The 53690-nt window shown below is 71.2% G+C and carries 59 protein-coding genes (1 of these 59 running past the window's edge); 22 read left to right on the top strand and 37 right to left on the bottom strand.

Annotated elements, in window-relative coordinates; all coding sequences use genetic code 11:
* Positions 1-303, top strand: the final stretch of a protein-coding gene (locus ACY35P_RS02200) for a DMT family transporter (RefSeq protein WP_462114190.1). It extends 642 nt beyond the left edge of the window; the window shows 303 of its 945 coding nt (coding positions 643-945); its start codon lies off the left edge, out of view; the stop codon is at positions 301-303.
* 10 nt (positions 304-313) lie between these two features.
* Here the strand turns inward: ACY35P_RS02200 and ACY35P_RS02195 are convergent, their stop codons facing one another.
* Positions 314-712 carry a VOC family protein gene (locus tag ACY35P_RS02195; protein WP_462114189.1) on the bottom strand — a complete coding sequence of 133 codons (399 nt, stop codon included), beginning with the start codon at positions 710-712 and terminating at the stop codon, positions 314-316.
* A gap of 124 nt (positions 713-836) precedes the next feature.
* Between ACY35P_RS02195 and ACY35P_RS02190 the strand changes: the two genes are divergently transcribed.
* Positions 837-1232 (top strand): DoxX family protein, encoded by a 396-nt coding sequence (locus ACY35P_RS02190; RefSeq protein ID WP_462114188.1) that lies wholly within the window; start codon positions 837-839, stop codon positions 1230-1232.
* A gap of 2 nt (positions 1233-1234) precedes the next feature.
* The gene (locus ACY35P_RS02185) at positions 1235-1453 is read left to right on the top strand and encodes an RNA-binding S4 domain-containing protein (RefSeq protein WP_462114187.1); all 219 of its coding nucleotides are present in this window, start codon (positions 1235-1237) and stop codon (positions 1451-1453) included.
* On the opposite strand, the gene ACY35P_RS02180 is transcribed toward ACY35P_RS02185, so the two are convergent.
* Positions 1454-2107 carry an arylesterase gene (locus ACY35P_RS02180; protein ID WP_462114254.1) on the bottom strand — a complete coding sequence of 218 codons (654 nt, stop codon included), beginning with the start codon at positions 2105-2107 and terminating at the stop codon, positions 1454-1456.
* A 61-nt stretch (positions 2108-2168) separates the two neighbouring features.
* Between ACY35P_RS02180 and ACY35P_RS02175 the strand changes: the two genes are divergently transcribed.
* Positions 2169-2891, top strand: coding sequence for an ABC transporter ATP-binding protein (locus ACY35P_RS02175; protein WP_462114186.1), 723 nt, complete (start codon positions 2169-2171; stop codon positions 2889-2891).
* Complete coding sequence (locus ACY35P_RS02170) at positions 2891-5395, top strand: ABC transporter permease (protein ID WP_462114185.1); 2505 nt, start codon at positions 2891-2893, stop codon at positions 5393-5395. Before ACY35P_RS02175 ends, ACY35P_RS02170 begins: the two co-directional genes overlap by 1 nt.
* A gap of 12 nt (positions 5396-5407) precedes the next feature.
* Here ACY35P_RS02170 and ACY35P_RS02165 read toward each other — a convergent pair whose 3' ends face one another.
* On the bottom strand, positions 5408-5644 hold the full coding sequence (locus tag ACY35P_RS02165; RefSeq protein ID WP_462114184.1) for a hypothetical protein: 237 nt from the start codon (positions 5642-5644) through the stop codon (positions 5408-5410).
* A 557-nt stretch (positions 5645-6201) separates the two neighbouring features.
* Here ACY35P_RS02165 and ACY35P_RS02160 point away from each other — a divergent pair.
* From ACY35P_RS02160 to ACY35P_RS02150, 3 genes are all read left to right on the top strand, one after another.
* Positions 6202-6525, top strand: a complete 324-nt coding sequence (locus ACY35P_RS02160; RefSeq protein ID WP_462114183.1) for a DUF6122 family protein — start codon at positions 6202-6204, stop codon at positions 6523-6525.
* An 82-nt stretch (positions 6526-6607) separates the two neighbouring features.
* Entirely contained in the window at positions 6608-7798 is a 1191-nt protein-coding gene (locus ACY35P_RS02155) for a zinc-dependent alcohol dehydrogenase (protein ID WP_462114182.1), read from the top strand.
* Positions 7799-7809: 11 nt separating this feature from the next.
* Entirely contained in the window at positions 7810-8220 is a 411-nt protein-coding gene (locus ACY35P_RS02150; RefSeq protein WP_462114181.1) for a hypothetical protein, read from the top strand.
* A 35-nt stretch (positions 8221-8255) separates the two neighbouring features.
* Here the strand turns inward: ACY35P_RS02150 and ACY35P_RS02145 are convergent, their stop codons facing one another.
* Entirely contained in the window at positions 8256-8600 is a 345-nt protein-coding gene (locus tag ACY35P_RS02145; RefSeq protein ID WP_462114180.1) for a hypothetical protein, read from the bottom strand.
* A 58-nt stretch (positions 8601-8658) separates the two neighbouring features.
* On the opposite strand from ACY35P_RS02145, the gene ACY35P_RS02140 reads away from it, so the two are divergent.
* Entirely contained in the window at positions 8659-9147 is a 489-nt protein-coding gene (locus tag ACY35P_RS02140; RefSeq protein ID WP_462114179.1) for a GNAT family N-acetyltransferase, read from the top strand.
* 6 nt (positions 9148-9153) lie between these two features.
* Here ACY35P_RS02140 and hutU read toward each other — a convergent pair whose 3' ends face one another.
* From hutU to ACY35P_RS02125, 3 genes are all read right to left on the bottom strand, one after another.
* On the bottom strand, positions 9154-10824 hold the full coding sequence (gene hutU, locus ACY35P_RS02135) for a urocanate hydratase (protein ID WP_462114178.1): 1671 nt from the start codon (positions 10822-10824) through the stop codon (positions 9154-9156).
* Positions 10825-10917: 93 nt separating this feature from the next.
* Positions 10918-11217, bottom strand: a complete 300-nt coding sequence (locus ACY35P_RS02130) for a hypothetical protein (protein WP_462114177.1) — start codon at positions 11215-11217, stop codon at positions 10918-10920.
* 88 nt (positions 11218-11305) lie between these two features.
* Positions 11306-11860, bottom strand: coding sequence for a YybH family protein (locus ACY35P_RS02125; protein ID WP_462114176.1), 555 nt, complete (start codon positions 11858-11860; stop codon positions 11306-11308).
* A 91-nt stretch (positions 11861-11951) separates the two neighbouring features.
* On the opposite strand from ACY35P_RS02125, the gene ACY35P_RS02120 reads away from it, so the two are divergent.
* Positions 11952-13172, top strand: a complete 1221-nt coding sequence (locus ACY35P_RS02120) for an alkaline phosphatase family protein (protein ID WP_462114175.1) — start codon at positions 11952-11954, stop codon at positions 13170-13172.
* Here ACY35P_RS02120 and ACY35P_RS02115 read toward each other — a convergent pair.
* On the bottom strand, positions 13169-14401 hold the full coding sequence (locus ACY35P_RS02115; RefSeq protein WP_462114174.1) for a formimidoylglutamate deiminase: 1233 nt from the start codon (positions 14399-14401) through the stop codon (positions 13169-13171). The two genes, ACY35P_RS02120 and ACY35P_RS02115, sit on opposite strands and share 4 nt — an antisense overlap.
* Positions 14402-14457: 56 nt before the next feature.
* Between ACY35P_RS02115 and ACY35P_RS02110 the strand changes: the two genes are divergently transcribed.
* The 4 genes from ACY35P_RS02110 to ACY35P_RS02095 all read left to right on the top strand — a co-directional run bounded on the left by ACY35P_RS02110 (position 14458) and on the right by ACY35P_RS02095 (position 17498).
* Entirely contained in the window at positions 14458-14601 is a 144-nt protein-coding gene (locus ACY35P_RS02110; RefSeq protein WP_462114173.1) for a hypothetical protein, read from the top strand.
* Positions 14594-15820, top strand: a complete 1227-nt coding sequence (gene hutI, locus ACY35P_RS02105) for an imidazolonepropionase (RefSeq protein WP_462114172.1) — start codon at positions 14594-14596, stop codon at positions 15818-15820. The genes ACY35P_RS02110 and hutI overlap by 8 nt, the downstream gene beginning before the upstream one ends.
* An 11-nt stretch (positions 15821-15831) precedes the next feature.
* The gene (locus ACY35P_RS02100) at positions 15832-17040 is read left to right on the top strand and encodes a dipeptidase (protein WP_462114171.1); all 1209 of its coding nucleotides are present in this window, start codon (positions 15832-15834) and stop codon (positions 17038-17040) included.
* A 77-nt stretch (positions 17041-17117) separates the two neighbouring features.
* Entirely contained in the window at positions 17118-17498 is a 381-nt protein-coding gene (locus ACY35P_RS02095) for a response regulator (protein WP_462114170.1), read from the top strand.
* A 73-nt stretch (positions 17499-17571) separates the two neighbouring features.
* On the opposite strand, the gene ACY35P_RS02090 is transcribed toward ACY35P_RS02095, so the two are convergent.
* Positions 17572-17751 carry a 30S ribosomal protein THX gene (locus ACY35P_RS02090; protein ID WP_462114169.1) on the bottom strand — a complete coding sequence of 60 codons (180 nt, stop codon included), beginning with the start codon at positions 17749-17751 and terminating at the stop codon, positions 17572-17574.
* Between the two features lie 113 nt (positions 17752-17864).
* Entirely contained in the window at positions 17865-18281 is a 417-nt protein-coding gene (locus ACY35P_RS02085; protein ID WP_462114168.1) for a MerC domain-containing protein, read from the bottom strand.
* A 46-nt stretch (positions 18282-18327) separates the two neighbouring features.
* On the opposite strand from ACY35P_RS02085, the gene ACY35P_RS02080 reads away from it, so the two are divergent.
* Positions 18328-20352, top strand: coding sequence for a TonB-dependent receptor (locus ACY35P_RS02080; protein ID WP_462114167.1), 2025 nt, complete (start codon positions 18328-18330; stop codon positions 20350-20352).
* A gap of 48 nt (positions 20353-20400) precedes the next feature.
* Here ACY35P_RS02080 and ACY35P_RS02075 read toward each other — a convergent pair whose 3' ends face one another.
* From ACY35P_RS02075 to ACY35P_RS02005, 15 genes are all read right to left on the bottom strand, one after another.
* The gene (locus ACY35P_RS02075) at positions 20401-20910 is read right to left on the bottom strand and encodes a transcriptional repressor (protein ID WP_462114166.1); all 510 of its coding nucleotides are present in this window, start codon (positions 20908-20910) and stop codon (positions 20401-20403) included.
* A 7-nt stretch (positions 20911-20917) separates the two neighbouring features.
* Positions 20918-22324, bottom strand: a complete 1407-nt coding sequence (gene gltX, locus ACY35P_RS02070) for a glutamate--tRNA ligase (protein WP_462114165.1) — start codon at positions 22322-22324, stop codon at positions 20918-20920.
* A 57-nt stretch (positions 22325-22381) separates the two neighbouring features.
* On the bottom strand, positions 22382-23530 hold the full coding sequence (locus ACY35P_RS02065; protein WP_462114164.1) for an AMP-binding enzyme: 1149 nt from the start codon (positions 23528-23530) through the stop codon (positions 22382-22384).
* Positions 23530-23916, bottom strand: coding sequence for a photoactive yellow protein (gene pyp / locus ACY35P_RS02060; RefSeq protein WP_462114163.1), 387 nt, complete (start codon positions 23914-23916; stop codon positions 23530-23532). The genes ACY35P_RS02065 and pyp overlap by 1 nt, the downstream gene beginning before the upstream one ends.
* A gap of 46 nt (positions 23917-23962) precedes the next feature.
* Entirely contained in the window at positions 23963-25555 is a 1593-nt protein-coding gene (locus ACY35P_RS02055) for an HAL/PAL/TAL family ammonia-lyase (RefSeq protein WP_462114162.1), read from the bottom strand.
* A complete protein-coding gene (locus ACY35P_RS02050; protein WP_462114161.1) occupies positions 25552-25803 on the bottom strand; it encodes a type II toxin-antitoxin system HicB family antitoxin in 252 nt (83 codons plus the stop codon). The genes ACY35P_RS02055 and ACY35P_RS02050 overlap by 4 nt, the downstream gene beginning before the upstream one ends.
* Before the next feature lie 168 nt (positions 25804-25971).
* Positions 25972-26490 carry a lipocalin family protein gene (locus ACY35P_RS02045; protein WP_462114160.1) on the bottom strand — a complete coding sequence of 173 codons (519 nt, stop codon included), beginning with the start codon at positions 26488-26490 and terminating at the stop codon, positions 25972-25974.
* Positions 26490-27575 carry an SAM-dependent methyltransferase gene (locus tag ACY35P_RS02040; RefSeq protein WP_462114159.1) on the bottom strand — a complete coding sequence of 362 codons (1086 nt, stop codon included), beginning with the start codon at positions 27573-27575 and terminating at the stop codon, positions 26490-26492. The genes ACY35P_RS02045 and ACY35P_RS02040 overlap by 1 nt, the downstream gene beginning before the upstream one ends.
* Positions 27572-28369, bottom strand: coding sequence for a DUF1295 domain-containing protein (locus ACY35P_RS02035; protein ID WP_462114158.1), 798 nt, complete (start codon positions 28367-28369; stop codon positions 27572-27574). The genes ACY35P_RS02040 and ACY35P_RS02035 overlap by 4 nt, the downstream gene beginning before the upstream one ends.
* Entirely contained in the window at positions 28366-28920 is a 555-nt protein-coding gene (locus tag ACY35P_RS02030; RefSeq protein ID WP_462114157.1) for a DUF2878 domain-containing protein, read from the bottom strand. The genes ACY35P_RS02035 and ACY35P_RS02030 overlap by 4 nt, the downstream gene beginning before the upstream one ends.
* Positions 28917-30176: a class I SAM-dependent methyltransferase gene (locus ACY35P_RS02025; protein WP_462114156.1), complete on the bottom strand. Its 1260-nt coding sequence runs from the start codon at positions 30174-30176 to the stop codon at positions 28917-28919. Before ACY35P_RS02025 ends, ACY35P_RS02030 begins: the two co-directional genes overlap by 4 nt.
* A complete protein-coding gene (locus ACY35P_RS02020) occupies positions 30173-30949 on the bottom strand; it encodes a DUF1365 domain-containing protein (protein WP_462114155.1) in 777 nt (258 codons plus the stop codon). The genes ACY35P_RS02025 and ACY35P_RS02020 overlap by 4 nt, the downstream gene beginning before the upstream one ends.
* Positions 30946-32238, bottom strand: coding sequence for an NAD(P)/FAD-dependent oxidoreductase (locus tag ACY35P_RS02015; RefSeq protein WP_462114154.1), 1293 nt, complete (start codon positions 32236-32238; stop codon positions 30946-30948). Before ACY35P_RS02015 ends, ACY35P_RS02020 begins: the two co-directional genes overlap by 4 nt.
* Position 32239: 1 nt before the next feature.
* Positions 32240-33223, bottom strand: coding sequence for an acyl-CoA desaturase (locus ACY35P_RS02010; protein ID WP_462114153.1), 984 nt, complete (start codon positions 33221-33223; stop codon positions 32240-32242).
* 75 nt (positions 33224-33298) lie between these two features.
* A complete protein-coding gene (locus ACY35P_RS02005) occupies positions 33299-34063 on the bottom strand; it encodes a hypothetical protein (protein WP_462114152.1) in 765 nt (254 codons plus the stop codon).
* Positions 34064-34179: 116 nt separating this feature from the next.
* On the opposite strand from ACY35P_RS02005, the gene ACY35P_RS02000 reads away from it, so the two are divergent.
* Both ACY35P_RS02000 and lpxH read left to right on the top strand, forming a co-directional pair.
* The gene (locus ACY35P_RS02000; RefSeq protein WP_462114151.1) at positions 34180-35031 is read left to right on the top strand and encodes an alpha/beta hydrolase; all 852 of its coding nucleotides are present in this window, start codon (positions 34180-34182) and stop codon (positions 35029-35031) included.
* Positions 35032-35053: 22 nt separating this feature from the next.
* Positions 35054-35788: a UDP-2,3-diacylglucosamine diphosphatase gene (gene lpxH / locus ACY35P_RS01995; protein WP_462114150.1), complete on the top strand. Its 735-nt coding sequence runs from the start codon at positions 35054-35056 to the stop codon at positions 35786-35788.
* Between the two features lie 7 nt (positions 35789-35795).
* On the opposite strand, the gene ACY35P_RS01990 is transcribed toward lpxH, so the two are convergent.
* The 8 genes from ACY35P_RS01990 to serA all read right to left on the bottom strand — a co-directional run bounded on the left by ACY35P_RS01990 (position 35796) and on the right by serA (position 43659).
* Positions 35796-36602: a ferritin-like domain-containing protein gene (locus ACY35P_RS01990; protein WP_462114149.1), complete on the bottom strand. Its 807-nt coding sequence runs from the start codon at positions 36600-36602 to the stop codon at positions 35796-35798.
* Complete coding sequence (locus ACY35P_RS01985) at positions 36602-36976, bottom strand: ribonuclease E inhibitor RraB (RefSeq protein WP_462114148.1); 375 nt, start codon at positions 36974-36976, stop codon at positions 36602-36604. Before ACY35P_RS01985 ends, ACY35P_RS01990 begins: the two co-directional genes overlap by 1 nt.
* 1 nt (position 36977) lies before the next feature.
* Positions 36978-38447 (bottom strand): amidophosphoribosyltransferase, encoded by a 1470-nt coding sequence (purF, locus tag ACY35P_RS01980; protein ID WP_462114147.1) that lies wholly within the window; start codon positions 38445-38447, stop codon positions 36978-36980.
* A 22-nt stretch (positions 38448-38469) separates the two neighbouring features.
* Entirely contained in the window at positions 38470-39018 is a 549-nt protein-coding gene (locus tag ACY35P_RS01975; RefSeq protein WP_462114146.1) for a CvpA family protein, read from the bottom strand.
* 3 nt (positions 39019-39021) lie between these two features.
* On the bottom strand, positions 39022-39972 hold the full coding sequence (locus tag ACY35P_RS01970; protein ID WP_462114145.1) for an SPOR domain-containing protein: 951 nt from the start codon (positions 39970-39972) through the stop codon (positions 39022-39024).
* A gap of 87 nt (positions 39973-40059) precedes the next feature.
* Positions 40060-41337: a bifunctional tetrahydrofolate synthase/dihydrofolate synthase gene (folC, locus tag ACY35P_RS01965; RefSeq protein WP_462114144.1), complete on the bottom strand. Its 1278-nt coding sequence runs from the start codon at positions 41335-41337 to the stop codon at positions 40060-40062.
* Positions 41338-41433: 96 nt separating this feature from the next.
* On the bottom strand, positions 41434-42075 hold the full coding sequence (locus ACY35P_RS01960) for a histidine phosphatase family protein (protein WP_462114143.1): 642 nt from the start codon (positions 42073-42075) through the stop codon (positions 41434-41436).
* Positions 42076-42078: 3 nt separating this feature from the next.
* Positions 42079-43659, bottom strand: a complete 1581-nt coding sequence (gene serA, locus ACY35P_RS01955) for a phosphoglycerate dehydrogenase (protein ID WP_462114142.1) — start codon at positions 43657-43659, stop codon at positions 42079-42081.
* A gap of 256 nt (positions 43660-43915) precedes the next feature.
* On the opposite strand from serA, the gene ACY35P_RS01950 reads away from it, so the two are divergent.
* Positions 43916-44314: a DUF3224 domain-containing protein gene (locus ACY35P_RS01950; RefSeq protein WP_462114141.1), complete on the top strand. Its 399-nt coding sequence runs from the start codon at positions 43916-43918 to the stop codon at positions 44312-44314.
* A 57-nt stretch (positions 44315-44371) separates the two neighbouring features.
* Here ACY35P_RS01950 and ACY35P_RS01945 read toward each other — a convergent pair whose 3' ends face one another.
* Both ACY35P_RS01945 and ACY35P_RS01940 read right to left on the bottom strand, forming a co-directional pair.
* Positions 44372-46540, bottom strand: coding sequence for a S46 family peptidase (locus ACY35P_RS01945; RefSeq protein WP_462114140.1), 2169 nt, complete (start codon positions 46538-46540; stop codon positions 44372-44374).
* A gap of 103 nt (positions 46541-46643) precedes the next feature.
* A complete protein-coding gene (locus ACY35P_RS01940) occupies positions 46644-48791 on the bottom strand; it encodes a S46 family peptidase (protein ID WP_462114139.1) in 2148 nt (715 codons plus the stop codon).
* Positions 48792-48964: 173 nt separating this feature from the next.
* On the opposite strand from ACY35P_RS01940, the gene tdh reads away from it, so the two are divergent.
* The 4 genes from tdh (at position 48965) to ACY35P_RS01920 (ending at position 52130) form a co-directional block, all read left to right on the top strand.
* A complete protein-coding gene (gene tdh / locus ACY35P_RS01935; protein WP_462114253.1) occupies positions 48965-49987 on the top strand; it encodes an L-threonine 3-dehydrogenase in 1023 nt (340 codons plus the stop codon).
* Between the two features lie 10 nt (positions 49988-49997).
* Complete coding sequence (locus tag ACY35P_RS01930; RefSeq protein ID WP_462114138.1) at positions 49998-50276, top strand: hypothetical protein; 279 nt, start codon at positions 49998-50000, stop codon at positions 50274-50276.
* A gap of 26 nt (positions 50277-50302) precedes the next feature.
* On the top strand, positions 50303-51496 hold the full coding sequence (gene kbl, locus ACY35P_RS01925) for a glycine C-acetyltransferase (RefSeq protein ID WP_462114137.1): 1194 nt from the start codon (positions 50303-50305) through the stop codon (positions 51494-51496).
* A 250-nt stretch (positions 51497-51746) separates the two neighbouring features.
* Entirely contained in the window at positions 51747-52130 is a 384-nt protein-coding gene (locus tag ACY35P_RS01920) for an HNH endonuclease (protein ID WP_462114136.1), read from the top strand.
* 47 nt (positions 52131-52177) lie between these two features.
* Here the strand turns inward: ACY35P_RS01920 and ACY35P_RS01915 are convergent, their stop codons facing one another.
* Together ACY35P_RS01915 and ACY35P_RS01910 are read right to left on the bottom strand one after the other, a co-directional pair.
* Positions 52178-52912, bottom strand: a complete 735-nt coding sequence (locus ACY35P_RS01915; protein WP_462114135.1) for a pseudouridine synthase — start codon at positions 52910-52912, stop codon at positions 52178-52180.
* A 7-nt stretch (positions 52913-52919) separates the two neighbouring features.
* On the bottom strand, positions 52920-53393 hold the full coding sequence (locus ACY35P_RS01910; protein ID WP_462114134.1) for a hypothetical protein: 474 nt from the start codon (positions 53391-53393) through the stop codon (positions 52920-52922).
* Between the last annotated feature and the right edge of the window lie 297 nt (positions 53394-53690).

The following is a 53690-nucleotide window of genomic DNA, read 5'->3' as shown; positions in this document are numbered from 1 at the left end:
GACGTCGGCCTGCTGCTCGCGCTGTCGATCGGCTGCACGCTCATCCCGTACGCGCTGTCACTGGTCGCGCTGCGGCACATGAGCGCCTTCGCGGCGCAGCTCGCGGTGAACCTCGAGCCGGTCTACGCGATCGTGCTCGCGATCCTGCTGCTGGGCGAGCAGCGCGAACTCAGCCTCGCCTTCTATGCGGGCGTCGCGATCATCCTGGGCGTGGTGCTCGCGTATCCGCTGCTGCACAGCCTGCGCCGCATCGAGCATCCGGAGATGCTCGCGGCGTCCGAAGCCAAGGGCATGGTCGACTGAACGCCCCGGCTCAGGCCGGTGCGTGCTGCGACTCGTCGAACGTCATGTAGCAGACGTTGAGCTTGTTGCCGTCGAGGTCGCGGAAGTAGGCCGCGTAGAAACCCGGGAACCGTTCGCCGGGCGCGCCCTCGTCGGTGCCGCCGAGCTCGAGCGCCTTGGCATAGAGCGCGTCGACCTGCGCGGGATTCTCCGCCTCCAGCGCCACCATCGTGCCGTTCCCGGCGGTCGCGGGCTCGCGATTGAAGGGAATCGAGATGCCGAGGCCCGCGCCGTTCTTCGGATTGCCGTAGGCGATGAAGTAGTCGGGCTGCTCCATCACGCGCTTGGCGCCGACCACCGCCAGCAGTTCGTCGTAGAAGCGCGCGGCGCGCGGCAGGTCGTTGGTACCGAGGGTGGTGTAGGCGATCATCGTGCGGGCTCCGGAAGTCCGGGCGGGATGCTAACCCCACCGCGGCGCGCGCACGACGTCGGCCGCGCCGCAGACACGCCACGCCGCGAGCGTCTATCCTCGTCGCGAACCCGACGGAGCCGCCATGAACGCCAATACCCAGACCGACATCGCCAAGCTGCTGCTGCGCGTCACGCTCGGCGTGCTGGTGCTGTTCCATGGCTTGGCCAAGCTCAACGGCGGCATGGGCGGCATGGTGCGGATGGTCGAGGCGCACGGCCTGCCGGGCCCGCTCGGCTATGGCGTCCTGCTGGGCGAAGTCGCCGGCCCGCTCATGCTGATCGCCGGCTTCCACGCACGCATCGGCGCGCTGCTGGTCTTCATCAACATGGTCGTCGCCGTGGTGCTCGTGCACATGGGCCAGCTCGGTTCGTTCAACGAGCAGGGCGGCTGGGCGCTCGAACTGCAGGCGATGTACCTCGTCGCCGCGCTCGCGCTGGCGCTGCTGGGCCCGGGTCGCTACAGCGTCAACGAGCGCTGATCGTGCAGGTGCTCGAATTCGATCTCGAAGGCGAGTTCGTCGAACTCAACCAGCTGCTCAAGCTGGCCGGGCTCTGCGACAGCGGTGGGGCGGGCAAGCAGATCGTCGCCAGCGGCGCCGTCCACGTCGACGGCGCGGTGGAGTTGCGCAAGACAGCGAAGATCCGCGCCGGGCAGCGCGTCCGGCTGGGCGACGTCGAGATCCGCGTCGTCCCGGGCTGACTATTTCACCAGCGGTCGCAGCGACGGCCAGACGTGGTCGAGCAGGCGGCCCTGCACCGCGGCGGTCGGATGCAGGTTGTCGCGCTGGAACGCGGCGCGCTGCAGCATGATCGGCTCCAGGAAGAACGGCACCAGCGCCGCGCCGTGGTTGCGCGCCACCGTCGTGTAGGCATTGGCGAAGCCTTCGGTGTAGGCGCGGCCGAGGTTCGGCGGCATGCGCATGCCGAGCACGAGCACCTTCGCGCCGCTCGCGCGAGAGAGCTTCACCATGCGGTCGAGGTTGGCCTGCATGTCGCGCACCGGCAGGCCGCGCAGGCCGTCGTTCGCGCCGAGCTCGATCACCACCACCGACGGCCGCGTCCGCGCGAGCGCCGCGGGCAGGCGCGACAGGCCGCCCGCCGTCGTCTCGCCGCTCACGCTCGCATTGACCACGCCCCAGCCGGGGTTCGTCGATTTCAGCCGCTGGCCGAGCAGCGTCACCCAGCCCTGCGAGGCGGCGAGCCCGTAGCCGGCCGACAGCGAGTCGCCCATCACCAGCACGGTCTTCGTCCGCGCCTGCACCGGCGTCGCCACGCGCGCCTGCGCCGGCAGGGTCACCACCAGCGCCATCAACAGTGCGATCCAGACCAGGCCCTGTTGAACACGGCCCTTCATGCCTTCATATGCGGTGTACATGCAGTCCTCCGGCCGGACCCCCGGCCCCACTGGAGACATGATGCTCGACTCCACCGTGAACCCCGGCCGAAGCACGGTCCCCTCCGCGCTGGCCGCCGAGCATCTCGGCAAGCAGGTGCCCCTGCCCTCCGGCGACCTCGTGATCCTGCGCGACGTCGGCTTCGCCATCGCCCCGGGCGAGACGGTGGCGGTGGTCGGGGCCTCGGGCTCGGGCAAGAGCACGCTGCTCTCGCTGCTGGCGGGGCTCGACACCCCGTCGTCCGGGCGCGTCCTGCTGGACGGCACCGCGCTGTCCGGCCTCGACGAGGACGGACGGGCGCGCGTGCGCGGCGAGAAGGTCGGCTTCGTCTTCCAGAACTTCCAGCTGCTGCCGTCGCTGACCGCGCTGGAGAACGTGATGCTGCCGCTCGAGTTGCGCGGCGACGCGGACGCGGCCGGGCCCGCGCGATCGATCCTGCAGCGCGTCGGCCTCGGCGAGCGTCTCGGCCACTACCCGCGGCAGCTCTCCGGCGGCGAGCAGCAGCGCGTGGCGCTGGCCCGGGCGTTCGTCACCCGGCCCGGCCTGCTCTTCGCCGACGAGCCCACCGGCAACCTCGACACCCGCACCGGCGCGTCCATCATCGAACTGCTGTTCGAACTCAATGCGCAGGCCGGCACCACGCTGGTGCTGGTGACCCACGACGACGCGCTCGCCGCGCGCTGCGGGCGCGTGCTGCGCCTCGACGCGGGTCGGCTGGTCGACGACGCGATGGCGACGCGCTGATGCCGGTCGCCCTCGCACTCGCCTGGCGCCAGCTTCGCCGCGACCTCCGCGCCGGCGAGGTGCGCATTCTGATCGCGGCCATCGTGCTGGCCGTGCTGGCGGTCACCGCGGTCGGGTTCGTCACCGATCGCGCCGAACGTGCGCTGGCGATCGAAGCCAATCGGCTCCTCGGCGGCGACGCCGTGGTGAGCGGCGACGGCCCGCCCTCGCCCGCGCTCGACGCCGCGGCGCGCGCACCCGGGCTGCGCCGCGCGGAGACACGCGAGCTGACCACGATGGCCTCGGTGGGCGACGGGGACGCGCAGCGCCTCAAGCTCGCCGACCTCCGCGCGCTGGGTGCGGGATTTCCGCTGCGCGGCACCTTCCGCCTCCTGGATTCAGGAGGTAACGAAACCTCCGCAAGCCGCATCCCCGCGCCAGGCACCGCGTGGCTGAGCCGCAGCGGCGCCGACGCGCTCGACGCACGCATCGGCGATGCGATCTCCCTCGGCGACCGCACGTTCCGCATCGACGCGATCGTCGCGCAGGAGCCGGACGCCTCGACGGACCTCTTCAACATCGCCCCGCGCGTGCTGATCAACCTCGCGGACCTGCCCGGCACCGGGCTCGTGCAGGTGGGCAGCCGCATCCAGTACCGACTCGTCGTCGCCGGCGAGGCGGGCGCGATCGAGCGGTTCAACGGTGCGGCGAAGGCGGCGCTCGGGCGCGGCCAACGTCTCGAGACGATCGGGAACGCACGCCCCGAAGTGCGCTCGGCGCTCGACCGTGCAGGCCGCTTCCTGGGCCTCGCCGCGATGGTCTCGGTGATGCTCGCGGCGGTGGCGGTCGCGATGGCGGCGCGCCGGCACAGCGAGCGGCATCGCGCAGGGGCGGCGGTCATGCGCTGCCTCGGCGCCTCGCAGCGCCGGATCGTGGCGATCCACGTGGGCGAACTGATGCTGCTCGGCCTCGGTGCGAGCCTCGTCGGCGTGGTGCTGGCGTTCGCGATGCAATGGGGCATCGGTCTCTGGCTCGCGCAGAAGCTGGCGCTGTCGATTCCGCCGGCCGGCGCGCTGCCGGCGCTGCAGGGCCTGCTTCTCGGACTGGTCGTGCTCATCGCGTTCGGCGCGCCACCGGTGCTCGCGCTGCGCCGCGTCCCCGCGCTGCGCGTGCTGCGACGCGATCTCGATCCCGTCGAGCCGGGTGCACTGGCCGTCGGCGCGCTGGGCCTTGGCGCGCTCGGTGCGTTGCTGTGGTGGAAAGCCGGCTCGCCGACGCTCGGCCTCGCGATGCTGGTGGGCGTCGTCGCCACGCTGGCGGTGCTCGCCGTGCTCGCCTACGGGCTGATCCTCGTCGTGCGCGCGCTGCGCACGCAGATGCGCGGCCCGCTGCGTTACGGGCTCGCCAACGTCGGGCGCCGGCCGGGTGCGAGCGTCGCGCAGGTCTGCGCACTCGGCCTCGGCCTGATGGCGCTCCTTCTGCTCACGTTCGTGCGCACCGACCTGCTCGATCGCTGGCAGCGCTCGTTGTCGACCGACGTTCCCAATCGCTTCGTCATCAACGTGCAGGACGACCAGGTCGCCGACGTGCGTGCCTTCATCGGCGCGCAGGGCATCGAGGCGCCGCAGCTCGTGCCGATGATCCGAGCCCGGCTGGTGACGCGGAACGGTCGCGCCGCGAGCGGCGCGCAGTACGCCGAGGAAGACGCGCGCCGTTTCGCCGAGCGCGAGTTCAATCTGTCGGTCGCGGACAAGCCCGAGGCCAGCAACCGCATCGTGGCGGGACGCTGGTGGACCGGCACGCCGAAGGCGCCCGAGCTGTCGGTCGAGAAGCGCTTCGCCGACCGGCTCGGCTGGAAGGTGGGCGACCGCATCGGGTTCGACGTCGCCGGGCAGCCGTTCGAGGCGCGCATCACCAGCCTGCGCGAAGTCGACTGGGAGAGCTTCCGCCCGAACTTCTTCGTAGTCGCCTCGCCGCATTCGCTCGACGGCTATGCCGCCAGTTGGATCACCGCGGTGCGGGTGCCGGCGTCGCAGCCGCGCTTCACGGCGAAGCTCGTCGACCGCTTCCCGAACCTCACCGTCGTCGACATCGACGCCGTGCTCGCGCAGGTCCGCGCGACGGGCGACCAGGTCTCCACCGTCGTGCAGGTGGTCTTCTGGTTCTCGCTCGCCGCCGGCGTGTTGGTGCTGATGGCCGCGGTCACCGCCAGCCAGGACGAACGCCTGCTCGAGGGCGGCGTGATGCGGGTGCTCGGCGCGAAGCGTGCCCAGCTACGGCTCGCGCAGGCGTCCGAGTTCGTCGCGATCGGTCTGCTGTCGGGGCTGGTCGCCGCCTTTGCCGCGTCGATCCTCTCGGGCGTCGTCGCCACGCGTGTCTTCGACCTGCCGTGGTCGTTCGACGCGACACCGGCGATCGCGGGCGCGGTGATCGGCACCGTCGCCGCCCTCGCGGCGGGCCTGTGGGCGACGCGGCGCGTGCTCGATGCGCCCCCGTCGACCACGCTCCGCGAACTGCAGGACTGAGGCGACCCGGACTCAGCAGGTCTGGCGGACGATCGCGCTGCGGATCAGCACCGCATCGCCGCCGCGGGCGACGGCCCAAGCGTCGAGGCCGATGCCGCGGACCAGGGGCGGGCTCAGGCGGTCGAGCTCCACGTCGGCGACGCCGAGGTCGCGGGCGGTGAGTTCGGCACCTGCGGCGAGTGCGGCCTCGACCCGCTCGGCCACGACGTGCACGGTGCCGTCGGTCAACTGGAACGCATGGAGGCGCATCGGCCGGGGCCCCTCGGTGGCGACCGCGTCGCCGAAGCACGGCCGCCGCGGGCGGTCGCCGCGCCGCTGCGAGAGAAGTCCCCGGACGGCGGTGCCGGAAGCCGGGGACCCGTGCCTCGCAGGAGGCGATGCCCGCATCGGGCGGACGCGCGACGGAGAGCCGTCGCACTGTCACGCTGCGCCGACACCCGTTATCCGTGCGTGACGCGCGCGAGAAAAAACCCCGGGGCTCGCGCCCCGGGGCTGGAGAAAATAAAGCCGGACGACCTCAGCACGACCCCACTTGCAGGTCGAGCATTCCGGAGCGGCCGTGAGACGCCCGTGACGGCCGCTTGCCGTACATCGGCGTCAAAAAGAAACGCCCCGGCAGGGCCGGGGCGATCAAGGCTGTTGCCACGACGGCGCGGTGCACTCGGTCGTCGGGGGCCGCGATAGGTGCCGTAGCTTTGCTTGTCGGCGGCCTTGCGCGAAGGCTGCGACCTGCCGCGTTAACCGCCCATGATCCGCGGTGCGCATCAGGCTGCACGCCCGTCTGCTCACCGGGCCACAATCGCGCGATGTCCTTCCTCGGCCTGCGCGCCGCGCTCCATCTCGTGCTGCATGCGCTGGTACCGCTCGCGGTGGCGCTCGCGTGGCCGCGCGTCCGGTGGTGGCGCGCGTGGCCGTGGCTGCTCGCCGGTTGGGCGATCGACGTCGACCATCTGCTCGCCGATCCGGTGTACGCGCCCGGACGCTGCTCGATCGGCTTCCATCCGTTGCACACGTGGCCGGCCATGCTCGTGTACGCCGCACTGCTCGTGCCGCGACGCACGCGCCTGCTCGCCGTCGGCCTGTGGATCCACATGGCGCTCGATACGCTCGACTGCGCGCTGATGCATTGAAGCCTACGGCCGGTTTGGCGCGGTCGTGATACCACGCTGCCTAGTGTCGAAGCTCTCGCAACGTCCCGCGCAAGGAGCCGACATGCTCGCCACCACCTATCGCCGTCCGTACAAGGTCCGGGCCGAGCACGTCCCGGAGCCGGTGATCGAGCATCCGAACGATGCGATCGTCCAGGTCACCCGTACCTGCATCTGCGGCTCCGACCTGCACCTCTACCACGGGCTCGTGCCCGACACCCGCGTGGGCAGCATCTTCGGCCACGAGTTCTGCGGCATCGTCACGGAGGTGGGCTCGTCGGTGCAGAACCTGCAGGTCGGCGACCACGTGCTGGTGCCCTTCAACATCGCCTGCGGCAGCTGCTTCTTCTGCCAGCGCGAGCTCTACGGCAACTGCCACAACACCAATCCCGAAGCCACCGCGGTCGGCGGCATCTTCGGCTATTCGCACACGACGGGCGGCTACCACGGTGGACAGGCCGAGTACGTGCGCGTGCCGTTCGCCGACATCGGCCCGCACAAGATCCCGGCGGGCATGCATATCGAAGACGCGGTGCTGCTCACCGACGTGGTCCCGACGGGCTACCAGGCCGCCGAGATGGGCGACATCAAGGAAGGCGACACCGTCGTCGTCTTCGGCGCCGGCCCGGTCGGCATCCTCGCGGCGCGCTGCGCCTGGCTGATGGGCGCCGGCCGCGTGATCGTGGTCGACCACATCGAGTACCGACTCGAGTTCGTCGCGAAGTGGGCGCCGGCGGAGACGGTGAACTTCAAGGAAGTGGACGACATGGTCGTGCACCTGAAGAAGATGACCGACTGGCTCGGTGCCGACGTCTGCATCGACGCGGTCGGCGGCGAAGCCGACGGCTCGCTGTGGCAGTCGATCACCGGCGTCCGCATGAAGCTGCAGGCCGGCGCCGCGACGGCCGCGATGTGGGCCATCAACTCCGTGCGCAAGGGCGGCAACATCTCGATCGTCGGCGTCTACGGGCCGACGGTGAACGCGATTCCGCTCGGCAACATCGTCAACAAGGGCCTGACCGTGCGTGCGAACCAGGCGAGCGTGAAGCGCCACCTGCCGCGCCTGTTCGAGCACGTCATGGAAGGCCGCATCAAGCCGCGCGAGATCATCACCCACCGCATCCCGCTGGAGGACGTCGAGGAGGCCTACAACACCTTCTCCGGCAAGAAGGACGGCTGCATCAAGCCGATCCTGATCCCGCCCGGCATGGCCGACATCGCGCAGGTGCCCGTCGCCTCGCCCCACGTGCACTGAGGAGTGACCCCATGACGTTCGACCGTTCGCAGATTCCGGGCTGGGGCGCCGACCTCGACCGCAACAAACGCCCTGCCGTTCCCATGGAACGCATGCCACCGCGTGAGGACGATGCGCACTGGGACGTGCCCGAGGCGCAGGCGCAGACCGTCGAGGTGCTGCATTCGATCGAGCGCCCCGGCAACACGCCGGTGTTCGGTACGGCCTGCCCGCCGTCGGGCCTGTCGGGCAAGATCCGCCGCGCGGCGTTCCGCCACAGCGAGGGACGGCTGCGTCACTGGATGATGCTGCTGCTCGCCGACCGCGTGAACGTGATCGAGGGCCTGTTCGACGATGCGCGCAAGTCGAAGAAGGTGCATTCCGTCGCGGCGGTCGGCCTGGTGGGCCTGCTCGCGATCATGTGGATGCGCCGCGGCGCCTGACGGGGCGGGCGGACGGACGATCGCCCCGTGCGCCGTTACGGCGCGTCGTCCCAGTGGAAGCGGTGCAGCAGGCGGTGCGCGATCGGCGCGACCACAAGCCCCGCGGCCACCAGGAACACCAGTCCCGCATAGAGCGCGTACACCCCGGCGAACAGCTTGCCGGGCAGCGTTCCCGGGTCGTCCACCGGCCCCATGCCGCCGAGCAGCATCGCGGCATTGAGGAAGGCGTCGGCCAGCCCCAGCCCTTCGAAGCCCATGTAGCCGGCCATGCCGATCACCAGCGAGGCGCCGATCAACGCGAGCGCCGCCAGTGCGTGGACGGCCACGCGGCGACCGAACTGGCGACGGGTCAGCGGGGGATGGCGGCGGGATTCGTACACGGCCGCATGCTAGCGCGGCATGGACGGCGCGCCTACGATCCGCGGTCGGAGGAATGCCATGCCGCTGCGCGACGCCACCCCGGACGACCAAGAGACCCTGCTCGCCCTCAACGAGGCGTCCGTCGCCGTGCTGAGCCCGCTCGACGCGGAGCGCCTCGCCCGGCTGCACACACGGTCGGCGCTGTGCCGCGTCGCGCACGACGAGGGCCGCGTGCAGGCGTTCGTCCTCGCCTTCCGCGAGGAGGCCGACTACGACAGCGAGAACTACCGCTGGTTCGACGCGCGGTACCCCGCCTTCCTCTACGTCGACCGCGTGGTCGTCGCCGCGGCGTCGCGGGGCACCGGCCTCGGACGCGCGCTCTATGCGGACGTCTTCGAGCATGCACGCCGCAGCGGCGTGCCGATCGTCGTCTGCGAATTCGACGTCGATCCGCCCAATCCCGCGTCGGAGCGTTTCCACGCCGCGCAGGGCTTCGCGGAACTGGGCCGCCATGTGCTCGCGAGCGGCAAGGCGGTCAGCCTGCAGCTCGCGAGGGTCACGACCTGACGGAACTCAGCGCCCCAGCATCGGCAGCTTGAGGCCCTTCTCGACCGCGCACTGCTGCGCCAGCGCATAGCCGGCGTCCGCATGGCGCATCACGCCGGTGCCCGGATCGTTCCACAGCACGCGCGCGAGGCGACGGTCCGCCGCTTCGCTGCCGTCGCAGACGATGACGACGCCGCTGTGCTGCGAATAGCCCATGCCGACGCCACCGCCGTGGTGCAGCGAGACCCACGTCGCGCCGCCCGCCACGTTGAGCATCGCGTTGAGCAGCGGCCAGTCCGAAACCGCGTCGCTGCCGTCCTGCATCGACTCCGTTTCGCGGTTGGGCGATGCGACCGAGCCGCTGTCGAGGTGGTCGCGACCGATCACCACCGGGGCCTTCAGCTCGCCGTTGCGCACCATCTCGTTGAACGCGAGCGCGAGCTTGTGGCGCTGGCCGAGGCCGACCCAGCAGATTCGCGCGGGCAGGCCCTGGAAGGCGATGCGCTCGCGCGCCATGTCGAGCCAGCGGTGCAGGTGCGGGTCGTCGGGAATCAGTTCCTTGACCTTCGCGTCCGTCCTGTAGATGTCCTCGGGATCGCCGCTCAGCGCGACCCAGCGGAACGGGCCGATTCCGCGGCAGAACAGCGGGCGCACGTAGGCCGGCACGAAGCCCGGGAAATCGAACGCATCCGCGCAGCCCTCGTCGAAGGCCATCTGGCGGATGTTGTTGCCGTAGTCGAAGGTCGGAATGCCCATGCGCTTGAAGGCGAGCATCGCCTCCACGTGCACGCGCATCGACTTCTTGGCTTCGTCGCGCACGCGCACGGGATCGCGCTTCTGCGCGTCGACCCACTGCTCCACGGTCCAGCCGATCGGCAGGTAGCCGTGCACGGGGTCGTGCGCGCTGGTCTGGTCGGTGACGGCATCCGGGCGCACGCCGCGACGCACGAGCTCGGGCAGCACGTCGGCCGCGTTGCCCAGCAGGGCGATCGACTTGGCCTGTCCGGCCTGCGTATACGCCGCGATGCGGGCGAGCGCGTCGTCGAGGTCGGTGGCCTGCTCGTCGACGTAGCGCGTCTTCAGGCGGAAATCGATGCTCTTCTGCTGGCACTCGATGTTGAGGCTGCACGCACCCGCGAGCGTGGCCGCGAGGGGCTGCGCGCCGCCCATGCCGCCGAGGCCCGCGGTGAGGATCCACTTGCCGGTGAGGTCGCCACCGTAGTGCTGGCGCCCCATCTCCACGAAGGTTTCGTACGTGCCCTGCACGATGCCCTGCGAGCCGATGTAGATCCACGAGCCGGCCGTCATCTGGCCGTACATCATCAGCCCCTTCTTATCGAGCTCGTTGAAGTGCTCCCACGTGGCCCAGTGCGGCACGAGGTTGGAGTTCGCGATGAGCACGCGCGGCGCGTCGGGATGCGTGCGGAACACGCCGACCGGCTTGCCGGACTGCACCAGCAGCGTCTCGTCGTCGCCGAGCTCGCGCAGCGACTTGATGATCGCGTCGAAGCATTCCCAGTCGCGCGCGGCGCGGCCGATCCCGCCGTAGACCACCAGCTCGGCGGGGTTCTCCGCCACGTCGGGATCCAGGTTGTTCTGGAGCATCCGGTACGCGGCTTCCGTCAGCCACGACTTGCAGGCCAGCTCGGTGCCGCGCGGCGCGCGGATGGTGCGGGTGGGATCGACGCGCGTGGACATCAGTGCTTCCGGTGCGATGAGGCCCGGATTATCGCATCGCCCGAAACGACGACGCCCGGCCGGGGCCGGGCGTCGCGCAGCACGAGGGGCGCGTCAGCGGATCGACGGATCCAGCATGCGCAGCGCCTCGTTGAGGTCGGTCTGGCCGGTGCCGCGCAGGTCGTCCTGCGTGTAGACGCGGCCGTTGCCGGCGAGGCAGCGCGCGCGGGGGCCGCCCCGGGCGCTGTCGCGCGGGCGGATCCGGCTGCCGGTCTCGCGCAGGCACGTGCGATCGCTCATCCGGTCGGCAGGCGCGGCGACCGTGCGGATGGCTGCGGGCGCGGACGATGCGACGTCCTGCGCGAAGGCAGGCAGCGCCGCGAGCAGCAGCAGGGGAAGCAGGCGGCGGATCATGGGCGTGTCCGGGTGGCCGAGTGGAACCCCACGATACGCCCGCAGCGGGCGGTCGGCGCGCTCGGCACGGCGCGGGTTCAGGGGCGGCTTACGCGCCCGGGCAGGCCACGGGCCGCGCCTTGCGGAACGCGGCGGCAGCCTCGGCATCCACCGTCTGGGGCGGCGTGCCCCCGTCGAAGACGACCTGCCACGTACCGTCCGCGCCGCGACGCCAGACCGACTGGAACGTTCCGCGCCGGTAGACGGTCGTCCCGTTCTCGGTGGTTTCCGACAGCGCGGGGCCGGTCGACCAGGCGATGTCGCCGACCGCGGTCGTGCGCACCGGATACCACTCCAGCCGGATGCCCTCGCCGCGCACGATCTCGCCCCAGCCGCGCACGATCGCGTCCCGACCGCGCTGCGGACGCGGCGAGCCCACCGCGAACGCGGCGTCGGGCGCGACGTGCTCGGCGAACGCCGCGGAGTCGTGTTCGGCGACGGAGCGCGCAAACGACAGCTCGCGCGCGAACACCGCGCATTCGTCGGCCGAGAACGGCGCAGCCGCAGGCCGTCCGACCCCCTGCGCAGGCGCCTCGCCGGCGATGACCGGTGCCGTGGCCGCGGCGAGCACGGCCGGGATGAGAGCGGTAGCGAGACGACGCATGGCGGTTCTCCGGAAGGAAGACGCACTCTGGTCACACCCGCCGGAGGCCGCCACCGGCTAAAGTCATGCCTGCCCGGCAAGACCGACCTTCGTGCATCGCGCCTTCCTGCTCTTCTGCCTGATCCTGCTGGCCACGGGATGCGCTACGGGTCCGGCGACCCCGGCGGCCCCGACCCTCGTCGTCGTCTCCCTGGACGGCTTCCGCGCCGCGGAACTCGAGCTGGGGCATGCGCCGCACATCGAGGCGGTCGGTCGCGAAGGCGTGCGCGCCACGATGCGTCCTTCGTTCCCCGCGCTGACCTTCCCCAACCACTACACGCTGATGACCGGGCTGCGCCCGGACCGTCACGGCATCGTGCACAACACGATGAGCGATCCGGTGCTGGGCCGCTTCACCGCCGCGGACGTGCGCGCCGTCGCCGATGCGCGATGGTGGAGCGATGCCGAGCCGCTCTGGGCAACCGCCACGCGCAGCGGCCTGCGAACTGCCGCGATCGCCTGGCCGGGCATCACCGCGCCGATCGGCGGGGTGCGGCCGACGGAGTCGATCGCGTACGAGGCGCAGATGCCGGCGCCCGCACGCATCGAGCGTGTCCTCGAATGGCTCGCGCGACCGGCCGCGACCCGTCCGCGGCTGGTGATGCTCTACCTCGGCACCGTCGACGATGCCGCCCACGACACGGGCCCGGACGCTCCGGGGGCTACGGCCGCGGTCGAAGAGGTGGACGGCTACGTCGGCCGGCTGCGCGAGGGCATCCGCGCGCGCGGCCTGGACGATGCGGTCGACCTGGTCGTGCTGTCCGACCACGGCATGGCGACCGTCCCGCTCGCGCAGATGCGGCCGATCGAGGAGGTCGCACCGCCCGACCTCGTGGAGGTCGTCGTGACCGGGCAGTCCGTGGGCCTGCGACCCCTGCCCGGCCGCGAGGCCGAGGCGCGCCGTGCGGTCATCGGCCGGCATGCGTTCTACACGTGCTGGGACAAGGCGGACCTGCCGGCGCGCTGGCATTACGGCCGCCATCCGCGCATCCCGCCGATCGTCTGCCAGATGGACGAGGGCTGGGAGGCCGAGCCGGCTGCGAAGCTCGCCCGGCGCACGGCCAACCGCGGCTCCCACGGCTACGACCCGTCGCTGCCCTCGATGCGCGCGATCTTCGTCGCCGAGGGCCCGTCGTTCCGTCGCGGCGTCGAGCTTCCGACGTTCGACAACGTCGACGTGTATCCGCTTCTCGCGCGGCTGCTGGGCGTCGCGCCGCGCCCGAACGACGGCACGCTCGCGACCTTCGAACCCGCCCTGCGCGACACGCGCTAGGCGAGCAGCTTCGCCATCGCGGCGCGGTAGCGTGCCGCGATCGACGCGGCCTCGCGGTGCCGGCCGTCACGCACGCATGCGCGTCCGGCCACGTCGACCTCGCGCACCAGCGGCCGGTCGCCTCCGAAGATCCAGCGGTCGGCGACGTCGAGCGCGGTGGCGCCCGCGAGCGCCGGCGCGTCGGCATCGAGCACGACCCGATCGGCGTGCATCGCTTGCGCGGTGGAATCCGCGGCCGTGTCGAGCACGTGCGAAAGCAGCGTGGTGCCGACGCTCGGCGAGTCGCCCACGGCGACGTTCCGGCGACGCATGACGAGGCGCTGCCCGTACTCCAGCCAGCGCAGTTCCTCCGTCGGCGAGGTCGAGACGTGCGAATCCGAGCCGATGCCGAAGCGGCCGCCCGCATCCAGGAACGCGCGCAACGGGAACAGCCCGTCGCCGAGGTTCGCCTCGGTCGTCGGGCAGATCGCCACGGTCGCGCGCGACGCCGCGAGTGCCGCAATTTCGCCGTCGTCGAGGTGCGTGGCGTGCACCAGCGTCCAGCGCGCGTCGACCGGCGCATGGTCCAGCAGCCAGCGCACCGGCCGGGCGCCCCGCAGCGCGACGCATTCGTCGACCTCCGCGGTCTGCTCGGCGATGTGCACGTGGATGCGCGAATCGGCCGGCAGCGCGCCGACCACCTCGCGCATCGCAGACTCGGGCACGGCGCGCAAGCTGTGCAGCGCGCAGCCGATGCGCAGCGTGTCGTCCGCGAGCGGCCGCAGCGCCTCGAGCAGGCGCAGGTAGCCGTCGACGTCGTGGCCGAAACGCCGCTGGTGTTCGGCGAGCGGTCGGCCGTCGAAGCCACCGGTCATGTACAGCACCGGGAGCAGCGTCAGGCGGATGCCGGTCTCGCGCGCCGCTTCGATCAGCGCCTTCGACATCGCGCCCGCGTCGTCGTAGGGCCGGCCGTCGGGACGATGGTGGACGTAGTGGAACTCGCAGACGGCGGTGTAGCCGGCCTCGAGCATCTCGACGTAGAGCTGTGCCGCGACGTCGCGAAGCGTGTCCGGCTCGAAGCGCGCGGCCATGCGGTACATGGTGTCCCGCCACGTCCAGAAGCTGTCGGCCGGGTCGGTCTGGCGCTCGGCGAGGCCCGCCATCGCGCGCTGGAAGGCATGCGAATGCAGGTTGGCGAGGCCGGGAAGTTCCCAGCCGCGCCCGGTGCGCTGGACGGCGGGCTCGTGCATGGCGGTCGGGGTCGCGTCGGGTGCGCTAGGCTACCGCGAGCCGCCGGGAGGGCCGCATGCGCATCGTCGAATTCGTCGGACTGGTGGTCGCGGCGCTGGTGGTCATGGCGCTCCTCGTCGGCAAGCCGCACGTGCTGCCCGATCCCGCATCGCGGCCGGCACCTCCGGACGGCAGGCCCGATGGCGACACCGATGACTGAGGCGGTCTGGGATCGCCTGCTGCTGGGGGCCTCGCTCGCCACGCTCGAGGGCCCCGCTTATGGCGCGATCGACGATGGCGCGATCGCTTGGCGCGACGGGACGCTCGCCTACGTCGGCCCCCGTGCCGGATTGCCCGGCGCGCCCGAGGCGATCGCGCGCGAGGTGGAGCACGTGCGTGGCTGGATCACGCCCGGCCTCGTCGACTGCCACACCCATGCGGTGTTCGCGGGCGACCGTGCGACGGAATTCGAGATGCGGCTGACGGGCGCGACGTACGAGGCCATCGCGCGCGCCGGCGGCGGCATCCTGTCGACGGTGCGCGCCGTGCGCGCGGCCGACGAGGACGCGCTGCATGCGGCGTCCGCGCCCCGCGTCCACGCGCTGCGCCGCGATGGCGTGACCACGCTCGAGATCAAGTCCGGCTACGGCCTGGACTTCGACAACGAACGCAAGATGCTGCGCGTCGCGCGGCGTTTCGCCGGCGACGACGTGGACGTGCGCACCACCTACCTCGCCGCGCATGCCTTGCCGCCCGAATACGCGGGCCGGGCCGACGACTACATCGATGCGACCATCGACTGGCTGCCGCGCCTGCACGCCGAAGGCCTCGTCGATGCGGTCGACGCCTTCTGCGAGGGCATCGGCTTCTCGCCGGACCAGACACGGCGCCTGTTCGACGTCGCGCGTCGGCTCGGGCTGCCGGTCAAGCTGCATGCCGACCAGCTCAGCGACCTCGGCGGCGCCGCACTTGCCGCGGAGTTCCGCGCACTGTCGGCCGACCATGTCGAGCACACCAGCGAGGCGGGCGTCGCCGCGATGGCCGCGGCCGGCACGGTCGCCGTGTTGCTGCCCGGCGCCTTCCACGTGCTGCGCGAGACGAAGCTCCCGCCGCTGGAGGCATTCCGCGCGCATGGCGTGTCGATGGCGATCGCGACCGACTGCAATCCCGGCACGTCGCCACTGCTCTCGTTGCGGCAGGCGATGCAACTCGCCTGCACGCATTTCCGCATGACGCCGGAGGAGGCGCTGCGCGGCGCGACGATGCACGGCGCGCGCGCGCTCGGTCTCGACGACCGCGGTGTCCTGCGCGTCGGCCTTCGCGCCGACCTCGCCCTGTGGCGCATCGAGCACCCTGCCGAGCTCTGCTACTGGCTCGGCGGCGACCTGCTGGAGGCGACGTACGTCGCCGGCCAGCGCGTTCCTTCCACGATCTCCTGACCGGACAGACCATGCGCCGCACCGCCCTCGCCTGCGCTTTCCTGCTCGCCTCCACCACCGCGTTCGCCGCGCCGCCCGCGCTCGACGCGCGCGCACTCGCCGCCGATGCGTTGATCGTCGATACCCACATCGACGCCCCGACCGAACTGCTGAAGTCGTGGCGCGATCTTGGCGAGCGCACCGCCGATCGCGAGTTCGACTATCCCAAGGCGCGCGATGGCGGGCTCGACGTCGCGTTCATGTCGATCTACACGTCTCCCGAGGACGACGCGGGCGGCACCGCGCGCCAGAAGGCCCATCAGCAGATCGATGCGGTGGAGGCGATGGTGGGGCGCCATCCCGATCGCTTCGCGAAGGTGACGTCGCCCGCCGACGTCGACCGCCTGCGTGCCGGCGGCCGCGTGCTGCTCGCGTTGGGCATGGAGAACGGCGCGCCGATCGGCGACGACCTCGCGCAGCTGCGCGTCTTCCGCGATCGCGGCATCCGCTACATCACGCTCGCGCACAGCCACAGCAACCGCATCGCCGACGGCTCGTACTCGCTCGATCGTCCGCACGACGGCCTCAGCCCGTTCGGCGAGAAGGTGGTCGCGGAGATGAACCGGCTGGGCATCATGGTCGACGTCTCGCACCTGTCCGACGCCTCGGTGGAAGACGTGCTGCGCGTCGCGAAGGCGCCGGTGATCGCGAGTCATTCGGGCCTGCGCCGTTTCACCCCGGGCTTCGAACGCAACCTGCCGGACGCGCTGGCGAAACGCATCGCGAAGTCCGGCGGCGTCGTGCAGCTCACCTTCGGCAGCGGTTTCATCGACGCACGCGCCGCCGCCGACACCACCGCCTACTTCCGCGAGCTCGCGAAGTTCCAGCATGCGCAGGCCGAAGCCAGGGCGCGCGGTGAAACCGTTCAGTCGCTCGAGGACTGGGACACGGCCTGGGACGCGTCGCATCCCAAGCCGCCGACGCGCCTGTCGCAGGTGGTCGACCAGGTTGACTACGCGATCCGCCTGCTCGGCGAGGACCACGTCGGCATCGGGTCCGACTTCGACGGCGTGTCCGGCGCACTGCCCGAAGGCCTGCGGACCGTGGCGGACTATCCGAACCTCGTGCAGGCGCTGCGCGAGCGCGGCCGTTCGGACGCGACGCTGCGCAAGGTGCTCGGCGGCAACCTGCTGCGCGTCTGGGCAGCGGTCGAAGCGGCGGCCGAACCGGCGAAGCGCTGACGGGCGTCACGAATCCGGGATCGCTTCACGGCCCGCGCAGCGCCCCGGCGCGACACTTTCCGCATGCAGGAGTTGGCATGACCGCACGCGTACTCGTCGTCGAAGACAATCCGGACATCCAGGTCGCGCTCGGCGAACTGCTGGGGCACGAAGGATTCGAGGTGAGCCTGGCCGACAACGGCCGGATCGCGCTCGACCGCCTGGAGGCCGGCGACATGCCGAGCTGGATCGTGCTCGACCTCATGATGCCGGTGATGGATGGCTGGGAATTCCTGCGGCATCTGGACGAGACGGGCACCCCGCATCCGCCGATCACCGTGCTCACGGCGCTGTCCTACGACGCCGACACGCGAGGGCTCGAGGAGCGCTTCGGCTGCCGCGTGCTCAGCAAGTCGACCGACATCGGGCAGCTGCTCCTGCTCGCGCAGGCGTACCGCGAGGCCGCGGACGCGGCCTGATCCGCAGGCGGCGCCCCAACGAAGAAAGCCCCGCATCGGCGGGGCTTCTCTTTGCCATCGGAGCGCGGAACGCTCAGCCGGCCTTCTTGACCGCGACCTTCTTGGCCGGCGCCTTGGCGACGGTCTTGGTGGTCTTCTTCGCGACCGGCGAGGCGGCGGTGCCGGTCGCGACGGCGAGGATGTGACGGCGGGCATTGCCGTAGCTGGAGTTGAAACGCTTGCCCTTGGCGGTCTTGCGGTCGCCCTTACCCATGGTGCTGCTCCTGAAATTGATGCGTGCGGATGCCGCGGCGCGCGGCGAATACGAGGCGGGCGCGGTGGACCCACGCGGCTCGCGAAGCGCGCAAGCCTAGCACAGCCGGCCGGTCAGGCCGGAACGCGGCGGGCGAAACGAAGGTTGAGGAAGTGCGCGACCGCGACGAGCCCGCCGCCGGTGGCCATCGTCACCGCATGCGGCCACAGGGCCTCGTGCAGCGGCGGCCACAGGATGCCGCCCCACAGCAACGCCAGGCCCGGGGCCAGCAGCATGAGCGCCAGGGCGACCCGGTGCGCCCGGAACCCGCGGACCAGCCCGACGGTGCCGATCAGCGTCGCGAAGCCCACGAAGGCACGCTCCACCCCGTCGTTCAGCAGCAGCGAGAGGCCCACCGAAGGGAGAACGAGAAACACGATCGGCAGCAGCGCGCAGTGCACCGCGCAGAGCAGCGAGCCGGTCATGCCGAGGCGATCGAGCCCGGAGGGCACGGAGGCGGCAGGACTTCTGGCAGGGGCCGAACCGTTCATTTGGAATACTATAACATTCCTCGCATCCCTCGCCCTTGACGCCTTCATGACCGTCCGTCGCGCCGATTCCCTGCCCCGCCTCGCCCTTCTCGCGCTCGCCCTCGCGGCCGCCCTGCCCGCGGCCGCCGCCGAGCCCGCCGCGCCCGAGCCGCAGGTCGACAACCGCCACAAGGACCCGGCCGAGCTGGATCGCGTGGTGGTCACGGCGGCGCCGAACCGGGCCACGGCCGAAGAGCTGGTGCGTCCGGTCGACGTGCTCGGCGGCGAGCGCCTCGACGAAGCGCGCGGCGCCACGCTCGGCGAGACGGTGACCGGCCTGCCGGGCGTGCAGTCCTCGAACTTCGGTGCCGGCGTCGGCCGCCCGATCATCCGAGGCCTCGAAGGCGGCCGCGTCGGCGTGCTGTCCGGCGGCCTGTCCTCGCAGGACGTCTCGACCGTCAGCCAAGACCACGCGGTCGGCATCGAACCTTTCCTGGCCGACCAGATCGAAGTGCTCAAGGGTCCGGCGACGCTGCTCTACGGCTCGGGCGCGATCGGCGGCGTGGTCAACGTGGTCGACGGCCGTATCGCCGAGCGCCCGCTCGACAAGACAGTGACCGGACGCGCCGAGCTGCGCCACGACACGGTCAACGACGGATTCACCGGTATGGCGCGCGTCGACGCCTCGGGCGCGGACGGCACGCTGGTGCTGCATGCCGATGCGGTCTACCGCGACCAGGGCGACTACGCGATCCCGGGCGGCGGCCGGCAGGCCAACGGCTTCGTCGACACGAAGGCCGCCGCGCTCGGCATCTCGCGCGTGGGCGCGCAGGGCTTCGCGGGCGTCGCGGTCTCGCGCTTCGAGGATGCCTACGGCAATCCGGGCGAGCCCGGCGACACCGCGACCGGCGTCGGCAGCGTCTCGCTGCGCATGCGCCAGAACCGCGTGGAAGCCAAGGCGGGCCTCGACCGCGAGTTCGGCCTCTTCAACGGCCTGCGCGCGAGCATCGGCGGCACCGACTACGAACACGTCGAGTACGAGGGCGACGAGGTCGGCACGCGCTTCCTCAACAAGGCCACCGAGGGCCGCGTCGAACTGACGCATGCCGCGCTGGCGGGCTGGAGCGGCGCGGTCGGGCTGCAGGGCCTCGACCGCACCTACCAGGCGATCGGCGAGGAAGCCTTCGTGCCGCGCACGCACACGCGCGGCTGGGGCCTGTTCGTCACCGAGCAGCGCAAGTTCGATGCATTGCAGCTGGACGTCGGCGCCCGCCTCGACCGCGTCAGCGCAACGCCCGCCACGGGCGCCTCGCGCGAATTCAGCCCGCTCAGCCTGTCCGCCGGCGCGGCCTGGCGCTTCAACGAGGCTTGGCGCCTGAGCCTCAACCTCGACCGCGCCGAGCGCGCGCCGGGCGAGGAGGAACTGTTCGCCAACGGCCCGCACGTGGCGACGCTGTCCTACGAGATCGGCAACCCCGGCCTGCGCAAGGAACGCGCGAACGGCGCCGAGCTCGGCCTGCATTTCCACGGCGGCCGCGTGGACGCGAAGCTGGCCGCGTACCAGACCCGGTTCGACGGCTTCGTCTACCTCGCCGACACGGGCCTCACCGCGGACGTCGGCGGCGAGTCGCTGCCCGTGCGCCAGTGGTCGCAGTCCGATGCGCGCTTCCGCGGCATCGAAGGCGAAGTGCTCGCCCACCTGGTCGACGTCGATGCCGGGCGCCTCGATGCGCGCGTCTTCGGCGATCGCGTGCGAGCGACGCTCGACGACGGCGGCAACCTGCCGCGCATCGCGCCTGCGCGCCTCGGCGCGGAGCTGCGCTGGCGCTCGGATGCGTTCCGCGCCTCGATCGGCGCGACGCACGCCTATCGCCAGGACGACGTGGCGGCCGGCGAGACCGCGACCCCCGGCTACACGCTGGTCGACGCGCACGCTGCCTGGCATCTCGATTACGGCTCGACCGGCGTCGAGTGGTTCGTCGACGGCAGCAACCTCACCAACCAGGTCGCGCGCGTGCACACGTCGTTCCTCAAGGACCGCGTGGTGCTGCCCGGCCGCGGCGTGAACTTCGGCGTGCGCGTCTTCTTCTGAGGCGAGTTCCCGAGTCAATGAAAAAGCCCGGCTCCGGCCGGGCTTTTCTTATTCCACCGCCGACGTCGACCCGTCCGGTCGCGCCGCGCAGTCGGCGCAGATGCCGTGCACCTCCAGCGTCTGCGCCCGCGGCGAGAACCCGAGCGCGCGCGCCCGCTCGTCGAGCAGCCGCACGATCCGGTCGTCCTCGAGTTCCACCGCCGCCTGGCAGTGGTCGCAGATGAGGAACGGCACCGCGTGGCGCTCGCTGCCGGGGTGGTGGCAGGCCACGAAGGCGTTGATCGACGCGAGCTTGTGGATGAAGCCGTTTTCCAGCAGGAAGTCGAGCGCGCGGTACACCGTCGGCGGCGCCGCGCCCTCGTGCGTGGACTTCATGCGGTCGAGCAGTTCGTAGGCCTTGAGCGGGCGGCCCGCGTCGGCGATCAGGCGCAGCGCGCTCGCACGCAGCGGGGTGAGGCGCAGACCGCGCGACTCGCAGGCGCGCTCGACCTCCGCGACGAAGGCATCGCCCGTGTGGACGTGGTGATGCGGATCGGTGCAGTGGTCGTCGTGCGCCATGACGCGCTCAGCCCTCCGCCGGAAGCTTCGCGATCGCCGCTTCGATGCGAAGCAGCGCCTCGTCGCGGCCAGCGAGGTAGACGGTGTGCGCGATGTCCGGGCTCACCTGCGTGCCGGTGATGGCCACGCGCAGCGGCTGCGCGACCTTGCCCATGCCCAGCTCGCAGGCCGCGGCGACGTCGTGCAGCACCATCGACACCGATTCCGGCGACCACGTCATGAGCTCGCCCAGGCGCGCCCGCGCTTCGGTGAGCGGGCGACGCGCGGCGGCCGTGAGGTGCTTGGCGACCGCCGCATCGTCGTACTGGTGCAGCGGACGGAACCACACCGCCGCACGCTCGGCCATGTCGGCAAGCGTCTGTACGCGATCCCGCAGCGCGACGACGAGGTCGGCAGGCCTGGGGCCGCTCGCGAGGTCGTAGCCCTGCTGTTCGAGGTGCCACTGCAGGTGCTTCGCCACGGCGTCCGGGTCGTCGCTCTTCAAGTACTGCTGGTTGAGCCAGCCGAGCTTCGCGGGATCGAGGCGCGAGGCTTTCGCGTTGACGTCCTTCAGGTCGAACAGGCGGGTCATCTCCTCGATCGAGAAGATCTCCTGGTCACCGTGCGACCAGCCGAGACGCACCAGGTAGTTGAGCAGCGCATGCGGCAGGTAGCCCATCTCGCGGTACTGCATGACGTCCGCCGCGCCGGTGCGCTTCGAGAGCTTGGCGCCCTGCTCGTCGAGGATCATCGGCAGGTGCGCGAAGTGCGGCACCGGCGCGTTGAGCGCGTGGTAGATGTTGATCTGGCGCGGCGTGTTGTTGACGTGGTCGTCGCCGCGCACCACGTCGGTGATGCGCATGTCGATGTCGTCCACCACGACCGCGAAGTTGTAGGTGGGATAGCCGTCGGAGCGGAAGATCACCAGGTCGTCGAGCTCGTCGTTGGCGATCTCGATGCGACCCTTGACCTTGTCCTCCCACGCGACCACCCCGCCCTGCGGGTTCTTGAAGCGGATCACGCGGTTCGGGTCGTCGCGGAAGCCGGCGTCCTGCTCGCGGTAGGCGCCGTTGTAGCGGGGCTTCTCGTTCTTCGCCATCGCGGCCTCGCGCATGGCTTCGAGCTCGTCCTTCGTCTCGTAGGCGTAGTACGCCTTGCCGGCCGCGACGAGCTGCTCGGCGACCTGCCTGTAGCGATCGAGACGCTGCGTCTGGTAGATCGGGCCCTCGTCGTAATCGAGGCCCAGCCAGTCCATTGCCTCGAGGATCGCGTCGATCGCCGCCTGCGTGCTGCGCGCGGCGTCGGTGTCCTCGATGCGCAGGATGAACTCGCCGCCGTTGCGACGCGCCTCGAGCCAGCAGTACAGCGCCGTGCGGGCACCGCCGATGTGGAGGTAGCCGGTGGGGCTGGGCGCGAAGCGGGTACGGCTGGTCATGCGGCGGCTCGATGCGGCGGAAACCGCGATTTTACCGCGCGTGGCCGCCGGGCCCGCTCAGTCCCAGTCCGCGGCCTTGCCCATGACGTTGCGCGGCAGCGACGCGCCGGTGGCGAAGCGCGCCGGCAGGGCCGCATCGGGGAGCTCGCGGCGGCACCAGGCGCGAAGCGCCTCCGGATCCAACGCCGCGCCCGCCGTGAGGACCAGGAACGCCTTGAGGCGGCCGCTCGCCGTATCGAGCCGCACGGCGGCGGCGACGACGTCCGGATGGGCCTCGAGGCGCGCGGCCACCCGCGCCGGATGGACGTTGTGGCCGGCGACCTGCACTGCGGCATCGAGCCGCGCCACGGGGCGCAGGCCGCCGTCGACCACCTCCACCCGGTCGGGCAGTGGATGGGCGCGGCCCGAGACGTCACGGAGCACGGGCGCGTCGGCGACGTCCAGCCGCCAGCGCGGAAACAGGGCGAACGGTCGCGAAGGCGCGTCGCGCCAGCCGATGCCGGCGGTCTCGCTCGAGCCGTAGACCTCGATCATCCGCGCGAGGCCGTTCGCGCGCAGGCGGTCGATCACGTCCGGCGGACACGGCGCCGTCGACGTGACCCCGGTGACGTCCTCGGGCCAGCGGGCGCCGCCCGAGGCCAGCGCCTGCCAGACGAGCGGATGCGCGACGACCACGTCGCGCGGCTGCGTCTCGCGCGCGAGCGTCGACGGCAGGCGACCGCAGTAGTCCACCGCCGGCGCGTCGAGCGCACGCGGCAGCAGGACGCCGAAAATGAATCCGTAGATGTGATGCGTCGGCACCGCGACACGGACGGTGGCACGCGGACCGATCGTCGCGGCGAAGCCGCGCGCCTCGTCGTCGAGCGCGGCCAGCGCGTGCACGACGTCGCGGCGTTCGCCCTGGCTGCCGGAACTCGCGAAACGCAGCTCGCCCTCGTCCGCGAGCACCGCGGCCGCGACCGAGGCCCAGCCGTGCAGGGAGCGGTCGCGCAGCAGGTAGTCCTCCCAGCCGGGGCGCTCGAGCAGGAACATGCGACTGACCTGCTCCGCCGCCTCGACCAGTTCGATCGAATCGAGGCCGAGCCCCGTCTGGAGCTCGGCGTCCACGGGCCAGGCGAGATGGACGCCCCATTGGGCGCCGCGGACCTGGCCGAGCTGCTGCGCCAGCACGTCCCGGACCGGGCGGACGAGCGCAGCGGCCTCCATCAGACGCGCTTGACCAGCACCCAGAACTTGTCGGCGCTGCCGGGTGCGTTCTTCATGTGCACGCGAACACGCGTCGGTGCCATGTTGTAGTCGAACGTGTACTCGAACATGACGTTGAGGTCGCCCGCGTCCACGCCATTGCGGAAGCGGCCGAAGAACTCGGGCGTGTTCGTGCAGGGCGCGACGTCCTTGAAGAAGTTCTTGCCGAGCGTCGCCTTCGGGTCGCGGCCGGTGATGGCGCCTTCCGCGGCGTTGTACTGCAGCACGGTGCCGTTGCGATCGAGCGTGATCATGCCGAAGGCGAGGCTGTCGATCTGGTCGTCCGTCAGCGCGCTGAGCACGTTGGCGATGTCGTCCTGCTCGAACTTGATGCGTTCGTAGTTCATGGGGCTTCCTGTCGGGGCGTACCCGGGTGGGTCCGCGTCCCGGCGGTTAACGGCGGTCGTCGCAGGGGCTTGAGTCCTGTAGGTCATCGCCGTACGGCGACCAGCGGCGAGCGCGGATCGCGTCGACGAGTCCCGCGAGCTCGCGATCGAGCGGACGGTCTTCCACCAGCAGCGGCACCTGCGCCTCGAGTTCGGCCTGCCACGCCGCCAGCGCCGTCGTCGGCAACGCGCCACCGCGCCGCAGGCGCAGCGCGACGCCCTGCCGCACCACGACCAGCATCGCGGCCGCGACCTGTTCCGTCAGCTCGATCACGCGAAGGGCGTCGCGCGCGGCGATCGTGCCCATGCTGACCTTGTCCTGGTTGTGGCATTCGGTCGAGCGCGAGAACACCGACGCGGGCATCGTTCCCTTCAGGGCCTCCGCCGTCCACGCCGAGACCGCGATCTGCACGGCCTTGAGCCCGTGGTTGATCGCCGCTCGCGGCCCCTCGGCCGCCGACAGGTTCGCCGGCAGGCCGTGGTTGTAGCGCGGGTCCACCAGCAGCGCGCACTGGCGGTCGAGCAGGTCGGCGATGTTGGCGACCAGCGTCTTCATCGCATCCATCACGTACGCGATGTGGCCGCCGTAGAAATGGCCGCCGTGCAGCACGGTGCCCTCGTCGGGATCGATCAGCGGATTGTCGTTCGCGCTGTTGAGCTCGGTCTCGATCACCTGCCTGAAATGCGGCAGCGCATCCTCCAGCACGCCGATCACGTGGGGGGCGCAGCGCAGCGAATAGCGATCCTGCAGCCGCCGTTCGTTGCCCACGGCGCGGCCGCCGCCGAGGTCCTCGCGCAGGCGGTGCGCGACGATGCCCAGGCCGGGGTGCGGCTTGGCTGCGAACAGCGTCGCGTCGAAATGATGGGCATTGCCGTCGGCGGCGATCACGCCGCAGGCGGTGATGCGCGTGGCGAGCGCGGCGAGGTAGCGCGCGCGATCGAAGGCCAGGCAGGCGAGCGCGGACATCACCGCGGTGCCGTTCATCACGGCCAGGCCTTCCTTCGGCCGCAGCCGCAACGGCGCGCGTCCGATGTCGGCCAGCGCCTGCGCCGCCGGGGTGTCGCGCCCCTCGACGCGCACATCGCCGTCGCCGCACAGCGCGGCGGCGACGTAGGCGAGCGGCGTGAGATCACCGCTGGCGCCGACCGAACCCTCGGCGGGGATGCGCGGCAGCACGTCGTGCACCAGCAGCGCTTCGAGCTGCAGCAGCAGCGCCCGGCTGACGCCGGACATGCCGCGCGACAGCGATGCGAGACGCGCCGCGAGGATCGCGCGCGTCTCGGCCTCGTCGAAGAAGCGCCCGAGACCGCAGCGGTGGTACGTGTACAGGTGCGCCGGCAATTCGGCGACGAGATCGGCCGGGATGCCGGTCGTGCAGGAATCGCCGTAGCCCGTGGTCACGCCGTAGATGACACCGTCGTCGCGCAGCAGGCGGTCGACCACGGCCGCTCCGCGCGCGATCCGCTCCAGGAAGGCGGGTGACGCGTCGAGTGCGGCCACCGCCTGCCGACGCGCGAGCCGCACCACGTCCTCGATGCTCAGGTCGCCCGCGCCGAAGCGCACGCGGCCGCGCGGCGGGTCCAGCGGTTGGCCGCTCATTCGACGCCGGGCCCGTCCACGTCGACCATCAGCCAGTAGCCCTCCGCGCCGTCGGGCGGTCGCGGCAATGCTTCCAGGCGCGTCGGCGGCGGCCAGCCACCGCCCGCGGCGGCGCCCTGCACCGCGCCGCGGATCGCGGCCTCGAGCGTGTCGAGCCGTTCGGCCTCGACGATGCAGTCGGGAAAGTCGGGCAGCGTGGCGTGGTAACGACGCGCCGCATCGCGGCGCACGAAAGCGAAGTACCCCATGCTCAAACGCCCCGTCCGCGGGCCCACCGGCCCGTCGCTGTCCATCGCGCCCGACTGCTGTCGCCGTGCATCACCGTCCGCCCCCCCGGTCGTGATCGGTCGGGCGACTATACGCCGCGCATCGCCTCGTCCGGCGACGGCGGTGCGGAGACGTGCGCGCGGTCGCGTTCAGCGCGCCTGCGGCACGCGACGGACCTTCGAGACGTCGTAGCCCATGGCGCGCAGCCGCTCGATCGCCGCCTCGATGTCGGCCTCCGGGAGCGTCGGCGTGCGGGCCATCAGCCAGGCGTAGTCGCGGTCGCTGCGGACGACCAGCGTCTGCGAGTAATCCGGTGCCAGCCAGCCGATGACGTACTCGGCCTTGATCGGCCAGACGAACTGCATGCCCCAGACCGCACCGCCGCTGCCGGGCACCACCGTGGCGACCGGCCGCATGGTCTTCACCGGTGCGTCGAAGCTGCCCTTGCGGTAGCGGAACGTCGTCTGGATGCGACCGTCCGGCCGCATGGCATACGACTCGACCGCGGCATAGGCCTCGCGTTCGGGGAAGGACGGGATGTTCGCGATGACGTACCAGTCGCCCATGAAGCGCGCGAGGTCGACGCGATCGACATGCGGCACGGTCGGCGGCCGCGCACTGGCGCAACCGGCGAGCACGGCCAGGGCGGCGGCGAGCAGGCGGCGCATCAGGCCTCCTTCGCGAAGCGGTAGTGGGCGACGATCCACTCGCGGCCACCCGCATAGCCGAAGAGTTCCGCGCACGACATCCAGAACATGCGCCAGCGCTGGAACCACAGGGCCGCCCCCGCCTTGCCGTAGGCGGCTTCCAGCACCTGCATCACGTCGTCGCGTCGACGGTCCTGGTTCTCGAGCCAGTGGTTCGCGGTGCGCATGTAGTGCGTGCCGTCCACATGCCAGCGTGCCTCGATCGACAGGTGCCGCTGGAACCACAGCAGCGTATCGCTCGCCGGCATGAGCCCGCCGGTGAAGAAGTGGCGCCCCATCCAGTTGTCCTCGCCCTCCGTCTCGAACGGGTACATGCAGGTGCGGTGCGCGAAGACGTGCACGAAGAGCTTGCCGCCCGGCTTCATCCACGAGGCCACGCGGGACAGCAGCGCCTCGTAGTTGCGCATGTGCTCGAACATCTCGACGGAGACCACGCGGTCGAACTGCGCGGCGTCCAGCAGCAGGTGGTTCACGTCCTGGGTGATGACCCGCACGTTCGCGTAGCCGCGCTCCAGGCAGACGCGCTCGATGTGCTCGCGCTGCGGGCGCGAATTGGACACCGCCGTGATCCGCGCCGCGGGATACCGCTCGGCCATCCACAGGGTCAGCGAACCCCAGCCGCAACCGAGCTCGAGGATCTGCTGGCCGTCCTCGAGTTCCGCGCGCTCGCCGTACAGCGCGAGCATCGCCGCCTCCGCCTCGTCGAGGGTCTCCCGGCCGGTCGGGTAGTAGCAGCCGGAGTACTTCAGCCGCTCGCCGAGGCAGAGGCGGAAGAACGCGGGCGGCAACTCGTAGTGCTGGGCGTTCGCCGCGTCGGTGTGGATCGCCACGGGGCTGCGGCGCAACTCCTCGATCATCTGCTGGAAGCGCGCGGCCTGCGCGTCGGGCCCGCCGGCCTGCTCGTCCCGCAGTCGCTGCGCGCAGAGGTGCCGGATGCCGGCGCGCACGAGCGCATCGGGCAGCCAGCCGCGCTCGGCCCAGCCGAGCAGCCCGGGGGCCGGGCCGTCATGCGGATGTTCGGGAAGATGGTCGGCGACGGCGTTCATGCGGCAGCCCTCCGCGGGGCGGTGCGACGTGGAAGTCGGGGAATGAGCATCGGGGTGGTGCGCTGGTAGTCCGCGTAGTCGTCGCCACGCGTGCGCAGTGCCTGCGCTTCGGTGAACGGGATGCCGCTGATCCAGCGCAGGAAGACGTACATAACGACCGGACCGGCGGCCGCCATCCACCACCACGGCGACCCGGCCGCGAGAGCGGCGTATGCGAACCAGTGCAGCCATTCGAAGAAGTAGTTCGGATGGCGCGAATAGCGCCACAGCCCGTCGCGACAGGTGCGTCCGCGGTTGGACGCATCGGCACGGAACCGTGCGAGCTGGCGGTCGGCGATGCCCTCCCCGGCCAATGCCAGCAGCCAGATCGCCACGCCTGCGACGAGCCAGCCGCCCGGCCCCCCGCCCGGCGCACGCGCCACGGCCGCGAACGGCAATGCGAACAGCGGGACGAGCAACGCCTGCAGCTGGAAGAACAGGAAGAAGCGCACCTGCGAGCCGTTCCAGTGCGCGCGGAGGTAGGCGTAGCGCCCGTCCTCGGCCTCGGTGAAGACGCGATGTCCGAGATGCAGCGCGAGCCGCAGGCCCCACACCCCGCCGAGCACGCCGAGCAGCACGCGCGGCAGCACGGCGCCGTCGCCCACGAGCGCGAGCGCGACCGCACTGCCGCCCACGCCCAGCGACCAGAGCACGTCCACCAGCCCGGCATTGCGCGTGCGCCACTGCCACAGCCAGCCCAGTGTCATCACGACCGACATCGACAGGCCGATCCAGAGGAAGACGGAGGCGTTCATCGGGCTGGAACTCCCATCGCCGCAGCGGCTGATGCTTTCGGACCGCGCGCGACGCGGGCGAGCACGGGCAGTGCGACGGCCCAGCCGAGGCCGATCGCACCGAGCAGCTGCGCCATCGGCACCTGCGCGCTCCAGGCCTGCGCCATGCGCGCCGCGCTGGCGTACGCGAGCGGCGCACCGACGGCGCCCAGCGCGATCGCGAGCAGGCGGTGCCGCTGAAGCACGGCGAGGGACCGCGTGAGCGTCAGCGGGAACACCGCCCACAGGGCGAGGATCCACGGCGGCGCTCCGACGGCGGTCCACGCCGGCGGCCAGGTCGCGCGGAAGTCGATCCAGCCGGCGCGCACCAGCGTGCCGTCGAGCAGCAGGCCGCAGGCCAGGCCGGCGGCCGCCAGCGCCACGACGCGGGCCCGGTCGGGCGCGACGGCGAGGTGCCACGCCGCGAAGGCAGTCGCGCACGCGACGCCGGGCCAGGCGAGTTCGCGGCCCGCACCGAGCACGGCCGCGAACCACACCGCCTGGTAGCCGGCGAAGTCGATCGCGTTCCTCATGCCGCGGCGATCCCTGCGCGGTCGCCCGGCCGGTAGCCCGGACGTGCGAACAGGAGATGCGAGACGCCGATCGTGCGCTCGCGGAAGCCGCCCTCGCAGTAGGCGAGGTAGAACTCCCACATGCGGGCGAAGCGGTCGTCGAAGCCCTGTGCGCGCACCTGCGGCAGCTGCGCCATGAAGCGTTCGCGCCAGGCCTCCAGCGTGCGGGCGTAGGACAGTCCGAAGTCCTCCTGTGCCACGAGCGCGAGGTCGCTCGAGCGCGTCTTGGCCGCCAGCATCGCCTGCAGGGAGGGAATGAAGCAGCCGGGGAAGACGTGGCGCTTGATGAAGTCGACCGAGCGCAGCGCCTGCTCGTAGCGGTGGTCCTCGATGGTGATCGCCTGCACGAGGCCGAGGCCGTGCGGCTCCAGCAGGTCGCCGAGCTTGCCGAAGTAGGCATCGAGATATTCGGCGCCGATCGCCTCGATCATCTCGATCGACACGAGCTTGTCGTATCGGCCCGTGAGGTCGCGGTAGTCCTCGAGCAGCAGCGTCACCTGCGACTGCAGCCCGGCCTCGGCCACCCGCTGCGAGGCGAGCGCATGCTGCTCGCGCGAGATGGTCGTCGTGGTGACGTGGCAGCCGTAGTGCCGCGCCGCATGCAGCGCGAAGCCGCCCCAGCCCGTGCCGATCTCGACCACGCGGTCGCCCGGCCGTAGATCGAGCCTGCGGCAGATCGCGTCGAGCTTGCGCGTCGAGGCCGCCTCGAGCGTGTCGTCCGCGCCGGCCCACAGCGCCGAGGAGTACATGAGGTCGTCCGACAGGAACAGGCGGAAGAAGTCGTTGCCGAGATCGTAGTGCGCGGCGATGTTGCGACGGCTGCCCGCGCGCGTGTTCCGGCGCATCGCGTGCAGCGCCTTCATCGCGAGCCCGCCGAGCCGCGCGAGCCCGGTCTCCATGCCGTCCAGCAGGTCACGGTTGCGCGCCAGCAGGCGGACCAGCGCCACCAGGTCGTCGCAGTGCCACAGCCCGTCCATGTAGGCCTCGCCCGCTCCGACGCTGCCGTTCGCCGCCACCGCGCGATAGAAGCCGGCATCGTGGACGCGCAACCTCACGGGCGGCGTGCCGTCGGCCTGCCCCAGCATCGCGGTGCCGAAGGCGTCGTCCAGCACTACCGAGCCGCGCAATTGCGCGAGCTGGGCGAGCAGCCGGCCGCGCAGGAAGCGGTCGAACGAGCCGGATGCGGCGGGAAGGTCGGTGCGGGCGATCTCGTTCATCGCGGGTCCCGGGAGTGCATGGGGTGGTCGTGGACGGGCACGCGCTTGAGCCAGAGGCGCAGCGCCTGCCAATGGATGGCGCCGACGACGCGCAGCGTCATCAGCGGATACCGGACGAGGACGCGCGCCAGCGCGGCGGCGTCGATCGCGCGGCGCTCGAGCGCGAGGGTGGCGTCGAACTCGGCGCCCGCCTCGTCGAGCACGCGCATGTGCACGCGCAGGTCGTCGCCGGGCGCCGTGAAGCGCCAGTCGTATCGCCGCTGCATGGCCATGAACGGCGAGACGTGGAAGGCCTTGTCGAAGTCCCAGTGCAGCGCCCGCCCGCGCGCATCGGCCGCGTCCGCGGCCAGCACGTAGGCATGGCGTTCCTTCCACGGCGTATTGGTGATCTCGGCGACGATGCTGTGCAGCCGCTCGCCGTCGGCGTGGAAGCAGTAGTAGAAGCTCACCGGATTGAAGACGTGCCCGAAGTAGCGCAGGTGCGTGAGCAGTCGCACGGGGCCCTCCGGCCGCGAGCCGGTCGCCGCCTCGACGCGGCGACGCACGGCCTCCAAGAGCGGCAGGTCGGAGGGGCCGAGGTAGTCGCTGCGGCGGAACTCGGCGAGCGCGCGGCCGCGCGACGACCAGAGCGCGCGACCGTCGAACAGCGTGTCGACCTCGTCGAGGTCGAGGTAGAGCTGCGCGATGCGGTAGCGGAACGCATGGGCGACCGGCGCATGGCGACGATGCGTCACCCAGCCCTCGTAGATCGCGCTGGCGCGTGGCGGGCTCACGCGGCGACGGCGTCGACGTCGTGCGTTCGCGCCGCGGCACTGCCGCCCGGCCAGCGGACGCCGAGCGCGCGCGCCACGTCGACCGCGCTGCGCATGCCGTCCTCGTGAAAGCCCCAGCCCCAATACGCCCCCGCGAACCACGTGCGGCGATGGCCTTGGATCTCGGGGCGCCGGCGTTGCGCCGCCACCGACTGCGGCGTGTAGACGGGATGGTGGTAGCGCATGCGGCGCAGCACTTTGTCAGGGTCGATCGCCGCGGTGCGGTTGAGGGTGACGACGAACGGCTCGGGCGCGTCAATCGACTGCAGGAGGTTCATGCAGTAGCTGACGGTGCACTCCTCGCCCGGGTCGGCCGGGACGTGCGCATTCCACGCCGCCCAGGCGCGGCGATCGCGCGGCAACAGCGACGCGTCGGTATGCAGCACGGTGTCGTTCGCCTGGTAGCCCATCGCCCCGAGGATCGCGGTCTCGCGCTCATCCGCATCGGCGAGCAGGCGCAGGGCCTGGTCGCTGTGGCAGGCCACGACCACGTGGTCGAAACGCTCCACCCCGGCCGGGCTGATGAGCTCGACGCCGTCGGCATCGCGCCGCAGGGCGAGTACCGGCGTGCCGAGGCGCTCGCGCACGCGCCACCGCGCCTGCAGGGCCGCGACGTAGGACGAGGAGCCGCCGTCCACCACGCGCCACTCGGGACGACCGGTGAGCTGCAGCATGTGGTGGTTCGCCATGAAGCGCACGAGATACTTCGCCGGGAACGACAGGATCTTCGTGGCGGGCGACGACCACAGGGCCGACGCCATCGGCACCAGGTGCAGGTCGCGAAACATCGCGCCGTAGCGCCCGGCGGCGAGGTAGTCGCCGAGCGTCGGTCCGTCGCCCGGCTCGTCCAGCAGCGCGGGCGCATTGCGGTAGAAGCGCACGAGGTCAGCGAGCATGCCCCAGAAGCGCGGCGACGCCAGGTTGCGCCGCTGGCAGAACAGCGTGCCGAGGGTCGCGGCGTTGTACTCCAGCCCGCTCGCCGCGTGCTGCACCGAGAAGCTCATCGTGGTGGCGCGCGAGCCCACCTCCAGTTCGTCGAACAGGGCGGTCAGCAGCGGGTAGTGCTGCGGGTTGTGCACGATGAATCCGCTGTCGACGCGGTAGCGGCGCCCGTCCTGTTCGACGTCGTGCGTATGCGTGTGCCCGCCGAGCCGATCGTCCGCCTCGAACAGGTGCACCTCGTGTTCGCGCGAGAGCAGCCACGCCGAGGCCAAGCCGGCGATGCCCGAACCGACCACCGCGATCCGCATCTCAGCGCTCCGCCCGCGCGAGCACCCAGGCCGGGATCGGCTTGAGGTCGCGCACCAGGCCGAACACGGCCATGAGCCGCAGGCCGTAGTAGGTCAGGTCGACCTCCCACCAGCGGAAGCCCTGGCGCACGGTGCCCGGGAAAAAATGGTGGTTGTTGTGCCAGCCCTCGCCGAACGTGAGCAGCGCGAGCCATGCATTGTTGCGGCTGTCGTCGCGCGTGGCGAAGCGGCGCGTCCCGAAGCGATGCGCGAGCGAGTTGATGGTGACCGTGGCGTGGAACAGCACGGTCGTCGAAATGAAGAAGCCCCACACCAGCAACTGGCCGCCGCTCGTGTGGAGCCCGGGCGCAACTCCCTCCAACCACGCGCCCAAACCGTACAGGCCGGCGGCGAGCGCCACCGGCACCAGGGTGTCGAACCGGTCGAGCCATCGCAGCTCGGGATAGCGCGCCAGGTCCGGTATCCGCGCGAGATCCGTGCGGAAGGCGGCAGGCGTCAGGAACCACGTGGCGTGCGAGTGCAGGAAGCCGTGCACGCGCGGCGAATGCGGATCCAGCGCGGTATCGGCATGGCGATGGTGATGACGATGATGGGCGGCCCACCACAGCGGGCCGCGCTGCACGCAGGACGCGCCGATGACGGCGAAGACGAACTGCACGGCCCGCGACGTCCGGAACGTGCGATGCGAAAAGTAGCGGTGGTAGAACCCGGTGATCGCGAACATGCGGATCGCGTACAGCGCCACCGCGACGCCCACGGCCGTGGCCGAGGTGCCGACCCAGACGACCGCCACGCAGGCGACGTGCAGCGCGATGAACGGAACGGCACGCAGCCAGTCCGGGCGGTCGGACGCGACCGCGTCGCCCGTGTCGACGCCGGCGCCGGTATCGAACCAGCGACGCGCGGAGGCGAGCGCGCGCCGCCCCCGCGAGGCCCGGCCGGGCACGTTCGGACAGCTGTCTTCCTGGATGCGTTGGGACTGCATCGTTGCGATCGTTCCGTTCTTGTTTCCCCAGTCACGACGTTACGCATCGGCCGCCCGCGCGGATGCAGCCGAAGGTCATCCGGAGCACGTCCGCGACAACACGGTGCGTCCCGCCTCGGCGACGGCTGTAGGTGAAACCCGCACACGCTCCGGCGGGAAGTCGATGCGAAGCCACTGCGGACGGCCCCGCGCGTCGCGCACGGACCCGATGCCGCGAAAGCGCAGCAGGCGCCGGTCGCGTGCGTCGTAGTCCAACTCGACCTCCGGCAACGCGAGCCCGAGCAGGCCGGGCAGCCCCAGCCGGAAGCGACGCACGTCGCGTCCGTCGATGCGGTGCATCCCGGCGTCGTGCAGGCGCAGGTCGACCGCGGCCAACCGGCTCGGCAGGAGGAACGGCGCGCGCCGGCCACGCGCATCGATCTGCGGCCAGCGTTCGCGCACGAAGGCGTCGAAGCCCGCATCCGCCACCAGCCCCGGCGCCGCGTCCAGGCGCTTGCTGCGCAGTGCCTCGCCGGCACGCGGTCGCCAGAACACTTCGCGACCGCCCGCCACCGTGCGCAGGCCTTCGCGGTAGCCCGTGCGGGCATCGACGTAGTCGTAGTCGGGGGCGATCGGGTCGCCAGATGACGTCAACTGCTTCCGCGCGAAGGGGCGTCCGTCCGGGCATCGATACAGCACCACGCGCCCGCGATCGGGATCGTCGTTCGGAAGCCAGTGCTCCTCCCGGTAGACGACGTCGCCACGTGCGTCGCGCGCGATGCCCACGTAGCGCAGCTGTGCCGCCGCGGGGCATGCCACGAGCAGCAGCAGGAAGATGCACATCCGTCGAAGGTGGCGCATGGGTTTCGCGGCGGTTTTGGTACCGCAGCTGTACGCATGTCGCGCGCAACCGGATTCATCGCATCCGGTCCACGACGCGGTGCGTAAGAGAAGTCTCCGCCCGACCGGTCACCACGATGCGCAGCCCCACCGTCCTTGCCCGCCTAGTCGCCGCCTGCCTCGCCCTCGCGTCGGCTGGCTGCGAGCGCGCGGTCTTCGCGGTAGCGAACCGCGGCGTGACGCCGCCGGATGCCACGGTCGTGTTCGCACCGCAGGCCGGCCTGTCGCTGGATGTGTACCGGCCGGCGAACGCCTCGTCTCCCGCACCGGTGGTGGTGTTCTTCTACGGCGGCAACTGGCAGCGCGGCATGCGCGAGCAGTACCGCTTCGTCGGGCGTCGGCTCGCGCGCAACGGCGTGCTGACGGTGGTCGCCGACTACCGCACGTGGCCGCGCGCGGGCTTCCCGGCGTTCGTCGAGGACGGCGCGCAGGCCGTGGCGTGGACGCACCGCAATGCGCCGCGCTACGGCGGCGACCCGGGGCGCGTCTTCGTCGCCGGCCATTCCGCAGGTGCGCAGATCGCGGCGCTCATCGGTGCCGATGCACGCTACCTCGCGCCGCACGGACTCAAACCGCGCGACCTCGCCGGCGTGATCGGGCTGTCGGGCCCCTACGACTTCGTGATCAACGGGCAGTACGTGCCGATCTTCGGCCCGCCCGCGCAGTGGCCCGCGGCGCAGGCGGTCAATGCGGTCGATGGCGACGAGCCGCCGTTCCTGCTGGTGCACGGCACCGGCGACCGCGTGGTCGACCCCGGCGACAGCCGCGAGATGGCACGACGCCTGCAGGCGCGGGGCGTGCGGGCGGAACTCCTGCTGCTGCCCGGTGCGGGCCACACCGCGACAGTCGCCGGCCTGTATTCGCCCCGGCGCCAACCCGAGGTGCTGCCGGCCGTCCTCCGCTTCGTGGGAGCCGGCGGGCGGCCCTGACCGCGCCGCCTACAATGGGGCGATGACCACGCTCTTCATCTCGGACCTGCACCTCGACGCGACGCGGCCGGAGGTCACCGACCTGTTCCTGCGCTTCCTCGCCGAAGAGGCGCGCGGCGTCGAGGCGCTCTACATCCTCGGCGACCTGTTCGAAGCCTGGGTGGGCGACGACGATCCGTCCGAGGTCGGCGCCGCCGTCGCGGACGGGTTGCGCGCGGTGTCCGATGCCGGCACGCCGGTGTCCTTCATCCGTGGCAACCGCGATTTCCTCCTCGGCGACGGCTATGCCCGACGCGCGGGCATTCGTGTGCTTCAGGATCCGTCGGTGCTCATGCTCGGCGGTCGGCCTGCACTGCTGCTGCACGGCGACCTGCTGTGCACGGCCGATTCCGGCTACATGGCGTTCCGTGCACAGACGCGCGACCCGACTTGGCAGGCGGGCTTCCTCGCACAACCGCTCGCGGCACGCCTCGCCTTCGCCGCCCATGCGCGCGAGCAGAGCCGCATCGCGCAGTCCGCGCTGAAGGATGCCGGCACGATGGAGACGATCACCGACGTCGCACCGCACACCGTCGACGAGTACTTCGTCCGCTACGGCGTGGACCTGATGATCCACGGCCATACGCACCGGCCCGCGGTCCATGCACTCGACGTCGGCGGCCACGCGCGACGGCGCGTCGTGCTGGGCGACTGGTACGAGCAGGGCTCGGTGCTGCGCGTGCGCGGCGACGCGATGGCGCTCGACGCGCTGCGCTGAGCGCGGCTCAGTTCGCGAGCGTCTCGAGCGAGGCGAGTTCGTCCTCGTCGAAGCCCGCTTCCAGTCGCGCCGCGCGGTTGAACGGCCCGTACAGCACGGCGCGCGCGTATTCGGCGAGCAGTGCACGGAACGTCGACTTGGGCTCCAGCCCGCGCTGCACGCAATGCCAGCGATACCAGCGGCTGCCTGCGGCGACGTGGCCCACCTCCTCGCGCAGGATCACGTCGAGGATGTCGGCGGTCGCGTCGTCACCCCGCTGCCGCAGCTTCACGATCATCCCGGGCGTGACGTCGAGCCCGCGCGCCTCCAGCACGCGCGGCACCAGCGCCATGCGCGCCAGGCCGTCGTGGGCGGTCTTTTCCGCCATCTCCCACAGGCCGTTGTGCGCGTCGAAGTCACCGTAGTCGTGGCCGATCGATTGCAGGCGGCCGCGCAGCATCGTGAAGTGCCGCGCCTCATCGTTGGCCACTGACGCCCAGTCGGCATAGAAGGCCGACGGCATGCCGCGGAAACGGTAGACCGCGTCCCAGGCGAGGTCGATCGCGTTGAATTCGATGTGCGCGACGGCGTGCACGAAAGCGGCGAGCCCGTCGGCGCTGCCGAAGCCACGGCGCGGCAGTTCGCGCGGATGCACGAGGCGCGGTCGCGCGGGACGGCCCGGCATCGCGATCGGTGCAGCCGGCGGGGCGTCGTCCCGCGGCGTGAGTTCGCCGCGCGAGAAGCGCGCGTACGCCTCGAAGGTGCGCGCGACCTTTTCCTCCGGCGACGCGGCCTGCAGGCAGTCGTGCGCCGCCGCGTGCAGGCACCCGTGCATCAGGCGACGTCGTCGTCCCCGTCGACCGGGCCCGCCGCGCGCGTGCATTCCCAGCCGTCGGGATAGCCGCCGAAGGATTCTGCGAGGACGGTCAGCGCCCGCTCGAGCTTCGTGATGTCCGCATGCCGCGGCACCATGTGGCGGCTCGCGATCACCTGCCAGATGCCTTCGTCGTCGACGATCGGCGCGGACACGACGAGATCGTCCTGCTGCGTGGCGGCGTCGGCGAAGGCCTTCGCCGCGGTCTCCTCGCCGAACACGAGCAGGAAGTCGATCTCCCGCGCGACCGTCAGGTCATCGCCGTCCTCCAGCATCGCGCGCAGCACGTCGCCGTTCTCGTCGTCCGGAATCAGGGCCGATTGCAGCGATTTCATGTCAGCCCGCCTTCCGCGCCTGCTTGGCCGCGTCGGAGCGCAGCTGCTTGATGCGGTCGAAATAGCCCGGCTCGACGCCGGTGACGTATTCGCCCGAGAAGCACGACGAGTCGAACTTCTCGATGCGGTTCTTCGGGCCGGACACCGCCTCTTCCAGGTCCTTGAGGTCCTGGTAGATCAGCCAGTCGCAGCCGAGCAGGTCCTGCACCTCGTCGTCCGTGCGCCCGTGCGCCACCAGCTCTTCCGCCGAGGGCATGTCGATGCCGTAGATGTTCGGATGCCGCACCGCGGGCGCGGCCGACGCCAGGTAGACCTTCGCGGCACCAGCCTCGCGCGCCATCTGCACGATCTGCTTCGAGGTGGTGCCGCGCACGATCGAATCGTCCACCAGCAGCACGTTGCGGTTGCGGAATTCGAGCGGGATGGGATTGAGCTTGCGGCGCACGGATTTCACCCGGTCACCCTGCCCCGGCATGATGAACGTGCGGCCGACGTACCGGTTCTTGATGAAGCCCTCGCGGTACTTCACGCCGAGCACGTTGGCGATTTCCAGCGCGGCGTCGCGCGAGGTGTCGGGGATCGGGATGACGACGTCGATGTCGTGGTCCGGCCGCAGGCGCAGGATCTTCTCGCCCAGCTTCTGGCCCATGCGCATGCGCGCCTTGTGCACCGAGACGTCGTCCATCATCGAGTCCGGGCGGGCGAAATAGACGTATTCGAAGATGCACGGCGTGACCGACTTCGCCTCGGCGCACTGCCGCGCATGCATCGTGCCGTCCTGCGTGATCACGATGCCCTCGCCCGGCTTCACGTCGCGCAGGCGCTCGTAGCCGAGCAGGTCGAGCGCGACCGACTCGGAAGCGATCGCGTACTCGTCGCGCCCGTCGCGGCTGCGCTTGCCCATCACCAGCGGGCGCACGCCGTTCTGGTCGCGGAAGGCCACGAGGCCGAGCCCGAGCACGGCGATCACGACGGCATAGCCGCCCACGCTGCGGCGGTGCACGCCCTCGATCGCGCGGAACACGGCGTCGGGCGAGAGCTCGGCCTGCACGTCGAGCTCGTGCGCGAAGACGTTGAGCAGCACCTCCGAGTCGGACTCGGTGTTGACGTTGCGCTTGTCCTGCTCGAACACCTCGCGGCGCAGCGCGTCGGTGTTGATCAGGTTGCCGTTGTGCGCGAGGGCGATGCCGTAAGGCGAGTTGACGTAGAACGGCTGGGCCTCGTCGCAGCCCGCGCTGCCCGCGGTGGGATAGCGGCAGTGGCCGATGCCGAAGTTGCCCTGCAGCAGTTGCATCGAGGCCTCGTCGAAGACATCGCTGACGAGCCCGTTGCCCTTGTGCACGCGAATCTTCGAGCCGCTCGCGGTGGCGATGCCGGCCGCGTCCTGCCCGCGATGCTGGAGCACGGTCAAGCCGTCGTAGAGCTGGGCCGCGACGTCGGACTGTCCGACGATTCCGATGATGCCGCACATGGTTCGGTGTCCTGCAGGGGGATCAGGCGGGAAGGCCTGGAGATGGGGACGGTTCGGACGGATTGCGAGCGGGCGTGAGCCCGTCGAGGTCGAGGCGCGCTCGCGCCCAGTCCGGCAGCCACGTGGCGAGCCAGGCCGCACCGGGCTTGAACAGCGGCACCAGTGCCGACGCCTGCCACGGCGCCTGCCGCGGCAGCGAGGTGAAGCCCAGCAGCAGCACCACCGCACAGGCCATCGCGATGCCGCGCACGCCGCCGAGGGCGAGGCCGAGCGCGCGATCGATTCCGCCGAGGCCCGCTGCCTTCAGCGCCCGGCGCGCGACGAACGCGAGCAGCGTGACCAGCAGCGACGTGGCGACGAAACACAGCGCATAGCCGAGCAGCAACTGGAACGGCGTGGGATCGGGACCGTCCGCGACGATGCGGGCGACGCCGCCGCCGAGCACGAGCGCCGCGGTGCCGCCGAGCAGCCAGGCCAGCAGCGAGGCCGCCACGCCGACGAAACCCCGCATCAGCCCGGTCAGGGCCGAGAAGCCGAGGATCGCCAGCAGCAGCCAGTCGAGCGGGCTCATCGGTCAGGGATGCGGACGCACGATGCCGTCCACGCCGAGCTTCGCCGAGGCCTGCGCGCGCAGCGCATCGGCCGCGGCACGGTCGGCGGCGGGCCCGATGCGGACGCGGTTGAGCGTGCCGCGGTCGGTGCGCACCTGTTCGACGAAGGCGGCGAGCCCCGCGGCGCGCGCGCGATCGCGCAGGCGCGCGGCCTCGTCCGGGTTCGCGAAGGCACCGAGCTGCACCGCGTAGCCGACGCTCGAGGCGGCGGGCGGTGGTGTGGCGGCAGGCGGGGGAACAGGCGGCGCAGGCGGGGCGCTGGCGGCCGGTGCGGGGCGCTCCGTGCCTGCCGTGACCGTCGTGCTCGCGGGCGTCTTGGCGGGCGCATCCGCGGCCGGCAGTGGCGTAACGGCCACTGCAGGGGCCGGCGGCGCGGCGGTGGTGCGCGCTGGCGCGGCCGCGCCAGCGTCGAGGACCACCACCTTGCCCTGCACGTCGCTCCGCACGCGGGCGGCGGCGAGGCGCGCGGCCTCGGCGTCGGCGGCGGTCGGAAACGGGCCGATCCGCACGCGGTGCACGGTACGCGCACCGAGCGGGGCGGGCTCCTGGTAGGCCGGCAGGCGCGCGGCGGCGAGCGCGGCGACGACGCGCGCAGCATCGGCGGTGGTCGCATAGCTGCCGAAGTGCACCGCGTAGTCGCCTGCGGCGACCGTCGGGCCCGGCGGCACGTCGGCCGGTTCGGTCGGTGCGCTCGCGGGCCCGTCGAGTACCGGAGCGCCGGTCGGCACGGGCGCCAGCGGCAGGTCGAGCGTCCGGGTGTCGCCGGTGGCCTCGGGCGCCGGCGGCACCTTGAGCGGAACGCGCGAGGCGCCGCTGTCGGGCGCCGGGTCCATGACGAGCAGGGGCAGGAAGACCACCGCGAGCGCGACCAGTACCGCCGCGCCGAGCAGCCGCTGTTTCAGGGCAGGTTCCATCGCGTCCGCACGAGGCGGGAGCCGCCCGCCGTGTCGGGGCGAATTATACGCGTCGCCCCGCCGCGCCCCGGCGCGCGGCGCAGTCGTTCAGGTGCCGCTCCGGCCGGCGCCATCGAGCACCCCGAGCGCCTCGGCGGCGGTGTGGAACGAGCCGAACACGAGCAAGCGGTCGCCCGACGCGAGCTGCGGCCGTAGCACGGCGAGCGCGGCCGGCACGTCGGGCCAGCGGGTGGCCCCGGCCGCGGCCGTGTCGCCGAGCCGGTCGGCAAACGCATCGACTTGCAGAGCGCGCGGGCCGTGGCCGGGCAGCCCGGCGACGTGCCAACGATCGACGCGGCCCTCGAGCGACGCGACGATCCCCGCGGCGTCCTTGTCGCCCAGCGCGGCGAACAGCGCCTGCGTACGACCCGCCACCGGATGCGCCGCCAGCCACTTCGCGAGTTCGCGCGCCGCCTGCGGGTTGTGGCCGACGTCGACCACGATCTCCGCCCCGCCGCACGCGAACCGCTGCAGCCGCGCCGGCAGCCGCGCTTCGGCGATGCCCCGGCGCAGCGCCTCGTCGTCGATGTCGAGCGGACTCGCGCGCAGCGCCGCGATCGCGACCGCGGCATTGCGCAGTTGCGCCGGCGCCTCGAGCGCGGGCATCGGCAGGTCGACGGCATGGCCGACCTCGCGCCACTGCCAGCGATCGTCACCTGCGTCGACGAAGAAATCGCAGCCGATCCGTAGCGCCTTCGCGCCGATCGCATAGGCATGGCGCAGCACGCTCGACGGGGGATCGGCATCGCCGAGCACCAGCGGCCTCCACGCGCGCGCGATGCCGGCCTTCTCGAAGCCGATCGACTCCACGTCCGGCCCCAGCCAGTCCATGTGGTCGAGGTCGACGGTGGTGATCACCGCCACGTCGGGATCGACGAGGTTGGTGGCGTCGAGCCGACCGCCGAGCCCGACCTCCAGGATCGCAACGTCGAGGCCCGCGCGTTCGAACAGCCACAGCGCGGCGAGCGTACCGACCTCGAAATAGGTGAGCGAGACGTCGCCGCGCGCGGCCTCGATCGTCTCGAACGCCGCGACGATGCCGGCATCGTCCGCGTCGCGGCCGTCGATGCGGATGCGCTCGTTGTAGCGAAGCAGGTGCGGCGACGTGTACGCGCCGACCCGCAGCCCCTGGGCACGCGCGATCGCCTCGACGAACGCGACGGTCGAGCCCTTGCCGTTGGTGCCGCCGACCGTGACGACCACCGGCGCGGGACGCGTCAGCCCGAGCCGTGCGTGCACGGTCCGAATGCGGTCGAGCCCGAGGTCGATCGAGCGCGGATGCTGGCGCTCGAGGCGCTCGAGCCAGTCGGAGAGCAGTGCGGACATCGGGACGCGCAGGCGGCAGGGGCGCGCATTGTCGCACCCGCGTCTCGCCCGCATGGCGCAGCGGGCGGGACGCCGAGGTCCCGCCCGGTCGAGGCCCTACAGCGCCCGGTGCACCGCTTCGCCGAACAGCGCGGTGTGGTGGCTGCAGTCGTTGAGCCGCACGACGTCGAGGCGGTCGACCGCATCGCCTTCGAGCAGGTTGAGCGTCGTCGGCGCCTGCCGGAACCGCCACAGGTGCGACAACGGCAGCCCGAGCACCCGACACAGCAGCACGCGGTTCACCGCATCGTGCGCGACCACGAGCAGCGTCTCGTCCGCGCCGAGTCCGTCGCAGGCACGCGCGAATGCGGGCCAAGCGCGATCGAGCACGCCCTGCAGCGATTCGCCGCCGGGCATCTGCACGGTGTCCGGTGCATCCCGCCAGGCGGCGAGCCGTTCGCCGTCGCGCTCGCGGATCTCGCTCGCGAGCAGGCCTTCCCAATCGCCATGCGCGATCTCCATCAGGCCGGCATCGGTGGCGAGCATCGACGCGCGATCGCCGAGTGCGATCTGCGCGGTGCGCTGCGCGCGCGAGAGCGGCGACGCGACCGCACGCGCGATGGGCACCTCGCGCAGGCGCACGCCCAGCGCCGCGGCCTGCGCCTCGCCGACGGGCGACAGCGCGATGTCTTCCTGGCCCTGGTAGCGGCCTTCGGCGTTCCACGGCGTCTCCCCATGGCGGGCAAGCAGGATCCTCATGGCTCAGACCTGCTGCAGCGAGTAGACACCCGGCGTCGCGCACAGGTGCTGCACCTGCGCCTCGTCGAGCGGACGATCGACCGTGATCGCCGCGCGTGCGTAGCCGTCGCCCGCCGCACCGAGTGCGAAGTTGATGATGTTGATGCCGGCGCTGCCGAGCGCGGAGCCCACGGTGCCGACCATGCCCGGCCGGTCCTCGTTGCGCATCAGCAGCACGTGCGCGAGCGGATCGAATTCGATCTCGACGCCGTCCAGCGCGACCACGCGCGGGCCGCGATGCAGCGTCGCGTCTATCTCGCGCTTCACCTCGCGGCCGTTCGCGCCCTCGCCCTCCACGGTCAGTCGCACGAGGCGGTCGAAGCCGAGGCCGTCGCCGCCCATGGTTTCCGCTACTTCGAGCCCGCGCGCGACGGCCTCCTGCAGCGCGTTGACCGGCGTGACACGACCCGACGCGGCGCCGAGCAGCGAAGCCACCAGCAGACGCGTGAGTGGACGCGTGTCCAGCCCGTCGGTGCGCCCGGCGTAGCGGATGTGCAGGCGCGTCGGCGCGGGCACGAGGCGCGAGGCGACGCGACCGAGCGCCGTCATCAGCGGCATCCACGGCCCGACCTCGCGCGCGGCCTCGGCCGTGAGCGGCGGCAGGTTGACGCAGCCGGCGACGGCGCCGGTGCCCACGAAATCGATGATCTGTCGCGCGAGGATGGTGCTCACCGCCTGTTGCGCCTCGCTGGTGGACGCGCCGAGGTGCGGCGTGAGCACGAGGTTCGGATGCGCGCGCAGCGGCGAATCGGCCGCGAGCGGCTCGGTGACGAACGTATCGAGCGCGGCGCCGGCAAGGTGGCCCTCGTCGAGCAGGCGCAGCAGCGCGGCCTCGTCGACCAGCCCGCCACGCGCCGCGTTGATCAGCATCGCGCCCGGCTTCATCGCCCGCATGCGCGCTTCCGACAGCAGGTTCGTCGTCTCCTTCGTGCGCGGAATGTGCAGCGTCACGATGTCGGCCCAGGCCAGCAGGTCGTCCAGCGTCATCAGCGGCACGCTGCCCTTGCCGGCCGCGGATGCAGGCAGGAACGGATCGAACGCCGCGACCTCCATGCCGATGCCCTGCGCCTTGCGGGCGACCGTGCCGCCGATGCGGCCGAGGCCGATCACGCCGAGCCGCTTGCCCTCCAGCTCGAAGCCCGTCAGGCCCACCTTCGGCCACTGCCCCGCCTTCATGCCGGCGTCGGCCTTCGGCACGTGCCGCGCGAGCGCGAACAGCAGCGCGATCGCATGCTCGGCCGCGGCGAGCGTGTTGCCGTCCGGCGCATTCATCACGGCGATCCCGCGCTCGGTGGCGGCGTCGACGTCGATCGTGTCGACGCCCGCGCCGGCGCGGCCGATCACCTTCAATCGCGTGGCCTTCGCCAGCGCGGCGGCCGGCACCTTCGTCGCCGAGCGCACCAGCACGGCGTCGACATCCGCGAGCGCGGCGGCGAGGACCTCGGCGTCCTTGATCGGTTCGGGGGCGACCTCGACGTCCCAGCCGGCACGGCGGAACAGGTCGAGACCGTCTTCATGGATTCCATCGCAGGCCAGCACTCGCATCGGTGTCGCGCTCCATTGGTGAGGGAAGCGCGGATGCCCTGCCAGCCGGCCGTCGCACGGGCCCTTCGGGCCACGACGGTTGATGCGGTCGAACACGCATGCACGGCGGCATGCGCTACTGCGGGTCGGGAGACGGGGCCGGCTGGCATGGGAATCCGCGACGCACGGAGCCTAGCAGACGTCGGCGTTGGCGGAATTCACTGGCCGACCGGCGGCGCGGCGTCGATCATGGCGGCATCCACCACCGGAGTTCGCGATGCCCATCGTCCAAGGCCGCTTCCACGTCCAGCGCACGCCGCAGGGCGCCCTCGACCTCGGCGACGGCGCGCAGGCCATGCACCTGCGCTTCGACAAGACGTTCGAAGGGCGGCTCGAAGCCACGAGCGTGGTGCACATGATGGCGGTGGGTACCGGCGTGGAGGGCTCGGCCGGCTATGTCGCGGTCGAGCGGCTGGATGCGCGGCTCGATGGCCGCGCCGGCCGCTTCTCGATGATGCATTTCGGCGTGATGGACCGCGGCATGCCGTCGCTCCGGCTCGAGGTGGTGCCCGACTCTGCCGACGGCGAGCTCCTCGGCCTGCGCGGCACGATGCGCATCGACATCACGGATGGCGCGCACTTCTACACGTTCGACTACACGCTGCCCGCCGGCTGATCGCCCCACGGAAAAGGCCGGCATCGCGCCGGCCTTTCCGTCATCGCCGTGCGTCGATCAACGACGCTCGGGCACGCCCAGCTCCTGCAGCAGCTGCGGCGCCGGATAGACCTCCTGCATGATCCAGCGGATGTAGCGCTGGTCGACCGAGATCATCCGCGTCATCGCCGGATCGAAGATCCAGTTGCTGCTCACCGACTCCCAGTTGCCGTCGAAGGCCAGGCCCACCAGCTTGCCCTGCGCGTCGAGCACGGGCGAGCCCGAATTGCCACCCGTGATGTCGAGGTCGGACAGGAAGTTCACCGGCACGGTGCCAAGACGCTTGTCGGCGAGGCCGCCGTAGTTCTTCGCGGCGATCGCATCGAGCTGCACCTTCGGCGCATCGAACGGATCCTTGCCCGTCGCCTTCTGCGCGACCTGCTCGAGCGTGGTGAACGACGGCTGCTTCGAGCCGTCGCTCTTCGTGTAGCCCATCACGTTGCCGAACGTGATGCGCAGCGACGAGTTGGCATCCGGATACACGGCCTGGCCGTGGCTCTTGCGGTAGTCCGCGATCGCCTGCAGCGCGACCGGCCGCGCGACGAGTGCATCGCCGGCGCGCGTCTTCGCATCCTCTTCGAGGCGCAGCACGTCCGGCATCACCGCCACCGCGAACTGCAGGGCCGGATCCTTCGACGACTCGAGCGTCGCGCGGTCCGCGTTCAACAGCGCGACGCGCGAGGCCGTGTCGCCGAGCTTCGTCTTGGCGAGGCGATCGAGCGCGCGGTCGATCGACTTCGCATCGGTGCCGCCGAGCCAGGTGTCGAGCGAAGCGATGCGTTCGCTCGCCGGCAGCTTCGCGTACTCCCGCAGCCAGTAGGCGATGAGCTCGCGATCCATCTGCGGCTGGTAGCGACGCTCCATCTGTCGCATCGCGCCTTCGAGCGCCGGCAGGTCGCGCTGCTGGTAGCCGGACTCGCGCTCGGCATCCGGCCTGGTGCGTTCGATCGAGGCGCGGTACAGCTGCATCGCCGCGCCGAGCACGCCCGTGCTGCGCAGCTGGCCGAAGACGAGGTCGCGTTCACGATGGGCCCGTGCCTCGTCGCCGAGCTGGTCGAGGCGCTCGTACGCCGCGAGGCCCGCCTGCCCGCGCGCGCCCTGCGAGCGCAGCCACGCCAGCACCGCCTTCTCTTCCGCGTTCTTGCGACCCGCCGCGCCGATGCGACGGAAGCCTTCCAGCTGGCCGTCGTAATTCTTCATCGCGTTCTGCCAGCCGCGCACCGTCGCGGCGTACTTCACGCCGATGTCGGGGTTGCGGCGGCCCGCGGCCTCGACCATCGCGACGAGGTTCTTGTAGTGCTGGCCGACCGTCGGATACGTCCAGCCCGAGGTCGCCTCGAATTCGCTGGCGAGCGCGTATCGGCTCGTGCTGCCCGGATAGCCCGCGACCATCACGAAATCGCCTTCGCCCAGCGGCTTGTCGGCGATCTTCAGGAAGTGCTTCGGGCGATAGGGCACGTTGTCCGGCGAATACGCGGCCGGTCGACCGTCCTTGCCGACGTAGGCCCGGTAGAACGAGAAGTCGCCGGTGTGGCGCGGCCACATCCAGTTGTCGACTTCGCCGCCGTAGTTGCCGACGCTGCGCGGCGGCGCGTAGGCCAGGCGCACGTCGCGGATCTCGAGGTTCTTGAACAGGCGGTACGTGTTGCCGCCGGCGAAGCTGTACAGGCGGCAGCGATAGCCCGGCGTGGCCTCGCAACCGGCGACCAGCTTCTTCTCCAGCGCGTCGAGCGCCTTCGTGCGGCCCAGCGCGTCGGGCGCGCCGGCGATGGCCGCCTGCACCTGCCGGGTGACGTCCAGGATCGACTCGAGCGCGTAGATCCGCGCGTTCGGTCCGGCGGACAGCTCGTCGTTCGTCGTCGGCGCGTTGAAGCCGGTCTCGATGAGGTTCTTCTGCGCCGTCGAATTGAGCTGGATCGCGCCGTAGGCGCAATGGTGGTTCGTCACCACCAGGCCCTGCGGGGAAACGAAGCTCGCCGTGCAGCCGCCGAGCGAGACCACCGCGCCCATCGGGTCGCCGGTGAGGTCGGCGAGCTGGCGCGCGTTGAGCTTGAGCCCCGCCTTCTTCAGCGGCCCGGCGATGTCGGGCAGCTGCTGGGGCACCCACATGCCTTCGGCGGCGAATGCGCCTGCGGAGGCGGTCGCGAGCGCGACGAGGGTGGCGACGGCGAGGCGGCGATGGCGCATGGGGGTCTCCGGAAGGCGTGACGCGGGATCGGGGAGTCTAGCGACGGTCCGCGTGGCGCCGGGAATGACGATCGTCACGGCCGGCGCCCCGCGGCTGCACGGTTCATTCGGCGGGCAGGCCCATCTCGGCGAGCAGCTGCGGCGCCGGGTAGACCTTCGCCATCAGCCAGCGCATGTAGCGCATGTCGACGTGGATCGCGCGCTTGTACCGCGGGTCGTACATCCAGCTCGCGCTGACCGCTTCCCAGTTGCTGTCGAAGTTGAGTGCGATGAGCTTGCCATCCGCATCGAGCACGGGCGAGCCGGAGTTGCCGCCGGTGGTGTCGAGGTCGGTGAGGATGTCGACCGTCTGCGTCTTCAATGCCGGCTCGGCGGTGCTGCCGAAGTCGCTCTTCGCGATCGCGTCGCGCAGCGGCTTCGGCGCGTCGAACGGCTTCACGCCGGTGTGCTTTTCGAGGATGCCGGCCACGGTGGTCACCGGCACGTAGTGCACCCCGTCGCGCGGGTCCATGCCGCGCAGGTTGCCGTAGCTCACCCGCAGCGTGGAGTTCGCATCGGGGTACACCGCGCGGCCCTGCGACTTCCGGTACGCGACGAGCGCCTTCATATACGACGGCCGCAGCCGCAGCAGGTCGCCCTCGCGCACCTTGGACTCGTCCTCGAGCCGCAGCACGGCCGGCAGCAGCGTGGCCGCCGCCTGCAGCAGCGGATCCGGGTCCGACTTCAGCGTCGCCGCATCGCGCGCCATCGCCGCCAGCCGCACCGTTTCGTCGCCGAGCTTCGTGCCCGCATACAGCGCATCCAGCTTGGCGCGCGCCTCGTCGGCCGTGCGACCGAAGACGGCGTCGAACTCCGGGACGTGCTGCGCCGCCGGCAGCGCCTGGTACTGGGCGAGCAGGTTCATCAGCAGCGCCTTCTCGACCGCGGCGTCGAAGCGGCGCTGCACCTGCTTCAGCTGCCCGGTGATCAGGGCTTCATCGCGCTGCTGGTACCCCGATTCGCGTTGCGCGTCGGGCTTGACCCGCTCGTGTGCCAGGCGTTGCACGGTGAGGGCGGCGCGCAGCAGCTGGGTCTGGCTGCGGATCATGCCGAGCAGCTGGTCACGGTCCCGCACGGCGGCGGCGCGGTCGAGGATTTGCTGCACTGCGGCAACATCTTTGCGGGTCGCGGCGGCCTGCGGCTGCTTGGCGAGCCAGGCCAGCATGGCGGTCTCGTCGTCGCCGCGGACCCGGCCGGCATCGCTGCGGCGCAGGCCGTCGAGCTCGCCCTGCGCCCGCTTGAGCGTGTTCTTCAGGCTCTGCACCTGCGCGGCGTAGAGCACGCGCGATTCCGGCGCGGTCGCCGTCTTTTCGATCGTGTCGATCATCCCCTGGCTCAGCGCGACGCGCGTCGGCAGCTGCCAGTCGATCTGCTGCACGAACTCGCTGGCCATGCGATGGCGGAAGGTCACGCCCGGGTAGCCCGCGAGCATCGCGAAGTCGCCCTCGCCCACGTTGCGCGTCGACACCTGCAGGTGCGCGGGCGGCGTGTACGGGACGTTGTCCGGGCTGAAGTCGGCGGGCTTGCCGTCGCGCCCGACGTAGGCGCGAAGCACGGTGAAATCGCCTGAATGGCGCGGCCAGACGAAGTTGTCGACCTCGTCGCCGTAGTTGCCGATCTGGTCCGGCGGCGCGTAGACCAGCCGCACGTCGCGCAGCTCGAGCTGGCGGATCAGGTAGAAGTCGGTGCCGTAATACATGTTGGCGACGCTGCAGCGCAGCCCGGCCTCGCGCTCGCACTCGGCGATGGCGGCCTTGGTCGCGGCGTCGACCGCGTCGTAGTAGGCGCGGCCGGACTTGCCCTTCGCGCCCGCGAGGATGCGATCGGTGATGCGATCGAAGCCGGTCGTCACCAGCACGCGGTAGTCCGGCGCGGCCGACAGCTCCTCCGCGCGCGTCTTCGCGACGTAGCCGTTGGCGATGAGGTCGCGGTCCGCGCGGCTGTTGTACTGGATCACCGGGAACGCGACGTGGTGGTTCGTGAGCACCAGGCCGTCCTTCGAGACGAAGGCGCCGGTCGCGCCGCCGACCTTCACCACCGCGCTCAACGGCGGTCGGGTGAGGTCGGCCAGGGCGGCGGGATCGCCCGCGAAGCCGGCGGCCTTGAGCTGGGCGGCGATCTCGGGCAGCTGGGACGGCATCCACATGCCCTCGGACGCGGCAGCGGGGGCGATGGACAGGGCGAGAGCGGTGGCAAGCAGACGGCGGCGCATGGTCGGGCGTTCCCCGGAAGGCGGCCGCCGACGATATACGAGGCCCCGTCGACGGCGCCATGCCGGCGGGGCCTTCAGCCACCGGTCCGTATAATTCGCGTTCCGTCGCGCACCACGCACCGCAGGCCTGCCGCATGTCCGAGACCGTCACCGTTCCCCTGCCCGCGCAGACGATGCGCGCCCTCGTGAAGCGCGAAGCCGCCAAGGGCATCTGGATGGAGGACGTGCCGGTGCCGGTGCCCGGCCCGAACGAAGTCCTGATCAAGCTCGAGAAGACGGCGATCTGCGGCACCGACCTGCACATCTACCTGTGGGACGAGTGGAGCCAGCGCACCATCAAGCCGGGCCTCGTGATCGGCCACGAGTTCGTGGGCCGCATCACCGCGCTCGGTACCGGCGTCACCGGCTATTCGATCGGGCAGCGCGTCTCGGCCGAAGGGCACATCGTCTGCGGGCACTGCCGCAACTGCCGCGCGGGCAAGCAGCACCTGTGCCCGAACACCGTGGGCATCGGCGTGAACCGCAACGGCGCGTTCGCCGAGTACATCGTCATGCCGGCCTCGAACCTGTGGCCGATCCCGGACCAGATCCCGTCCGAGCTCGCCGCGTTCTTCGACCCGTACGGAAACGCCGCGCACTGCGCACTCGAATTCGACGTGGTCGGCGAGGACGTGCTGATCACCGGCGCCGGCCCGATCGGCATCATCGCCGCCGGCATCTGCAAGCACATCGGCGCGCGCAACGTGGTGGTGACGGACGTCAACGACTACCGCCTGAAGCTCGCCGCCGACATGGGTGCGACGCGCGTGGTCAACGTGGCGAACACCTCGCTCAAGGACGTGATGAAGGACCTCCACATGGAGGGCTTCGACGTGGGGCTCGAGATGAGCGGCAACCCGCGCGCGTTCAACGACATGCTCGACTGCATGTACAACGGCGGCAAGATCGCGATGCTCGGCATCATGCCCAAGGGCGCGGGCGCCGACTGGGACAAGATCATCTTCAAGGGCCTCACGCTCCACGGCATCTACGGCCGTCGCATGTACGAGACCTGGTACAAGATGACGCAGCTCGTGCTGTCGGGCTTCCCGCTCGGAAAGGTGCTCACGCACCAGATGCCCATCGACGATTTCCAGAAGGGTTTCGACCTGATGGAAGCCGGCAAGAGCGGCAAGATCGTCCTGAGCTGGAACTAAGGCCTCGACGATGGACGTCGGACTGATCCTCGTTGTGGTGGCGCTCGCGATCGGCGCGTTCGCCCTGCGCAGGGCGAAGACCACGGCCGACGGACTGCGCAGCGCCGGCGACACGGGCGGCTACGACAGCACCGCGCCGATGGGCAGCTACGACGCCTCCTACGCTACGACTGCGGATGACGATCGTGCGTCCGCGTCCGACAACTGCAGCGACGCTGCCGACGCATCGTCATGGGACACCTGCGACAGCAGCGACAGTTCCAGCTCCGACAGTTCCAGCTCCGACTGATCCCATTGCCCGAGGGCAGGACCCGCATGTCACTCACCGAACGATTTGAGACCACCCTCGACGAGATCCGCGACGCGGGCCTGTTCAAGGCCGAGCGCATCATCACCTCGCCGCAGGCCGCCGAGATCCAGCTCGAGGACGGCCGCACCGTCCTCAACTTCTGCGCCAACAACTACCTCGGGCTCGCCGACCATCCGGCGATCATCGCCGAAGCCAAGAAGGCGCTCGACACCCACGGCTTCGGCATGGCGAGCGTGCGCTTCATCTGCGGCACGCAGGACCTCCACAAGCAGCTGGAGAAGACGATTGCCGACTTCTTCGGCACGGAGGACACCATCCTCTACGCCGCCTGCTTCGACGCGAACGGCGGCCTCTTCGAGCCGCTGCTCGACGAGAACGACGCGATCATCTCCGACGCGCTCAACCATGCCTCGATCATCGACGGCGTGCGCCTGTGCAAGGCCAAGCGCTACCGCTACGCCAACTGCGATATGGCCGACCTCGAGAAGCAGTTGCAGCAGGCGAAGGCGGACGGCGCCCGCACGATCATAGTCACGACCGACGGTGTCTTCTCGATGGACGGCTTCATCGCGCCGCTCGACGAGATCACCGCGCTCGCCGAAAAGTACGGCGCCCTCGTGCACATCGACGAATGCCATGCGACGGGTTTCCTCGGCGCGACCGGCCGCGGCTCCGCGGAAGTGAAGGGCGTCATGGAGAAGATCGACATCTTCACCGGCACGCTCGGCAAGGCGATGGGCGGCGCGCTCGGCGGCTTCACGACGGCGAAGCGCGAGGTGATCGAGCTGTTGCGCCAGCGGTCGCGACCGTACCTGTTCTCCAACTCGCTCCCGCCGCACGTCGTGGCGGCGGGCATCAAGGCGTTCGAGATGCTGTCCGAGGCCGGCGACCTGCGCACGCAGCTGCAGGAGAACACGCGCTACTTCCGCGAGCGCATGACGTCGATCGGCTTCGACATCAAGCCCGGCGTGCACCCGATCAGCCCGGTCATGCTCTACGACGCGCCGCTCGCGCAGAAGTTCGCGCAGCGCCTGCTCGAGGAAGGCATCTACGCGATCGGCTTCTTCTTCCCGGTAGTGCCGAAGGGCCAGGCGCGCATCCGCACGCAGATCTCGGCGGCGCACACGCGCGCGCACCTCGACCGCGCGATCGACGCCTTCACCCGCATCGGCCGCGAACTGGGCGTACTCGAGGCCTAATGGCCGGCCGCGCACCGGGCTTCTGCACGGGGGCATCGCGGCGCTCCGGGCGAATGCGGAGGACGATGACGGTGCCCCGTCGCGCGACCGATTCGCCGTGCAGGGCGCCGTCGAGCGTCCGGCGTGATCGTTCGATTGAAGGTCCGCAGCGGGCATCACAGCGTCCGACGGGGCGGATCGTGTCCGCGCGTCGGCATCGCGCTCTACCCGGCCCTTTCGGCGCTCCGGCCGTCTAAGGAGCGCGACGCCGATGCGCCCTGCCCTGCGTCGGCTGTTTCTTCTGGCCGTGAGCACCGACGCAGAGGCGCACTGCGACGGCGACCGCTGGACGACCCGCTGCCTCCACTGCCGTACGCGGTTGCAGGTCCGTACCGACGGCACGCCCGAAGGTTCTGCTTCGCTCGAGCACGTCGTGCCTCGCGCCTGGTTCGGCAAGCGCGCCGCATCCGCGATGACGGCGCGCGTCGCGGATGCGCCGGACGATGCCCGCAACCTCGCGGTCGCCTGCGCGCGCTGCAACCAGGACAAGGGCAAGGGTCCCGATGCACGCGGCCCATCGGACGCCCGGGCCTTCGAGGTCGTCGAAACGCTTCTGGCCCGCCGCCTCGCCCGCTGGCGCGACGCGACGTCGTAGACCACTTCGCGCCGTCCGGATGCCGTGCGGCTCCGGCCTGTCTTGTCTCAGGATGTCGAGAGGCCTGCGATTTCCGACGGCTCGAGCCTCCGCCAGGCGCCCTTCGCCAGCGTGCCCAGGGTCACCGGTCCGATGGCGACGCGCACCAGTCGCAGTACGCCCGTGCCGTGCGCCTCGAGCAACCGGCGGATGTGCCGGTTGCGCCCCTCGTCGAGGACGATCTCCAGCCACGCATTGCGCTGGCCCTGGCGCAGCAGCGTCGCGCTCACCGCGGCGAGGCGTTCGCCTGCGTCATCGATGCCAGAGACGAGCGCCGACACGAGCGCCTCGTCCGGAAGGCGGTCGACCTGCACGTGATAGGTCTTGCGCAGCCCGTGGACGGGGTCGGTGATGGACGCGGCCCACGCCGGATCGTTCGAGAACAGCAGCAGGCCCTCGCTCGCCTTGTCGAGCCGGCCGACGGGTGCGATCCACGACAGGCCGCTGCCGTCGAAACAGCGATAGACGGTGTCGCGGCCGCGCTCGTCGCGCGTCGTCGTCACCAGGCCGCGGGGCTTGTTCAATGCGACGTAGAGCGGCGGCACGGACGCCTCGTCCGCACCCTGGACGTCAACGCGGTCGACCTCCATGCGCACGGGAAATTCGGGATCGCGAACGACGCGGCCGTTGACGGCGACGCGGCCGGCGCGGATCCATTCGGCGGCCTGCGTGCGCGAGCAGAGCCCACGCTTGGACAGCACGCGGGCGAGACCGTGACGCGGCGCGCCGGGCCCGCCTGTCATCCGCGGATTACTTGGCTTCGCCTTCCGCGGGCGGCGGAGGCGCGACCGGGGCCGGTGCCGCGCCCTTCGCCACGCGAACGCCCTTGGCCTTCATCCACGCGTCGAATTCATCGGCGGTCATGCGCTTGCCGTTCTGGTTCATGTCGAACCGCCACGGGGTGTTGTCGAACGCGGTCTGCGGCTTGTACGACGCCGGATCCGCTCCCGGAACGAACTGGCCGGGCTTGGTCGACATCGCCATCGCGCGGCACTTCTCGATGCGCAGGCGAAGCAACACGGAATCGAGCGTCTGCGTCTGGTCGAACGCCTGCGCGAGCACGCCGCTGGGCGCGCCCAGCATCGGCGCCGGCGCGACCAGCTCGGGCGCCAGCGCGGATCCGGCCGCGGGCATCGAGGGCGTGCGCGCGAGCGCGGTGCAGGCATCCTGCGCCCAGGCGATCGGGGCGACGAGCATCAGGGACGACAGGACGAGGCGGCGCATGGCGGACTCCGGCAGCGGGGCGGGCGGCGGCACAGCATACGACGCACGGGTGAAGCAGAGCGTGCGCGGATCGTGATGTCCGGCGGCTGCGACCGGTCGCCTGGACCGCGCCGCACGCGTCTGGATTGGCCAAAAAAGAAGCCCGGCCGAGGCCGGGCTTCCGTTACCGCTGCAGAGGCCTTACTGGCCGTTCTGCACGTTCAGCTCGGTGCGACGGTTACGCTCGCTCTTGCACTCCGGCAGGGTCTGCGGGGTGTTCTCGAGCGGGCGGCTCTCGCCGTAACCGTTCGGGCCGGC

It is taken from the genome of Lysobacter xanthus (assembly GCF_047159895.1).
The sequence above is the reverse complement of the archived record's forward strand: the minus strand, read 5'-3'. Positions and strand labels throughout refer to the sequence as shown.

Bases quoted from the DNA above. Each gene is read 5' to 3' on its own strand.
- ACY35P_RS02085 (WP_462114168.1), bottom strand. From the start codon at position 18,281: ATGAACGGTTCGGCCCCTGCCAGAAGTCCTGCCGCCTCCGTGCCCTCC.
- ACY35P_RS02125 (WP_462114176.1), bottom strand. From the start codon at position 11,860: ATGCGTCGTCTCGCTACCGCTCTCATCCCGGCCGTGCTCGCCGCGGCC.
- hutI (WP_462114172.1), top strand. From the start codon at position 14,594: ATGACTGAGGCGGTCTGGGATCGCCTGCTGCTGGGGGCCTCGCTCGCC.
- ACY35P_RS02010 (WP_462114153.1), bottom strand. From the start codon at position 33,223: ATGCAGTCCCAACGCATCCAGGAAGACAGCTGTCCGAACGTGCCCGGC.
- ACY35P_RS02090 (WP_462114169.1), bottom strand. From the start codon at position 17,751: ATGGGTAAGGGCGACCGCAAGACCGCCAAGGGCAAGCGTTTCAACTCC.
- ACY35P_RS01985 (WP_462114148.1), bottom strand. From the start codon at position 36,976: ATGAAATCGCTGCAATCGGCCCTGATTCCGGACGACGAGAACGGCGAC.
- ACY35P_RS02080 (WP_462114167.1), top strand. From the start codon at position 18,328: ATGACCGTCCGTCGCGCCGATTCCCTGCCCCGCCTCGCCCTTCTCGCG.
- ACY35P_RS02045 (WP_462114160.1), bottom strand. From the start codon at position 26,490: ATGCGCCGCCTGCTCGCCGCCGCCCTGGCCGTGCTCGCCGGTTGCGCC.
- ACY35P_RS02155 (WP_462114182.1), top strand. From the start codon at position 6,608: ATGCTCGCCACCACCTATCGCCGTCCGTACAAGGTCCGGGCCGAGCAC.
- ACY35P_RS02195 (WP_462114189.1), bottom strand. From the start codon at position 712: ATGATCGCCTACACCACCCTCGGTACCAACGACCTGCCGCGCGCCGCG.
- ACY35P_RS02110 (WP_462114173.1), top strand. From the start codon at position 14,458: ATGCGCATCGTCGAATTCGTCGGACTGGTGGTCGCGGCGCTGGTGGTC.
- ACY35P_RS02035 (WP_462114158.1), bottom strand. From the start codon at position 28,369: ATGAACGCCTCCGTCTTCCTCTGGATCGGCCTGTCGATGTCGGTCGTG.
- ACY35P_RS02190 (WP_462114188.1), top strand. From the start codon at position 837: ATGAACGCCAATACCCAGACCGACATCGCCAAGCTGCTGCTGCGCGTC.
- ACY35P_RS01990 (WP_462114149.1), bottom strand. From the start codon at position 36,602: ATGCACGGGTGCCTGCACGCGGCGGCGCACGACTGCCTGCAGGCCGCG.
- ACY35P_RS01940 (WP_462114139.1), bottom strand. From the start codon at position 48,791: ATGCGCCGCCGTCTGCTTGCCACCGCTCTCGCCCTGTCCATCGCCCCC.
- ACY35P_RS02170 (WP_462114185.1), top strand. From the start codon at position 2,891: ATGCCGGTCGCCCTCGCACTCGCCTGGCGCCAGCTTCGCCGCGACCTC.
- ACY35P_RS02175 (WP_462114186.1), top strand. From the start codon at position 2,169: ATGCTCGACTCCACCGTGAACCCCGGCCGAAGCACGGTCCCCTCCGCG.
- ACY35P_RS01950 (WP_462114141.1), top strand. From the start codon at position 43,916: ATGCCCATCGTCCAAGGCCGCTTCCACGTCCAGCGCACGCCGCAGGGC.
- ACY35P_RS02015 (WP_462114154.1), bottom strand. From the start codon at position 32,238: ATGCGGATCGCGGTGGTCGGTTCGGGCATCGCCGGCTTGGCCTCGGCG.
- ACY35P_RS02180 (WP_462114254.1), bottom strand. From the start codon at position 2,107: ATGAAGGGCCGTGTTCAACAGGGCCTGGTCTGGATCGCACTGTTGATG.
- ACY35P_RS02000 (WP_462114151.1), top strand. From the start codon at position 34,180: ATGCGCAGCCCCACCGTCCTTGCCCGCCTAGTCGCCGCCTGCCTCGCC.
- ACY35P_RS02095 (WP_462114170.1), top strand. From the start codon at position 17,118: ATGACCGCACGCGTACTCGTCGTCGAAGACAATCCGGACATCCAGGTC.
- tdh (WP_462114253.1), top strand. From the start codon at position 48,965: ATGCGCGCCCTCGTGAAGCGCGAAGCCGCCAAGGGCATCTGGATGGAG.
- ACY35P_RS02160 (WP_462114183.1), top strand. From the start codon at position 6,202: ATGTCCTTCCTCGGCCTGCGCGCCGCGCTCCATCTCGTGCTGCATGCG.
- ACY35P_RS02075 (WP_462114166.1), bottom strand. From the start codon at position 20,910: ATGGCGCACGACGACCACTGCACCGATCCGCATCACCACGTCCACACG.
- purF (WP_462114147.1), bottom strand. From the start codon at position 38,447: ATGTGCGGCATCATCGGAATCGTCGGACAGTCCGACGTCGCGGCCCAG.
- lpxH (WP_462114150.1), top strand. From the start codon at position 35,054: ATGACCACGCTCTTCATCTCGGACCTGCACCTCGACGCGACGCGGCCG.
- ACY35P_RS02150 (WP_462114181.1), top strand. From the start codon at position 7,810: ATGACGTTCGACCGTTCGCAGATTCCGGGCTGGGGCGCCGACCTCGAC.
- ACY35P_RS02140 (WP_462114179.1), top strand. From the start codon at position 8,659: ATGCCGCTGCGCGACGCCACCCCGGACGACCAAGAGACCCTGCTCGCC.
- ACY35P_RS02025 (WP_462114156.1), bottom strand. From the start codon at position 30,176: ATGAACGAGATCGCCCGCACCGACCTTCCCGCCGCATCCGGCTCGTTC.
- ACY35P_RS02050 (WP_462114161.1), bottom strand. From the start codon at position 25,803: ATGGGGTACTTCGCTTTCGTGCGCCGCGATGCGGCGCGTCGTTACCAC.
- ACY35P_RS01970 (WP_462114145.1), bottom strand. From the start codon at position 39,972: ATGGAACCTGCCCTGAAACAGCGGCTGCTCGGCGCGGCGGTACTGGTC.
- ACY35P_RS02165 (WP_462114184.1), bottom strand. From the start codon at position 5,644: ATGCGCCTCCATGCGTTCCAGTTGACCGACGGCACCGTGCACGTCGTG.
- ACY35P_RS01960 (WP_462114143.1), bottom strand. From the start codon at position 42,075: ATGAGGATCCTGCTTGCCCGCCATGGGGAGACGCCGTGGAACGCCGAA.
- ACY35P_RS01920 (WP_462114136.1), top strand. From the start codon at position 51,747: ATGCGCCCTGCCCTGCGTCGGCTGTTTCTTCTGGCCGTGAGCACCGAC.
- ACY35P_RS02055 (WP_462114162.1), bottom strand. From the start codon at position 25,555: ATGAGCGGCCAACCGCTGGACCCGCCGCGCGGCCGCGTGCGCTTCGGC.
- ACY35P_RS01915 (WP_462114135.1), bottom strand. From the start codon at position 52,912: ATGACAGGCGGGCCCGGCGCGCCGCGTCACGGTCTCGCCCGCGTGCTG.
- ACY35P_RS02100 (WP_462114171.1), top strand. From the start codon at position 15,832: ATGCGCCGCACCGCCCTCGCCTGCGCTTTCCTGCTCGCCTCCACCACC.
- folC (WP_462114144.1), bottom strand. From the start codon at position 41,337: ATGTCCGCACTGCTCTCCGACTGGCTCGAGCGCCTCGAGCGCCAGCAT.
- ACY35P_RS02030 (WP_462114157.1), bottom strand. From the start codon at position 28,920: ATGAGGAACGCGATCGACTTCGCCGGCTACCAGGCGGTGTGGTTCGCG.
- gltX (WP_462114165.1), bottom strand. From the start codon at position 22,324: ATGACCAGCCGTACCCGCTTCGCGCCCAGCCCCACCGGCTACCTCCAC.
- ACY35P_RS01930 (WP_462114138.1), top strand. From the start codon at position 49,998: ATGGACGTCGGACTGATCCTCGTTGTGGTGGCGCTCGCGATCGGCGCG.
- ACY35P_RS02065 (WP_462114164.1), bottom strand. From the start codon at position 23,530: ATGGAGGCCGCTGCGCTCGTCCGCCCGGTCCGGGACGTGCTGGCGCAG.
- kbl (WP_462114137.1), top strand. From the start codon at position 50,303: ATGTCACTCACCGAACGATTTGAGACCACCCTCGACGAGATCCGCGAC.
- ACY35P_RS02130 (WP_462114177.1), bottom strand. From the start codon at position 11,217: ATGATCCGCCGCCTGCTTCCCCTGCTGCTGCTCGCGGCGCTGCCTGCC.
- ACY35P_RS01945 (WP_462114140.1), bottom strand. From the start codon at position 46,540: ATGCGCCATCGCCGCCTCGCCGTCGCCACCCTCGTCGCGCTCGCGACC.
- ACY35P_RS02005 (WP_462114152.1), bottom strand. From the start codon at position 34,063: ATGCGCCACCTTCGACGGATGTGCATCTTCCTGCTGCTGCTCGTGGCA.
- ACY35P_RS02115 (WP_462114174.1), bottom strand. From the start codon at position 14,401: ATGCACGAGCCCGCCGTCCAGCGCACCGGGCGCGGCTGGGAACTTCCC.
- ACY35P_RS01910 (WP_462114134.1), bottom strand. From the start codon at position 53,393: ATGCGCCGCCTCGTCCTGTCGTCCCTGATGCTCGTCGCCCCGATCGCC.
- hutU (WP_462114178.1), bottom strand. From the start codon at position 10,824: ATGTCCACGCGCGTCGATCCCACCCGCACCATCCGCGCGCCGCGCGGC.
- pyp (WP_462114163.1), bottom strand. From the start codon at position 23,916: ATGAACTACGAACGCATCAAGTTCGAGCAGGACGACATCGCCAACGTG.
- ACY35P_RS02040 (WP_462114159.1), bottom strand. From the start codon at position 27,575: ATGAACGCCGTCGCCGACCATCTTCCCGAACATCCGCATGACGGCCCG.
- serA (WP_462114142.1), bottom strand. From the start codon at position 43,659: ATGCGAGTGCTGGCCTGCGATGGAATCCATGAAGACGGTCTCGACCTG.
- ACY35P_RS01975 (WP_462114146.1), bottom strand. From the start codon at position 39,018: ATGAGCCCGCTCGACTGGCTGCTGCTGGCGATCCTCGGCTTCTCGGCC.